Raw genomic sequence first — 57,671 nt, 5'->3', positions numbered from 1 at the left:
AACTGCGATGTCATGTTTAATACATAACTCCATTATTTTCCCTGTTGGTGTATCGGTTCGAAGGTTTTTTAATGGCCGATAGATGGGGGGATGATGAGCAAGAATTAATTGACAGTTATGGTCAATTGCTTCTTGTACCACTTCCAAAGTGACATCAAGTGTTACAAGGACATTTTGAACTTGGCGGTTTAACTGTCCGATTTGTAAGCCTATAGGATCGTCATCTAGTGCAAAAAATTTTGGCGACCAGGACTCAAATAATTGAATAATTTCATGTCCATTCGCTGTTTTCATGCACCAAACACTTCCTTTACTATTTTTAATTTAACTTCAATTTCTTCTTTTTTTAACTGTACTTCAGATGATAGTCCTGCCACGCGAATAGCTTCTAATATCCGCATCCACTCTGTAGATTCTTTCTCCCACTTTAAGCGAAACACTTCATTTTGGGTATCAGTTATTAAAAATGGTCCCATCAAAAATTCAGTTTCTGACAACGTCATTTTGCCTCTTTCAAGAACAAGGATTTCATAAATCTTATCGTCTTCTTGTAATATTTCTTCTGCCACTAGCTTCCAATCGTTCGCGTTTGCCCATTCCCGAATGGCTTTGGCATGAATGTTAGGTTGTAATATTAAGCGATTGACAGTTGCTAATCTATCGCTGTCTTGGTCTAAAATACTTGCGATTAATGGCCCACCCATCCCTGCGATAGTTACCGTATCAACTAGATCTTCATGGTTAATTGCCTTCAAACCATTAGCAAAGCGAACTGTTATCTTATTCTCTAATTTTTCGTCCATTATTTGATTTCGCGCTGAATCATAAGGACCTTTAGCCACTTCTCCAGCAATTGCTTTTTCTGCAATTTGGTGGTGAATGAGATAACAAGGTAAATATGCGTGATCACTACCAATATCAGCGACAATGGCACCTGTTTTTACGTAAGATGCTACACGTGTTAAACGTTCTGAGAGACGTTGTGCGTTCAACGAAATCCTCTCCTTTCTTTATATATCAAGATTGTACCACATAACATGAAAAGTGCCGCAGGACGAGTTAAACGACTATAATGTGTCGTTGTCGATTCAGAAATCCTAGACAGTATATGGTTTATAAAATTTGTATATATTTTAATAAAAAGATCTGTAAAGCTGCTCTAATGTTTACCGTACATTTGCGCTGCCGCACGTTCTGCATGAGCCAACAAGTATGAAAACCACATACTTGTGGGTCTCATTCTTCACGCTCTTGTGGCATGCTAGGCGCAAATGTACTCTTTCTTTTGTTCTTCAATTTGAACAGCATTCTTTAATATAGCTACTTTATAAATTGTGTTTGAATAGTAAGGGAGCGGAACGATTCCTTCTTTTTATAAATGCCTTTGTTAAACTAAACTTTTGTTTATCGTACATTTGCGCTGCCGCACGTTCCGCATGAGCCAACAAGTATGAAAACCACCTACTTGTGGGTCTCATTCTTCACGCTCTTGCGGCATGCTAGGCTCAAATGTACTCTTTCTTTTGTTCTTCAATCTGACCAGCATTCTTTAATATAGCTACTTTATAAATTGTGTTTGAATAGTATGGAGCGGAACGATTCCTTCTTTTTATAAATGCCTTTGTTAAACTACACTGTTGTTTATCGTACATTTGCGCTTGCCGCACGTTCCGCATGAGCCAACAAGTATGCAAACCACATACTTGTGGGTCTCATTCTTCACGCTCTTGCGGCATGCTAGGCGCAAATGTACTTCTTCGTTTGTTCTTCAATTTGAACAGCATTCTTTAATATAGCTACTTTATAAATTGTGTCTGAATAGTAAGGGAGCGGAACGATTCCTTCTTTTTATATTTAGTTAACCAAACCAAATTTACTATGTGCTTTCAGGTTGCAAGGGAGGGAGCGAAGGATGCACACCCGCCGCAGGATAATCTATAAAAAGAGTTGGGCGAAGTGACGTAGTCACAAGCCCTTCCTATTTATTCTCTAGATTTTTGTGCAGCAGGTAAATCGTCCGAAGCGAACTGGAAACCTGTCATCCTCAGTGAATGGAATCAAGTTAACGGTTCATAGTTGTAGTGTTATTTCTTAAATTGAATGTTATTAAGATGTTTTGAAAATAATGGGTCTGTTAAACGATATTGTCGTCTATCGTACATTTGCGCTAGCCGCATGAGCCAACAAGTATGCAAACCACATACTTGTTGGTCTCACTTTTCACGCTATTGCGGCATGCTAGGCGCAAATGACTCTTTCGATTGTTCTTCATTATCAACAGCATTCTTTAACATAGCCTACTAAAAAACCCTTATCCATGTTCAGGATAAGGGTCAGCGGTACCTATTCTAATGAATGAATATATTCAGCCATTTCATCTACATTTGCTGCAGGTACTAAACCAGGAGGCATTGCACCTCTACCATTTTTGATAACTTCAGCAATTTCTTCTGTAGAAAGTTTTGTATCAACTAATGATGGGAAGCTTCCTTGACCAGCAAGATCTCCACCATGACAAGCGATACATTTGCCTTGAGCAACAGCTTCAGGATCAAATCCTTCTGCACTTTCTCCACCCTCAGCTTGTTCTCCAGCAGCGCCTTCTTCATGTCCAGCAGCAATTTCTTTCTTTTTATCAACGCCTTGAATTGATAGGAAGAAAATAAGACCAATACCAAATGCCATAATTAAAATAAATGGTACGATTGGATTTTTTTGCATAATGTAACCTCCTTCTTTTCGTTCATTCTTTTTCTATAATAGAATCAGTCAACAGTGTTATTGTACTGCATTCTATCTCAAACGAAAAGTCTTAACATGGAAGTTTTCATTAGATTGTCAGAAATTCGACAAATTAATGAATATTAACAGCCTATTTGTCGAGCAATGACCATTCGTTGAATTTCAGAAGTACCTTCACCAATTTCGAGTAATTTCGCATCACGCATATAGCGTTCAACTTCATATTCTTTCATATAGCCATACCCACCATGAATTTGAACTGCTTGATCTGCAACTTGCATTGCAATCTCTGATGCATATAACTTACACATTGATGCTTCTTTTGTAAATGGTTGACCTTGATCTTTTAACCATGCCGCTTTATGAACCATTGTACGAGCTAATTCGATTTTCATCGCCATATCTGCTAATTTAAATTGAGTAATTTGGAAATGAGCTAATGGTTTGCCAAATTGCTGACGCTCTTTTGAGTAGCGTAATGCTTTATCAAAGGCAGCTTGGGCAATACCCACCGCCATTGCCCCAATACCAATACGACCACCATCAAGAGTTATTAAGAATTGTTGGAAGCCTTCTCCACGTTTCCCTAATAAGTTCGCCTTTGGAACTCTTACATTCTCTAGTACTAGTTCAGTAGTATTAGATGCGTTTAATCCCATTTTTTCATAATTATCAATAACTGTAAATCCTTCAGCATCAGTAGGAACAATGATTGCACTTATTTCTTTCTTGCCATCCTTCATCCCAGTAATTGCTGTAATCGCTAAATGCTTCGCGTAGCTTGCATTCGTTATATATACTTTACTTCCGTTAATGATAAAGTCATCACCATCTTCTACTGCACGTGTTTGTGTACCACCCGCATCAGAACCGGCATTTGGTTCAGTTAAGCCAAAAGCTCCGAAAGACTCTCCAGAACAAATCGGTGCTAAATATTTATGTTTTTGTTCTTCAGTTCCAAACAAATTAAGTGGAGCTCCACCTAATGATATATGTGCAGAATAGGTAATCCCTGTAGACCCACAAGCACGACTTAATTCTTCTGTAACAATAGCAAAACTTATCGTATCTGAACCTGCTCCGCCATATTCTTCTGAAAACGGTACGCCCATCATCCCCATGTCGGCTAATTGTTTAAAGATTTCTTTAGGGAAAGCTTTCGTGCGGTCACGTTCTATCGCGCCTGGTGCTACAACTTTATCCGCAAACTCCTTCATTGTTTTGCGAATCATCTGATGTTCTTGCGATAAATCAAAATTCACTACATTCAACCCCTTTAATTTATAAAACGCTTTCAATTTTCATTATAAAGGTAATATTCTAACATTCACAACTATTTTTGTTATAAGAGAGGTTAGCAATATTAAAAAATCTTTTTATATAATAGAAATTCACTTTACAATTCTTCAATTTCCACACTCGATTTATTAATAAACTTACGTCATGCTAGACACTTTACGACCTATTACGTTTAGAAATACGTAAAGGGTTCTTGGAACTTCAAACTTATACTTCTATTTCGATAAAAAAAGAGACATTCACAGAAGTGAATGTCTCTTGGAATTTCTATTCTAAAAAGTCTTTTAAACGTTTGCTTCGTGAAGGATGACGCAATTTGCGTAAAGCTTTCGCTTCTATTTGACGAATTCGTTCACGCGTTACACCAAATACTTTCCCTACTTCTTCTAACGTACGTGTGCGACCGTCATCCAGACCGAAACGCAAGCGCAGTACATTTTCTTCTCGATCAGTTAATGTATCTAAAACGTCTTCTAACTGCTCTTTTAAAAGCTCATATGCTGCATGATCAGATGGAGACTGTGCATCAGAGTCTTCAATGAAGTCTCCTAGGTGTGAATCATCTTCTTCACCAATCGGTGTTTCAAGAGAAACAGGCTCTTGTGCAATCTTTAAGATTTCACGCACTTTTTCAGCAAGTAACTCCATTTCTTCTCCAATTTCTTCTGGAGAAGGTTCTCGACCTAAATCTTGTAGTAACTGCCGTTGTACACGAATTAGTTTATTAATCGTCTCCACCATATGAACCGGAATACGAATCGTACGAGCTTGGTCAGCAATCGCGCGTGTTATCGCTTGACGAATCCACCAAGTAGCATATGTGCTAAATTTAAAGCCTTTACGGAAATCAAATTTCTCAACAGCTTTAATAAGACCCATATTTCCTTCTTGAATTAAATCCAAGAACAACATCCCACGTCCAACATAACGTTTCGCAATACTTACAACAAGTCGTAAATTTGCTTCAGCTAAACGTTTCTTGGCTTCTTCATCGCCTACTTCAATACGTTGAGCAAGTGCGATTTCTTCATCAGCAGAAAGTAAGTCTACACGACCAATTTCTTTTAAGTACATACGCACAGGATCATTAATTTTAACTCCCGGTGGTACGCTTAAATCGTTTAAGTCGAATGTTTCTTCTTCTTGCCCTTTTTTCATTAACTTTTCTAAGTCTTCTTCATCGCCGTCTTTTCGCCCAAGTTCAACACCTTGTGCTTCGAGCTGTTCAATAAATTCTTCAATTTGATCTGATTCTAATACAAATACAGACAATTTTTCAGCTATGTCCGCAAAAGTTAACTCTCCCGCTTTTTTGCCCATTTCGAGCAGAGATTTCTTCGCTTCTTCTAATCTGACCTCAGTTTCAGCCTCTTTTGTACGTTCAGACTTGTCCGCCATAAGTCTTCCTCCTTTAAAAACCAATCATTTACATCGTTGTTAACGATTTCTTTAAATCGATTATTTGTTTTGCTAACGCTAATGCACTTGTCATATCCTGCATCTTTTCAGCCTCTTTTGACTCATGCATTTTCATTTGAATTTGAAGCTCTATTCGGTGTTTATTTATTTGTCGTAAGCAGTCAGAGACTTCTTCACGTGCATGTTCTGGGTCTCGTTCTGTTAACGTTGCTTCCATTACCAACTTACGTAAATCCGTGTCTTCTAAAATTTCAAGAAAACGATGTGTATCCGCTTGAGGATACATGTCGTAGAAACCTATGAGGCGAACAAATATCGCTTCATATGAATCGTGAATGAATACATGGAGACCATGCTCTTGATGTAAATTATCGACGATATCAACCTGGTGTAACATATGAGCGAGCAACAATTTTTCAGCCCTATCAATTGCTTGGACAAGTTTACGACTTACAGGCATGTTTTGGGCAATTGGTGGAGCTTGCTGTCTCGTGTTTTGTTTTAATGATTTACCTTCAATTTTTCTGAATTGTTGATAAATCGCCTCTTCAGAAATATTGGTTTCTTTTGCTAATTGTCTAATATATAAATCTCGTTCAACTGGGGATGTATTCCCTACAAAATGTTCGAGAACTTCTTGCACGTATTGTAACGTGTCGTTTTCAAATTGAAAATTCTTGTTGCGTCTAGCTACCATCATCATAAATGCTAAATAAGCATGAGGACGATCAATGATTTGTTTTTCAAAGGCCTCAGCCCCATTTGTTTGAATAAAATCATCAGGATCCATTTGATTCGGTAATAGCGCAATTTCAGTTTTCATCTTGTCTTGTACTAATAGCTGGGCAGCCCGCTTTGCAGCTTCAAAACCCGCAGAATCACCATCATAACAAATAGTGACTGAATCAGTTAAGCGTTTCAACTTGTTAATCTGTTCTTTTGTCAGAGCCGTACCCATTGTGGCTACTGTATTCATGATACCCGCTTTTGCGGCTGCTATAACATCCATAAAACCTTCCATGACAATCACTTTATGTTTTTTCCGAATTATCGGTCGAGAAACATCTAGATTGTATAAAACTTTACTCTTTTGGAAAATAGGAGATTCTGGACTATTCATGTATTTAGCATCTTGCGCATCTGTATTTAATACTCTTCCGGAAAAAGCAATAACTTGACCTACTTCATCTCGAACAGGAAACATAATTCGTTCTCTAAAGCGGTCAAAATATTCATTTCGATTTTCTTTCTGGATGACAAGCCCACTTTGAGCCATTTCAGGTAAACTAAATCCTTTACGTTCCAGTAAAGTAGTTAAAGCATCCCAATTAGGAAGAGACCATCCGATTCTATATTGTTCAATAAGTTCACGAGAAAATCCTCTTTCTTCTAAATATTGAAGGGCTTTTTCTCCTTCTTCAGTATTTAGTAGCAAGTGGTGATAATAATTCATCGCAAAAGTATGTGCTTCTTTCATACGTGTTTCATCTTTAGAAATTGTTGTGGTATCACCAGTTTGTGGTTCGATATCGATATCAATACCCACACGGGAACCCAACTTACTTAAAGCTTCTTGGAAAGAAAGATTGTCTATATCCATTACAAAGGTAATGGCATTTCCTCCAGCCCCACATCCAAAACAATGAAAGATTTGCTTGTCTTGAGAAACAGAAAACGAAGGTGTCTGTTCACCATGGAAAGGGCAAAGACCAAACCAGTTTCGTCCACGTTTCGTCAACTGAACATATTCACTAATGACATCCACTACATCATTGCTTGTGCGAATTTGTTCAATCGTTTCTTCAGGAATTCTTTGCACGTAATCATCACCATCTTTATAGGCTATATATTGAATTCGAGATAGTTGAAGAAAATCCTGCAAGTTTCGACAAAAATATAAAAAACTTGAGAAATGACAACTCTTATTAAATATTTTTACCACAATTTTTCATTATAAAACGTTTGCATGAAAAAATCTACAAAAAAATTGTCTTTTCAAAAGAAAAAACCTTCCCAACATCGGGATGGTTTTTCCTTACTGGATTTTGTTTAAAATCACATTTGCTGTTTCTTCTACAGCGCGATTCGTAACATCAATGACTTGACATCCAATTCGAGAGGCAACTTTTTCAAAATGAACGATTTCTTGTTTAATACGATCTAATTTGGCGTAGCTTGCATCATCATTTAATCCTAATGCAATTAAACGTTCTTTCCTGATGGAATTTAGCTTGTCAGGAGAAATCACGAGACCGAAACATTTCTCAGGGTCTACTTTAAATAGTTCTTCTGGAGGCTCTACTTCTGGTACAAGAGGAACATTTGCGACCTTATAGCGTTTATGGGCTAAATATTGAGATAAAGGTGTTTTAGAAGTTCGCGAAACCCCAATTAAAACGATATCCGCCAATAATAAACCTCTTGGGTCACGACCATCATCATATTTTACAGCAAACTCAATCGCTTCTATTTTTTTAAAATAGTCGTCATCAAGTTTACGGACTAGACCTGGTTCTTCAAATGGTATTTCATTTAATTCTTCTTCTAGAGTAACCATAAGAGGACCCATTAGATCAATGAATCGAACGCCATGTTTAGCACACTCTTTTTTCATAGTTGCTCGCATTTTTTTTTTAACTAGTGTAAATAAAATAATTGCTTGTTGATTTTTTGCTAGATGGACAATTTCAATTACATGATCAATCGTTTCTATATGGGGTAAACGTTTTAATGATGTGTTTTGCAAACCAGGTCTAAACTGGCTAACAGCTGCTTTCGCAACTAATTCACCTGTTTCTCCAACTGAATCCGAAACAATAAATATATGCAGTTTTTTCATGGTTTTATCACCTCACAAATCGTGATTTTCTGCTAATGACAGAAAAGCACCTGTAATATTAGTTTTTGTAATTCGGCCAATTACTTCAAATCCATCTGGATGTTCTTTTACAATTGGTAAAGCGTCAATCTGTTTATCTATTAATTTCTTCGCCGCATGAAGTAATGAATCATGTTTGAAGCAAAACGTAATATTAGGCATCCTGGTCATAATAATATGAACGGGAATTTTATGTAAATCCTGTTGACCTAAGCTCGTGCGAAGTAAATCTTTTCTTGATAATACTCCAGTTAAATACGCATTTTTATCAACAACAAACAATGTGCCTACATCTTCTAAGAACATATGACAAATTGCATCGTAAACCGTCATATCTTCGGCAACAACAATCGGAATTGACTGAAAGTCTCTTACTTTCATATTCATCATGCTATCCGTAACAGCTTGACCAGTTTTTTTACCTGAGTAAAAATATCCCACTCGTGGTCTTGCATCTAAGAAACCAGCCATCGTTAAAATCGCTAAATCAGGTCGTAATGTAGATCTTGTTAAATTCAATCGTTCTGCAATTTGTTCTCCCGTAATCGGACCATTTCCTTTAACAATTACCAAAATTTCCTCTTGACGTTTGTTGAGTTCGATCGGACTCACCGCCTCAAAAATGTGTTATACTCAATGTTCATTATTATATACTATTTAAGTAGTGTTATCTAGTGTATTGCCTAAGTGGTGCTTTTCACAGTAGTATGTTATAGTGTATTCAATTATATAGACGAAGATAGGAAAATAAGTAATGTTCACTTAAGCGAGCAGAGACAGTGAAAGTCTGCATCGAACACGAAAAGGCGTCCTGGAGTCATGATTTTTTGAAAGTGAATTGCAAATCAGTTTGCAGTTAACTGGGGTGGAACCGCGGGTATTATGCACTCGTCCCCGGACATTTATTGTCCGGGGACGAGTGCTATTTTTATTTTGGAGGGATTTTTCATGACAATCACAATGGAAAAAGTAGTAAGTTTAGCGAAACACAGAGGTTTTGTATTTCCTGGATCAGATATTTACGGTGGCTTAGCCAACACATGGGATTATGGTCCACTAGGAATTGAACTTAAGAACAACATCAAAAAAGCATGGTGGCGCAAATTCGTTCAAGAATCTCCATACAATGTTGGAGTGGACGCTGCTATCTTAATGAACCCAAAAGTATGGTCAGCTTCTGGTCATATTGGAAACTTTAACGACCCAATGATTGATTGTAAAAAATGTAAAGCACGTCACCGGGCTGATAAGTTAATTGAAGATGCACTTGAAACTAAAGGAATCGAAATGATTGTTGATGGCCTTTCTTTTGAAAAGATGCAAGAACTAATTAGCGAACATTCTATCACTTGTCCAGATTGCGGCGCGCAAGATTTTACAGATATTCGCCAATTTAATTTGATGTTTAAAACCTCTCAAGGTGTAACTGAAGCATCATCAAACGATATTTACTTACGTCCAGAAACAGCGCAAGGAATTTTTGTTAACTTCAAAAATGTTCAACGTTCAATGCGTAAAAAAATGCCTTTTGGTATTGCACAAATTGGTAAAAGTTTTAGAAATGAAATTACACCAGGTAACTTTACGTTCAGAACACGTGAATTTGAGCAAATGGAACTTGAGTTCTTCTGTAAACCAGGTGAAGACTTAGAATGGTTCGCTTACTGGCGCGATTATTGTAAGAACTGGTTATTAAACTTAGGTTTAACTGAAGATAACATTCGTTTACGTGATCATGATGTAGAAGAACTGTCTCACTACGCTTCTGCTACAACAGATGTGGAATATAAATTCCCATTCGGTTGGGGCGAGTTATGGGGAATTGCAGACCGCACCGATTTCGATTTAAAACGTCATATGGAACATTCAGGTGAAGATTTTAATTATATCGATCCTATTACAAACGAACGCTATGTACCTTTCTGTATCGAACCATCACTAGGTGCAGACCGTGTTACACTTGCTTTCTTGTGTGATGCTTATGCAGAAGAAGCTCTTGAAGGCGACGATAAACGTACTGTTTTAAGATTCCATCCCGCTTTAGCTCCTGTAAAAGCAGCAATTTTGCCTTTATCAAAAAAATTAGCTGAAGGCGCTAACGGAGTATTTGCTGAGTTAAGCAAATCGTTCATGGTGGATTATGATGATTCTCAATCAATTGGTAAACGGTACCGACGACAAGATGAAATTGGTACACCTTTCTGTATTACGTATGACTTTGATTCAGTAGAAGACGGTCAAGTAACGGTTCGTCATCGCGACTCAATGGAACAAACACGTATGCCAATTATTGATGTAAAAGCATATATCGAAAAACACTTAGAGTTTTAAGGTAAACGAATAAAAAAATCCGTCTACACTCCTTCTTCAGGAGCAGTAGACGGATTTTCTTTTTTAGGGAAATATTGCGGTGAACGATCTAGCTGATCAATAAATGACCGCGTCTTTAACCGAATACCAGTTTGTTCTTCATAAATAGTTCGTACAATCTTTTTAATAAATGTTTTCGTTTCTTTTTTTAATGTTAACTTCCCTACTTGCTCAATCGGTACTGTATAAAACGTTCGTATGAGCTTAACTTGCGCAGGAGTTAAACGAATAATATATCGATCAATACTAAAACAGCGATGACATAGGAAACCGATTTGTTGGAATGAAAATGCGAATTCACCTTCCGTTGCACCACAATTTGTACATTGATGTAAGGTTGGATAAATACCAGTGACTGGCAACATTTTCCATTCCACAAATAAAGCAATAGCTTCAGGATCATATTCATCTGAGATTGCATGTAATGCATGTTGCAGTAAATTAAATATGGAAGGTTGTGGAGTTCGATCATCCACTGCTCGATCAATCAATTCCACGATAAAGCTTGCATAAGCAGTCGCTTCAATATCTTGACGAATATGTCGATAAGATTCCACTTGTTCGCCTTGTTGCATAGTCCCCATTCCACGACCCTGTTGAATTAAAAAAGAGCCATGTGTAAAAGGTTGGGTAATTGCAGCCAAGCGACTTGCAGGTTTTTTCGCACCCCTGGCCATCGCTGTAATTTTGCCACCCTCTTGTGAGAAAAGAGTGACTATTTTATTGGCTTCCCCATAATCTTGCGTTTTTAAGACAATGCCTTCTATACGATTCAGCAACTGCCCACACGCCCCTTATTAATACTCGTCGTCACGGAATCCAAAATCGCGTAAATGGACTTGTTTGTTACGCCAGTCTCTTTGAACTTTCACCCACAACTCAAGGAATACTTTGCTTCCTAATAACATTTCTATATCTTTACGAGCACGCATACCTACTTCTTTTAAAAGTGCTCCCTTTTTGCCGATGACCATCCCTTTTTGTGACTCACGCTCAACCATAATAGTCGCTGTCACACGAATCTTTTCACTATCTTCTTCTCTTTTAATTTTCTCAATTACGACTGCAATCGAATGAGGAATTTCTTCATGAGTTAAGTGAAGTACTTTCTCACGAATTAATTCCGAAATGATAAAACGTTCAGGATGATCTGTTACTTGATCAGCAGGGTAATATTGAGGTCCTTCTGGCAAATGTTTTGTTAACACTTCAAGTAACCCATCGATATTAATTCCTTCTAAAGCGGAGATTGGGATAACGTCTGCAAAATCGTATTCTTTGCGGAAAGCTTCCGTGACACTCAATAATTTATCCGGATGAATTAGATCAATTTTATTCATCACTAAAAATACAGGAGTTTCATTCCCTTTTAACATCTCTAAAATATATCGATCTTGTTTCCCAATTCGATCTACAGAATCCACCATCAATAAAATGGCATCCACTTCACGTAGTGTGTTTTTAGCCACTTTCAACATAAAGTCGCCTAGTTTATGTCTAGGCTCATTAATCCCTGGTGTATCGATAAAAATAATTTGCTGTTTATCTGTCGTTAAAACACCTTGAACTTTATTTCTTGTCGTTTGCGGTTTATCACTCATAATCGCAATTTTTTGTCCGATTACTTTATTTAAGAACGTTGATTTACCAGCATTAGGACGACCAATGATTGAAATAAATCCTGATTTGTATCCTTTATTTGCTTCCAGCATAGGCTAAATCCTCCGGAGAAAATGCACCAGGTAACAGTTGGGCAACTGTCGTTTCCTGTACATCTCCTTTTAAATTGATTAAATAAACAGGCATATTTGGTTCACAAAACTCTGCAATTACTTGACGGCAAGCTCCACAAGGCGATACTGGGCCATCTGTGTCTGCTACAACTGCAAGTGAAGAAAAGTTACGTTCGCCTTCAGAAACCGCTTTAAACATCGCTGTACGCTCTGCACAGTTTGTCATGCTATAAGCTGCATTTTCAATATTACAACCGTGATAAACTTTTCCTTCTTTCGTCAATAAAGCAGCGCCAACTTTAAATTTCGAATATGGTACGTACGCATTTTCGCGTGCGATTTTAGATTCTTCCATTAATTGTATCATTTCCACTATTCAAACACCTCAATTAAATATTTCCATCCACTTAGGTAAAAAGATGAGTATTCCGATTATAGCACTTGCACAGGCAAATACAAGAACTGCAGCAGCACCCATATCCTTTGCTTGCTTAGCGAAATCATGTATTTCAGGTGATGCTAAATCAACTACTCGTTCTAAAGCAGAATTGATTAATTCTAAGCTTAACATTCCTGAAATACATAAAATTAAAATAATCCATTCATTCATTGAAATACCACTGAAAATCCCAGCGATCATTACAATAAAAGCTGCAAATAAGTGGAAACGAAAATTCCGTTCTCCCTTACTTGCGTGAATCATTCCTTCATAAGCATACTTAAACGATTCAAAAAAATTATTGTTTTTCATCCTGTTCACGTCTCAATCCAAAAGATTGCAGAATTGCCTCTTGTTTTTCAGTCATTTCTTTTTCATCTTCTTCTTCCATATGGTCATAGCCTAGTAAATGTAAGAAACCGTGAATAGCGAGAAAACCCAATTCTCTCTCTTCACTATGTCCATAATCTACCGCTTGTTCTTTTGCCCGTTCGACGGAAATAATGATATCCCCAAGCATACGTGGTGCACCTTCTACGTTAATGGCAATTTCGCCTTCCCCGAGTTCTTCCATTGCAAATGAAATTACATCCGTAGGTACATTCTTTCCTCTGTATTCATTGTTTATTTGCTGAATTTCTTCATTATTAACAAAAGTTACTGACAATTCGCTACCGGCTTCAATTCCTTGAGCTTCTGCAGCATGGTGCAACATTTTTTCAATTAAATGTAAATTATCAGTTGATAAAGACTGCGTTTCATCGTTTAAATCCAAAGTTAAGTACATGAAAATTCTCCTTTATTGTGGGTATTCAATCCGAGAATGGAAGATACCATTCAACGTTTCACACAAAACACGTTCGACTGTTCTGAGCTCTTTTAACGTTAAATCACATTCATCGAACTGACCATCGTGTAATTTATCTTTGATGATTGATTGGACAATCTCTTTTATTTTCTCTGCTGTTGGCTGTTTCATAGATCTTACCGCAGCTTCAACGCTATCAGCAATAGCAATGATGGCTGTTTCTTTCTTTTGTGGTTTTGGTCCTGCATACCGATATTCTTCTTCTTTTACTAATTTCCCATCCTCTTTTGCCTTGTGATAAAAATATTTCAATAAAGAAGTTCCGTGATGTTGTTGAGCAATATCAATAATTTCTTTCGGCATTTTATACTTTTGTAGTAATTTTGCACCGTCATTGCCATGAGATAATATAATATCTCGACTTGTTTCAGGAGGCAAGGAATCATGAGGGTTTGTATGACTCATTTGATTCTCGATAAAAAATCCTGGTCGTTTGGTTTTGCCAATATCGTGATAATAACAACCCACACGTGCAAGTAATCCATCTGCACCAATAGATTCACAGGCTGCGTCTGCTAAATTAGCAACCATAACACTATGATGGTAAGTTCCTGGCGTTTCCGTTAAGATTTTTTTCAATAAAGGATGATTTGGATTTGAAAGTTCAATAAGCTTCATGGCAGATATCAACCCAAAAGCAGATTCAAAGAAAGGTAATAAACCAATCGTCAGTGCACCTGATAATAAACCAGATGTGACTGCAGCAATGCCATAAAAGAGAAGTTCACTTACTCCGTAGTCTGACTGAGTCATAAGTAAATAAAATGACATGAACGCAACATTAACACCAACGACACTCATACTCGTTTGTAACAAGTGCGACCGTTTTTCAGCGCCTTGAATGACATATAAGCCTGCCAATCCACCAAACAGGATATATAGGGTGATTTCCATTTGAAATACAACAGAATATCCTTCTTGGAAAACAATACCTGCTACAGCAGCTGTTAAAAATGCTGTTAATATGGCAAAGCGTTCATTAATTAAGGAACGGACGAGCATGGGTGCTAGGGCAGTTGGAAATAAGAACGCAATGGAGACATCAAAATTACCAGACACTAAATTTATTAATTTCATGCCTACCACAGAAAGAATTAATATGAGCATTACTACCGTTAACGCAGATTGTCTCTCATCTTTATCTGTTCTCCATTTTGATACTTGCATAAATACGAGCCACATACAAAGCCCGATAAAAAGGATTAATCCAAAAATAGGTTTTAATGAAGATTGATTAGTTAACATACCAACTACTCCAAGTTGTCGATACACTTCTCGATCAATTACTTGACCTTCTTGAACGATTACTTGTCCTTGCAGTATCTTGGTTGGTTCAATACTTTCTCTAGCTTGAGCAATTCTTGCTTCTGTTAACTCTTCATTTAACGTTTCATTTTCATTAATACCATACCGACCGATTAACACGGCAGTAGGTAAGATACTCCCAGGGATAGCTGAATTGCTTCGAATTCGTTTTTCTATTTCGTTTTTTGCAGATGCTACTTGTTCAGAACGAATTGGCTTACTCATGATATCTCGAATAGACGTTGTAATCGAGTCTCGTAAATTGGTTAAAATAGTACTATCTGCACCTAGTAATGTCAGAAGTGCATCATCTGAAAAACGAATACCTTCCCCTTCTTCTTCAAGGACAAGTAAGTTTTTCTTCAACATATTTACTTGTTCTTCGATTGGAAACTTTTCTCCATCTGTCTCTGTTTTCACTTCCAATACATAATCAAAAACGGAAGTGACGATTGCGGCACGATTTTTCCCAATTTCTTCTGAGAATTGATAGACACTCGTGACTTCAGAAGCAGCTCGAACACGTTCTTCTTCCGTCTTAACAGGGTCCTCCACAGTTTTCACTGAACGAATAGTATCTTGTGATAAGTCAAACTGTTTGATGTCATATTTTTCGGGACGCACATCATTAATAAGGAGTAAGAATAGGAGTAATCCTGTTATCACAATCGTTAAATAAGTAAAAGTTCGGTAGCCCACTAGTGACTGCATTTTTCTAAACCAGCTATTCACTGCATCACCCCATCTTCTACCTCTTATCATATCAAGAATTTTCAATCATTACACCGTATATTGTAAAACATTGAAGAATTGCGCAAAATATTAGGTGAAATGGGTAACTATAGAAGATGATAAACGACACTATGTAATAGAGTAATATATTCAAACAACCTTACAATAAATATAAAAAAAACAGCAGCCTTATTCAGACTGCTGTTCCTCATATGCTTGAATAATTTTTGCAACGAGCGGATGTCGGACAACGTCCCCTTGCTCGAGCATTTGAAAGTGTATGCCACTGACATTAGACAAAATTTTCTCAGCCACTTTTAGACCAGATTCAATACGCGGAGGTAAATCGATTTGAGTTTTATCTCCGGTAATGACCATTTTAGATCCAAAGCCTAAGCGAGTTAAAAACATTTTCATTTGAGCTTTAGTCGAATTTTGAGCTTCGTCTAAAATGACAAACGCGTCATCTAATGTACGGCCACGCATATAGGCAAGAGGCGCAATTTCAATTGTTCCTCTTTCTAAAAAACGAGCTGTCTGCTCAGTTCCTAGCACATCATGAAGTGCATCATATAATGGACGTAAGTATGGATCTACTTTTTCTTTCAAGTCTCCTGGTAGGAAGCCCAAGCTCTCTCCTGCTTCAACAGCTGGTCGAGTTAATATGATTCGTTTCACATGACCATTTTTTAATGCTTGTGTTGCTAACACTACAGCTAAATATGTTTTACCTGTACCTGCAGGACCTATACAAAAGACTAAATCTTTGTGACGCATAGCTTGAATATATTCTCGTTGGCCTATTGTTTTGGCACGAATGGCTTTACCTTTTACATTCCTTGCAATTTCTTCATCATATAGTTCAGCAAAATATTCTATAGTTCCAGCGCTATTCATTTCTAAAGCTGTACTAACATCTCTTTGGTTAATATTAATACCTTTTCGAATGACTTTTAATAGTTGTTCAATTAATATTTTTGCAGTTGCAGTTTTTTCTAATTCTCCAACCAGACGAATTGATTCGCCTCTGGTGATGACTTGAACGCCTAACTCTTGTTCAATCAATTTCATATTACCATCTGAAATTCCGAGCAGTAAGATGGCTTCATTTGGGTCTTGAACATGTAATTCCGTCAATTGTTCTTCCTGCATACTCAGTCTCCTTGATGAATAGGTCTTTTACCTGCGATGTTATCGTTCACATAGTACAATACTTTCCCTTTTACTGTATCATTTGTCCACGTCATGTGTAAAATCTTTTCATCCTTAATTTTCCCTTTTGGCGACAATCCAGAAGCAGTTCTCAATCTTAGCATTGGCATAAATGCTTCTTCAATCCATTGTTCAGTTACTTTAACTGTTACTTTTTCAACAATGGTTTGATGCTCGATTTCAAAAACGCTTTTACATAACTCGATAAAATGGTCTTTACTTGGTTCTTTTTTAAACTTTTTCCATGGTGATGAAACTTGAAGTATTTTCACTTCTTCTGATATGAATTTGTCGTAAACAATCTTAGTTGGTAATTCAAAAGAAGTTTCGTACCAAAAATCGGCAAACACTTTGCCTTCTGCACCGACAAGCAAATATTTCTTTCCTTGTTTCAATACCCCAGTTACCAACATATCTCCATTTTTCACGGTTGAGTGAAGTGGCGCTACACGTTCGCCAGAGCGTAGATCATAATGTGTGATAACACCTCTTCTTAGTGCTACTAAATTTGAAGGAACCTTATTATCGGTTGGTTCTCGAAAGATGATAGGAGCTGGAACAGAAGTAATATTCAGTTTAGAGCCAGTCCTTTTAATATGAATCCAGGAAAGATCATGGTTATTTGCTAATAATACTTGTCTTATTTTCGCATCGCTAACCAAACTAGTCAGCAATTTTTTTTCATCAACTTTTAAATCATGTAGTTCCTGTTCAAGTCTAACCTGCCTTTCATCAGAAAAATCATCAATTGAAATTTGCCACAAGAATAAAGAACAGATATATGGAATGATAATAAATCCGAATAACCCCAAAAGCATACTCCATTGAAATTGGATGATTTGATCTGTATCGGGTCTTGTAATATGAATCGGCAACTTATATTGTTTTCGAATTTTACGAACAATTGATAAATCTTTTTCATAGATGGTAAATGTAGCACTTGATTTTGTAGTGGATAATTTTATTATGTAAACTTTGTTTTCTTTGAGTGTATGAAGAAATGGATATAACCGATCATGAGTCTTAATTTGGCAAGTGATTTTTCGTCCGTTTTTGACCATCAATCCATATCCATTTTCCGCAGCTCAAGTCGTTTCAAGTTGCGGACCTTTATCGTAATTTCTTCTACATTCATGGAATTAATAACTGTGTCTATTGATTCAATCGTCAGCGTATATCCATTTCCACTAAGTTGACATAAATGGGGACTTAATTGTATTAATTCAAAAGGTCCATTAACACGGATGTTATCAAAGTTGTCAATATGTATAAATGGAGTCAGTTGAAGATGATTGTTTAACAAATAAAAGACCTCCTTACAATCAGCATATGCTGATTGAGAGAAGGTCATGAGTTATCGTTTAGATTTTGGAGGTGCTAGAATCTCCGAGAAAATAATCGCTTGTCGCAATTGATCTTCAGTTGTTGGTACAAGATTAATTGGATCAGTTGACTTATTGCGAACAAAATCAGCTGATTGATGCGCTGAAAGTCTTCCTGGACGTCTTGCAGCTCGTTGATCATCAGTCATCGGCTGGTCTGACGGTAAATTTTTCACTTGTTCCATTTGACTAATAACATCAGGTTTTGTGTTTGTTCGTGGTACCTGTCTTTCAGAAATTTGCTTTTGAACATCGCCGTAAATTTCTTTAGCGTAATCTTCGAGTTTTTTTGTCGATCGTTGATTTGTCTGATTTGGCAAGAAAGGCTTTGTTTTTCCGCCACCATCATCTGGATTTTTACGTTTAGAAATCGCACTAATGATAAATCCAATAATCGCAATAATGATAACTTCCACTGTTAACTCCCTCCTTCAAGGGCTTCCTGATCCGGATTAATCTTTCGTTAGATCAGTCTTTGATTTATCGCCACCGATTTTACTAATCGAATCACGCATACTTGTATCAGCTTGAAGATTTTTGTAATTCATATAATCCATTACACCAATATTACCTTCACGTAATGCTTCTGCCATAGCAAGTGGAATTTCAGCTTCTGCACCAACTACTTTTGCACGCATTTCTTGAACTTTAGCAATATTTTCTTGTTCAGTTGCTACAGCCATTGCGCGACGTTCTTCAGCTTTTGCTTGTGCAATTTTCTTATCTGCTTCGGCTTGCTCCGTTTGTAGTTCCGCACCAATGTTTTTACCTATATCCACATCGGCGATATCGATCGATAAGATTTCAAAAGCAGTACCCGAATCAAGACCTTTTGATAAAACAGTCTGAGAAATCATATCTGGGTTTTCTAGTACTCTTTTATGATTTTCACTAGAACCGATTGTTGATATAATCCCTTCACCAACACGAGCTACGATTGTTTCTTCCCCAGCTCCACCGACTAAACGATCAATATTTGCACGAACCGTAATACGTGCTTTTGCCTTTACTTCAATACCATTCATTGCAACACCCGCGATAAAAGGCGTTTCTATCACCTTAGGGTTAACCGACATTTGGACAGCTTCTAATACATCACGGCCAGCTAAATCAATTGCTGCTGCACGTTCAAATGGTAGATCAATATTTGCTCTGTGAGCCGCAATTAATGCATTTACAACGCGGTCAACATTACCACCAGCTAAATAGTGACTTTCTAGTTGATTATTTGTAACTGTAATACCTGCTTTATGTGCTTTAATTAATGGGTTAACGATACGTGATGGAATAACACGACGTAGTCTCATCCCCACTAATGTAAATATGCTAATTTTCACTCCAGCTGCTACTGCAGATATCCATAATGCGATTGGTACAAACGTAAAGAAAATCGACAATAGAATAAATGCGGCAATAATGGCAACTACAACACCAATTGTGCCTCCTGTAATACCTTCAATCATGTTTATTCCTCCCCTTCTTTGACCTCACGTACGACTGTACGAGAGCCTTCAACTTTAATAATCTTTACTGCTTTTTTCGAATCAATATAGCCACCTTCAGTGACTGCATCAATTCGTTCACCATCCAACATAATCGTTCCCGAAGGACGAAGAGGTGTCATGCTTACCGCTATCCTGCCTACTAATTCATAACGGTTGACGTTTGATACATAACCATGTTCTGTATCGGTTGCATCAGTCAAAATTATCTTGTCAAAAAACTTGATATTCTTTCCAAAGAATTTCATGATAATCACCATTCCTACAATTGCGACGATTAACGCGATTAATACGGATATTCCCATATGAACCACATTGCCTCCCGCAAGAAGTATACTACCAATAATTAACGCTAAACCTATTATACCTGCAATTGCCCCTGGTAGGAAAAGTTCAGCGATAATGAATGCCACACCGATCATAAAGAGAATAATCGATTCATACCCAGCAAGCCCTGCCACCAAATGACCAAAGAAGAATAATCCAAGGGCAGATAACCCCATTGTGCCAGCTACCCCGAAACCTGGAGAGTACAGCTCGACAATTAGCCCTAAACTGGCGATGGACAATAGAATAGGTACGATAATAGGATTTGTCACAAAGCGCGCCACTTTTTCTGCAAACGTTTCATTTAATGAAGTGACTTTCGCCTCCGAAAGATCTAATTTTGTGATTAATTCTTCGAAAGATGCAACAGTTCCCTCTGAATACCTCACTTTTAACGCTTCGTTAGCTGATAAAGTTAACAGTTTCCCTTCTGGGGCACGGTACTCAGGTAAATCTACTGATTTATCTGCCATGGCAAGGGCATATTCAGGATTGCGATTAGATGACTCAGCTGCTGTTATCATGGCTGTAGACCAAGCGCTTACAGCTTTATCTTCTGCCGCATTTCCTGCACCATCAATAACTGCAGCTGCTCCGATACGTCCACTCGGCACCATATAAATTTCATCAGCATGTAGTGCAATAAAAGCACCAGCAGATAAGGCATCATTATTAATAAAAGCAATTGTGGTTAATGGAGTATCATCCATTAGCTTCCCGATATCACCTGCAGTATCTACAAACCCACCTGGCGTGTCGATATCTAAAATAACGACCTCTGCTCCCGCTGCTTCCGCTTCTTCAAAAGCTCGTTGCAAGAAGGCATATAATCCTTTTTCAACTTCATTTTTAACTGGGATACGGTAAACTTCTGACGAACTGGCACTAATGGGCAAGCTTGGCAAGACTAATAAAACAGCAATTAAGAGCAATAAATAGCCACTAATAACCCGTGTCCACTTCATAACGTCCTCCTTATCTATGTGACAAATCGGCTTTCATTAGTATCTACGGATGACTAGATAAAAAGTTTCATAATAAGTTGAATTAATATGATTATTTACATAGCGAAAATCGAGGAAAAAACGCGAAAATTAGTGAAGGTTGTTATATTTAGTCGTTTATGTATGGTGTGATTGGCGATTTGTACTTTGCGACCACTCACACTCTATTTCCGCCCATTCAGAGTTTTTATTCATCTTAAGATGATATTCAACCCTTCATTCTACATCTCTATTATTCAAATAAAATAAAATAAGCCAAGAAATCAATAGATTTCTCGGCTTACATATTAGCTTACTTTAGTCATCAAGTAGTACGTGTTATGAACGTAGGGATTAAAGGAATTGATCACTAACGTTTACGCGCATCTTCTGATTTCTTGTTACGCTTTACGCTTGGTTACCATGAAAATCGCGATTCAAGCCATCGTAAAGTTGGAAAATTAGAATTTACGCTTACGCGCAGCTTCTGATTTCTTTTTACGTTTTACACTTGGTTTTTCATAAAACTCGCGTTTTCTTACCTCTTGTATTGTTCCACTTTTAGAAACAGTACGTTTGAAGCGGCGAAGAGCATCTTCAAGCGATTCGTTTTTGCGAACGACAGTTTTTGACATCTCTTTTTCCCTCCCTCCGAACACACGTCGTACATAACCTAGTGTTATGTACTCCAAAATTATATCGTATCATATCATTTTGGTCAATACATATTCAATAATTAATAGTCTGAATTAGAAGTTAAGCCTTGCATGATTTGAACGCCAGAGCTTGCACCGATTCTAGTAGCTCCTGCTTCGATCATTTTTTGAACATCTTCTAAGCTACGAACGCCTCCAGATGCTTTCACACCTAGGTCCGGCCCTACTACTTCACGCATTAATGCAACGTCTTCAAATGTTGCTCCACCGGTTGAAAACCCAGTTGAAGTTTTCACGAAATCTGCTCCAGCATCTTTAGAAAGTTGGCTTGCTACTTTAATTTCTTCTTTTGATAACAAACAATTTTCTAAAATAACTTTTACGATTGCTTTTCCTTTTGCAGCATTTACCACTGCTTCAAGGTCGCGTTTAACTAAATCAAGGTCTTGAGATTTCAAAGCCCCTACATTTAATACCATGTCGATTTCACCAGCGCCATTGTTGATTGCATCTGTTGTTTCAAATGCTTTCGTCTCAGGAGTAGATGCACCAAGTGGGAAACCAATAACTGTACATACTTTGACAGGAGTTCCTGTTAATAGTTCAGCAGACGTTTTTACCCATGTTGGATTTACACAGACAGATGCAAATGAATATTCTTTAGCTTCTGCACATAATTTTTCAACTTGCTCTTTTGTAGCATCTTGTTTTAATAATGTATGATCGATCATTGACGCAATATTTGTAGTCAAATGGTGTCACCCTTTCGGAAGTTGTCCGTACCTCTTCATTTTACCATGATTCACATATCATTTCATTAAAAAAGTCCAGTACATTAAGAATGCACTGGATTGATTACCATTATACTTTGCAGAATAAATCTGTTATTCAAATTGATAAGAAATTGCAGAAAGTACATAGAGTGGTGCCGTCTCCGCTCTCAGTATTCTTGGTCCTAGAGAAATAGTATGAAAACCATGATTTATTAAGGCATCTATTTCTTTTCGTGATAGACCGCCTTCTGGACCGAAAATGACAAGAATGGATTGTTTATCATCTATTTTAGATAATGTTTCTACAAACCGAGTTCTTTTTTCTAGTTTTGCATCTTCTTCATCAGCCACAAACAAAACATCGTAATTTGTTGACTGCTTAAGTAACTCTTTAAAAGATAAAATATTATGGATGGTTGGTACAACATTTCGATGTGATTGCTCAGCAGCTTCTTTGGCAATTTTTTGCAAGCGTTGTTGTTTTTTGCTCCCTTTTTGGGCATCCCATTTCACAATGGAGCGTTCCGCTTCAAAAAGGATCAATTCATGCATGCCAAGCTCTGTTGCTTTTTGAGTAATCAAGTCTAGTTTTTCACCTTTAGGCAATCCACAACAAATTGTTACCTTTTTCGGCAATTCATTGGAACGTAAAAAATCAGATGATTTTTTTATGCGAACATCTTGGCCAATAAAATCCTCAATAATTGCCTCAAAAGCTTGACCTTCAGTCACAGCAATAATCGAGTTGCCAATTTGCATGCGCATCACTTTTTGAATGTGTTTGGCGTCATCACCTGAAATTACTGAAATTCCTTCAATAAATGGTTGAGGAATAAAATATCTTTGCATTGTTATTTTATTCCTTTTCCGGTTTTTTCGAAAGTATGGTAACCCAGTCTTCCATCATCATTACTTCTACAATGACAAATCCAGCAGCTTCAAGGGATTGCTTAACATCCTCTTTTTTCGCTCCAATGATACCAGAGGTGATATACATTCCGCCTTCTTTTACTACTTGGAATGCATCGTTTGTAAATGACATAATTATTTCAGCTAGTATGTTTGCTACAACGACGTCAGATTGTTGTTCAACAGTATCTAGCAAATTGCCATGAACAACATTAGCAACCTGCTGGACTTTATTTAATTTGACATTAATTTTTGCTGAACGCACTGCTACTTCGTCTAAATCAAGTGCATGCACATGTTTAGCGCCGAGTAATGCAGCTCCAATAGCCAAAACACCTGATCCAGTTCCAACGTCAGTTACATAGTCGCCTGATTTGACTGTCTTTTCAAGTGCTTGTAAACACATTACTGTCGTAGGATGAGTCCCTGTTCCAAACGCCATTCCCGGATCAAGTTCAATAATTAGTTCATCGGTTGAAACTGGTTCATAGGTTTCCCAAGTAGGAACGATTGTAAAACGTTCTGAAATTTTTACTGGGTGATAATATTTCTTCCACGCAGTCGCCCATTCTTCTTCATTTACTTCACTAATCATCACTTCGTTTTCACCTACGTTGATACCATAGTTGCTAAGGTTGTTGATCGCGAGCTTCACTTCTTCCACGGTTTCACCTAAAAAACTACTAACAGGTAAATAAGCTTTAAGAATAACTCCTTCAGCTGGGAAGTCATTAGGATTTAATGCATAAATTTCACCAAACATATCTTGACGTTCGCGTGCAAATTCCATTGAATCCTCAATAACCACACCACTTGCTCCTGCTTCGTGCAAAACATTCGAAACTGCTTCTACTGCTTCATGTGTCGTATGAATAGATAGCTCTGACCATTTCACCTGCGTCAACTCCTTAATCACCTTTGATTGTGCGTTTAATTTTATCAAATAATGAACTACCTTGTTCTTCCGGAATATCGCCACTTATTTCAGCAAAATCTCGCAGTAGTTGTTTTTGTTTTTCTGTTAGTTTAGATGGTGTCATGACTTTTACTACTACATGTTGATCACCCATGCCGTATCCATGAACATTTTTTACGCCTTTTCCTTTTAAACGGAAAGTCGTTCCAGATTGAGTACCCGCTGGAATTTTTAACTTCACTTTACCATTAACAGTTGGTACTTCAACTTCATCCCCTAAAGACGCTTGCGGGAAAGTTAATTTCAGTTCGAAATAAATGTCATCTCCATCACGTTCAAAGCGATCATGTGGTTTTACGCGGAATACAACATATAAGTCACCGGAAGGTCCGCCATTTTTACCTGGTTCCCCTTGTCCTGTAACGCGTAATTGTTGCCCGTCATCCACACCTGCTGGAATCGTAACCTTAATCTTTTTGCGTTTTGTGACTTTACCTTGCCCATGGCAAGTACCACATTTTACTTTAATGATTTTCCCTGAACCTTGGCAATGATGACAAGCTCGGCGATTAACCATCCGGCCAAACGGAGTATCTTGTGTCACGTTTAGTTGTCCTGTCCCTTGACAGTGATGACATGTTTCAGGTGTAGTACCAGGTTTGGCACCGTTTCCTTTACATGTTTCACATGTTTCATCTCTTGGAATTTCGATCTCTGTTTCTTTACCAAATACAGCTTCTTCGAAATCAATCGTCATTGAATATTGAAGATCTTCACCTTTACGCGGTGCATTCGGGTCACGTCTGCGAGACCCTCCACCGCCAAAGAATGAACTAAAGATATCATCAAATCCAAAACCATCAGCTCCGCCGCCACCAAATCCCTGATTCGGATTAGCATGACCAAATTGATCATATTGTGATTTCTTTTGATCATCGCTTAAGATTTCATATGCTTCTGCGATTTCTTTAAATTTATCAACTGCATCCGCTTCTTTATTAATATCGGGATGGAATTGTTTTGACAATTTACGATACGCTTTTTTTATTTCTTCTTTGGAAGCACTTTTCGTTAGTCCAAGTACCTCATAATAATCTCTTTTATTCATCCGTCACACTCCTGCTCAAACTTTCAATTAAGTCGACAACTAGATTAGTTGCAACGATTCGGGTAATTAGCTATTGTTTTTGATTTTGATGGTGTTCTCACTGCGAGCGTTAAATACACGATACGTTATATTGTAACACGCAGTTATCTTCAATGCCAAAGACATTGAAAAAGCCAAAGCTGGAAGTCCAGGCTTTGACTTTTCGGTTGTCTTAGTTAGTACAAATTACTTCTCTTTATTTTCGTCGTCTTTAACTTCTTCAAATTCAGCATCTACAACGCCATCATCTGTTTTTGAACCTTCAGAACCTTCAGCTCCCTGAGCTTCTGCTGCTGCTTGTTCGTACATTTTCATCGTCAAAGCTTGCACGATTTCGTTTAATTTGTCTTTTTTCGTACGAATGTCTTCTAAGTTACCTGCTTCAAGTGCTGCTGATAACTCAGCTTTAGCATCTTCAGCTTGTTTTTGCTCTTCTTCAGTAACTTTGCCTTCAAGATCTTTTAATGTTTTTTCAGTCATGAAGACCATTTGATCAGCTTCATTTTTCAATTCAGCTTCTTCTTTACGAGCTTTGTCTGCGTCCGCGTTAGCTTCTGCTTCTTTTACCATACGATCAATTTCTTCATCAGTTAAAGCTGTGTTCGATTGAATCGTGATATTTTGTTCTTTTTGTGTTCCTAAATCTTTTGCCTTAACTGTTACAATACCATTTTTATCAATATCAAATGTTACTTCAATTTGAGGAACACCGCGTTGTGCTGGTGGGATATCCGCTAATTGGAAGCGACCTAATGTTTTGTTATCTGCTGACATTGGACGTTCTCCTTGAAGAACGTGAATGTCTACAGCTGGTTGATTATCTGCAGCTGTTGAAAATGTTTGAGATTTAGACGTTGGAATAGTCGTGTTACGTTCGATTAACTTTGTAAACACGTTACCCATCGTTTCAATACCAAGTGAAAGTGGAGTCACGTCAAGAAGAACTACGTCTTTAACATCCCCAGTTAATACGCCACCTTGTACTGCTGCACCCATTGCTACTACTTCATCAGGGTTAACACCACGATGTGCGTCTTTACCAGTTTCTTTTTTGATAGCTTCTTGTACAGCTGGTATACGGGTAGATCCACCAACTAAAATAACTTTGTCGATTTGTGCAGGTGTTAAATCTGCATCTTTTAATGCTTGGCGAGTAGGTACCATAGTACGTTCAACTAAAGAAGACGTTAATTCATCAAATTTCGTGCGGCTTAAAGTAATCTCTAAGTGAAGGGGACCTGATTCACCAGCAGTGATAAATGGTAGTGAAACTTGAGTTGAAGTTACACCTGAAAGGTCTTTTTTCGCTTTTTCAGCAGCATCTTTCAAACGTTGCATTGCCATTTTATCTTTAGATAAATCAATACCATTATCTTTTTTGAATTCAGTTACTAAATAATCCATTAGTAATTGGTCAAAGTCATCTCCACCAAGACGGTTATCGCCGGCAGTTGATTTAACTTCAAATACACCATCACCAAGTTCTAAAATCGATACGTCAAACGTACCGCCACCAAGGTCATAAACTAAGATTGTTTGGTCTTGATCCATTTTGTCTAAACCGTATGCAAGAGCAGCAGCTGTTGGTTCGTTGATGATACGTTCAACTTCAAGACCTGCAATACGACCAGCGTCTTTTGTTGCTTGACGTTCAGCATCGTTGAAGTAAGCAGGAACAGTGATAACAGCTCTTGTTACTTTTTCACCTAAGTAATCTTCAGCATACCCTTTTAAATATTGAAGAATCATAGCAGAAACTTCTTGTGGTGTGTATTCTTTATCTTCAGCTTTTACTTTATGGTCTGTACCCATATGACGTTTAACCGATTGAATCGTGTTTGGGTTTGTAATTGATTGACGCTTAGCTACTTCCCCTACTTGACGTTCGCCATTTTTAAACGCTACAACAGATGGTGTTGTGCGATTACCTTCTGGATTTGGAATTACTTTTGGTTCTCCACCTTCAAGAACTGCTACACATGAATTGGTTGTACCTAAATCAATACCGATAATTTTACTCATTCTATAATTTCCTCCTAGATAATTGAAAGTTTATGTTATTCGTTTACTTTTACCATTGATGGTCGAAGTACACGATCTTTGTATTTGTACCCTTTTTGCAACTCTTGTAAAATCATACCTGATTCTTTCGTATCATCCGTTTCCGTCATGACTGCTTGATGAAGATTTGGATCAAACACTACATCGTTTGCTTCAATCACTTGCAAACCTTCTCTTTCGGTTGCTTCTACAAGTGTTTTGTAAACCATTTCTAAACCTTTACGAAGAGATTGAGATTCTTCAGACACTGTTTCAACTTGCATAGCACGCTCGAAATTGTCGAGTACTGGTAATAAATTTGACAGCAAGTTTTGTGCTTTATATTTATCCGCCGCTTCACGGTCTAAATGCGTTCTGCGTTTAAAGTTTTCATAATCAGCACGCAAGCGTAAATGACGGTTTGTTTCTTCATCTAATTGTTGTTGTAGTAATTCAAGTTCACTTGGTTCTTCTGTGCCCTTTTCAACATTGATTTCTTCAATGGAAGAGCTATCTTGTTCTTCGTTAAGTGTTGCAGTTTCTTGGTTTTCGTTGTTTACAACAGTTTCTTTTTCTTCAGATTGCGACAAATTTATTCCTCCTTCTTTATCGTGAACCACGCAAAATCCGTGTTAACTCACGAGACAAATCGCCACTCATTAAATCTAATAAAGTGACTACTCGTCGATAATCCATTCTAGTTGGTCCGATTATAGCAATTGAACCCATTTGTTCTTCCCCAATTGTATAGGACGCTGTAATAACACTACAGTCTTCCATTTCCAGAAGGGTATTTTCAGAACCAATGCGAATATGAATACCCGCTTGATTCGGTGAAAACAACGTTGAAATTTGGTTTGCTTGATCCATCATCGTTATTAAACCCCGCGCTTTTTGCAAGTCTTTAAATTCAGGATGATGAAGCAGTTTGGATTTGCCGCCATAGAATACTTTTTCTTCTTGAGGACTTGTAATTGCTGCCCCAAAAGAAGACATGAGTTCGCCGTATCGACCAATATGCTGCTTTAATAAAGCGGCCGTTTCTTTTTCAAGTGCACGTTGAAGGTCATGTAAGTGGACGCCGGTCAGCTGTTCATTTAAAATGTTAACCATTTTCTCAATATCAGATGCCGTTAACCCGTGTGGCAATTGAAATAATCGATTTTCAACATGACCAGAGTCTGTAATGATGATGGCTACTGCCGAATCATTCGACAATGGCACAATCGAAAATCGTTTGACTCGATGCTTACGCACATCTGGTCCAAGCAAAATCGAAGTGTAACTCGTTAAATCGGACAAAATTTTGGCCGTTTTTTGAATAACTTGCTCCGTTTCTGTAATACGTTCTTGGAAAACTGATTGAATTTGAAGCATGTCATCGGATGATGCAAGTTGAGGTGTAAGTAAATGGTCAACATAAAATCGGTATCCTTTTTCAGACGGAATTCGACCTGACGACGTATGCGTTTTTTCCAAATAACCCATTTCTTCTAAATCAGCCATTTCATTTCGAATGGTAGCCGGACTAAATGGAACTTCCTCTTTTTTAGAAAGTTGCCGTGATCCCACAGGCTGAGCAGTTTGAATAAAATCATCTACTGTTACTTGTAGAATAAGCAATTGTCGGTTCGTTAACATATTTATCACCTCTGTTAGCACTCATCACTTGCGAGTGCTAATACTATACATAAATTATCAAATCCATGGGCAAAAGTCAACGAATACGATTAGTTAATCAATTAAAAAAGATTGAAAAATTTCATTCCCAATAAATCTGCCTCTTTTTGTTAAAGCAACAGCATCATTAGTAGTGTGCATAGAACCATTCTGCATATACTTAGAAAGTACTTGTCCATAAACATTTTCTATGGATTCACCAAATTTTTCTTTAAAATGATGCTTGTCAACTCCAGCTACTTTTCTTAAGCCAAGGAACATTTCTTCCTCCATGCTTTCTTTTGCAGTAACTATGTGAGTTGAATTAATCGGGAATTCTCCAGCTGTAACTGTGTCCATATATTTTTTAATTGGACCAATATTTGCATAGCGATTTCCTTTTGCATAGCCGTGAGCACCAGCACCAAATCCCGCATATGAGACATTGTCCCAATACAAGTTATTGTGCTTTGAATGGAACCCTGGCTGCGCAAAATTACTAATTTCATATTGGTGAATGCCTTTAGATTCCATTGACGTCATTAATACTTCATACATCTCAGCCTCTAAATCTTCTCCAGGCAAAATCAATTTGCCTTTCGTCATTAAATTATAAAACACCGTTTTTGGCTCTACTATTAAAGAATAGGCAGAGTAATGGGGCAAATTAAGTTCTAAAGCTCTATCTAATGTATGTTTCCACTGATCCATCGTTTGACCTGGTAACCCGTACATTAAATCGATACTAATATTCGTAAACCCTACATCTTTTGCCATTTGAATCGTTTTGTAAACATGTTCATTGGAATGAGTACGTCCTAAACGATTTAATATGTCTTCATCAAAACTTTGAACACCTAAACTTAAGCGATTTATTCCATTGTTTTTCATCACGACTAATTTTTCATAAGTTAATTCGTCAGGATTCGCTTCACTCGTAAATTCTTGAAGATGGAATTGGGGAATATATTGCTTAATAAGCTCAAATAAACGTTGTAATTGTGGAGCACTTAGTGCAGTAGGTGTACCTCCACCTAGAAAAATGGTTTCAATATGTAAGTGATCACGATACTTTTCAACAAACATTTTCATTTCCAACCCTAATGTTTCAATATACGCGTCCACGGGTTGATTTTTAAAAAACACTTTATTGAAATCGCAGTAATGACAAATTTGATGACAAAAAGGAATGTGAATGTATGCTCCTTTAATCATTGGTTGTATTCCTTCTTTCTTATAGAAAAAGGAGGCCAACTAGTAGCCCCCTTACCTCAACTATATAATTCTCAATCTTCGTCCATTTTCAAGACAGCCATAAATGCTTCTTGAGGAACTTCAACTGATCCTACTTGTTTCATTCGTTTCTTACCTTCTTTTTGCTTATCAAGAAGTTTACGTTTACGTGAAATATCTCCACCGTAACATTTAGCAAGAACGTTTTTACGAATTGCACTTATTGTTGAACGAGCAACAATTTTTTGACCAATGGCCGCTTGGATTGGCACTTCAAACTGTTGTCTTGGAATAAGTTTCTTTAATTTCTCAACAATAATTTTTCCGCGCTCATAAGCAAAGTCATTATGCACGATGAAGCTTAAAGCATCCACTTGTTCTGCGTTTAACAAGATATCCATCTTCACAAGTTTGGAAGGTTTGTATCCGATTAACTCATAATCAAATGAAGCATACCCTTTAGTACCTGACTTCAATTGATCAAAGAAATCATAAACTACTTCTGAAAGCGGAATTTCATAAATGATACTCACTCGCGTTTTATCAATGTAATCCATCGTCATGAAATTGCCGCGTTTCTTTTGACAAAGTTCCATCACGACTCCAACGTAATCGTTCGGTACCATAATTGTAGATTTAACATATGGTTCTTCAATGCGATCAATTTTTTGTGGGTCAGGCATCATAGATGGGTTGTCCACTTTTTTAATGTGACCGTCAGTCATATGAACATCGTAAATAACACTTGGTGCTGTCGTTATTAAGTCGATATTAAATTCGCGCTCCAAACGTTCCTGGATGATTTCCATATGAAGAAGTCCTAAGAATCCACATCGGTAACCAAAACCAAGAGCTTGAGAAGATTCAGGCTCAAATTGTAAAGCCGCATCATTTAATTCAAGCTTTTCAAGTGCATCTCGCAAGTCATTGTATTTTGATGTATCAATTGGGTATAAACCACAGTAAACCATTGGATTTAATCGTCGATATCCAGGTAAAGATTCTGTTGCAGGATTTGCCACACTTGTGATTGTATCCCCAACACGTGTATCCCCAACATTCTTAATTGCCGCAGTTAAGAACCCTACGTCTCCGACTGTTAATTCATCACGAAGAGTCGTTTTTGGTGTAAATACACCCGCTTCAATAACTTCGAATTCCTTACCGGTAGCCATCATGAGGATTTTGTCACCAGGACGAACCGTTCCTTCCATTACACGGATATAAGCAACCACTCCGCGGTATGGATCATAAAGGGAATCAAAAATAAGTGCTTTTAAAGGCGCTTCTGGATCACCAGTTGGTGCAGGTACTTTTTCAACAATCTGTTCTAAGATATCTTCGATACCAATCCCAGATTTAGCTGATGCTAGTACGGCTTCTGAAGCATCTAAACCGATGACTTCTTCAATTTCTGCACGAACACGTTCTGGGTCAGCTGCAGGTAAATCAATTTTATTAATGACAGGTAAAATTTCTAACTCATTGTCTAAAGCTAAATAAACGTTGGCTAGTGTTTGTGCTTCGATACCTTGGGCAGCATCAACAACTAGAATAGCCCCTTCACAAGCGGCCAAACTTCTAGATACTTCATACGTAAAATCGACATGTCCAGGTGTATCAATTAAATGCAACGTATAATCTTCGCCATCTTTCGCTCTATAAATCAATTGAACGGCATTTAACTTAATAGTAATTCCGCGTTCACGTTCTAAATCCATTGAATCGAGAAGTTGTGCTTTCATTTCTCTTGAAGTCAATGCTTTCGTTTGTTCTAATATACGATCGGCTAAAGTTGATTTACCGTGATCGATATGGGCAATAATTGAAAAATTCCTAATATTCTGTTGGCGCTTATTACGTTCTTCTCGATTCATGCGTTGTCCACTCCTAATTAAACTACTTAAAATTATACTACTAACAACACGCAAACTACAACATAAAACCGCACGAAATACCGTTGTATCAATAACCTTGAATTTTATCAACATCAATCTACAACGCAAAATAAAGCATATTAGAACATTTAATTGGGGCTAAATTGGGGCTAATGAAAATAAATGGCGGCGTATGTACAGGAATGTGTAAGTGGTGAAGCTACTCTCAAAAAGCATTTTTTTTAGTTACTTTCTATTTATGAGTGTTTTCAATTTTTCTTTTGGCTACTAATCAATGGTAAGATACAGGACTTACTAAGACATCTACCTCGACAGGGTGGATGTCGCTGGTTCGAGGCCAGTCGGGATCATTGGGTGCCAAACCCGCAGGAAACCTTTAGGAACAAAGGTTTCTCCTTAAAAGCATCATCTCTTCGGAGGTAGTGCTTTTTCTATTCATAAAGATATGGGTTGTAAGATGGGTTGCGATTATTAAAATATAAAAGCACACTCAGAAGAGCGTGCTTTTGCCTTTATATTGTTTTCAACCCATAATGACCTTACACTGCCAGCGGGAATAACTAGAAACTAAAGAACTATTTAAAATTTCTATTTGTTCTCTTCCTGTTGCATTGTAATGATTTTTTCAGCTTCACGATTATAGGAGTCTGCGATCCCCTTAAGAGTCGCGGCAAACCGATGGAATCCAGCATTCTCTATGTCCTCAGCTTTGCTCCTGTAATTGGCTGCCAACTCTTTCTCTGGTTTTCCGGTTGGATCAACAGAATGGAACCCACGAGAGTTATACACCTTTAATCTAAATCCATTTCTCATCTTTTCTGAATCCCTAGAATTAAGTGCCTCAGCTACTGTTTGATTAATCCAAAGCCCATTTGGGTCAGTTGGACTATAAAAGAGAACCCTTCCAATATGCGATAGTGCTACTTCAAGGTGACCAGAATCTTTACATTTGACTTTAGTTAGTTCAAGCCAATCCCGAAAATTATCAGCTGAAAAACTTCCATCATTTTTTATAAAAGGCGGTGTTTTCCACTCGTCTAGCAATCGGTATGCATTTTCAGCTAATGCTTGCTGATGCTCTGTAGGTTCAAAATCGGGTTTTTCATCCGTTTTAGAACGATAAACTAAGCTAATTACTTCAGAGAAAAAGCTTGAATCAGTAGCTAGTCGGTTTTCTAAATACTTTGGTGATGCTCCATTGTATTTATCCAAAAGTGGAAGATAAGCCCACTCGACTCTAAATAGGTCGTCCGGGTTGGTATCAGAATCATTTTGCAGGGCTTTTATCAGCTCAACATAATGATAGGAGTCATTTGTGTAAGACGGTTCTGTAGAGGATATAGCGGCAATAAGAGCGGTAACGGTACTTCTTTTTTCTAATTGTTGATTTTCAGAATAAAGCTTATATATACAGGATATTGCCGCATTCGGTCTGCCATATTTAATTAATTTATCTATGGCTATACCAAGGTCGCTATCAGTTTGATACGGATTCACATTGGTCCTACTCCAATATTCTGCCTCAGAATCTCCGAGCTGTTCAATCACATGCTCCCATGTCTCTGCAGTAAAAGGAAGCCATGCAAGAAATTGAGCAATCTGATTTTGACTCCAAGTTGTCATGTTAACTGAATCGACCCATTCCGCCCCATAACTAAGTTGTCTCCCTCTAACAAAAGCACTTGTAAATTGAGAAACATTGTTATCATTTGTATTTAATAAAGTTGGAAGAATTTTTAATTCAATTGTTGATTCACCTATCAAACCAAGAGAATGGCCAACAAATGATGGGGATTCTACCATTTTAGCAAACTGAATGATTGCATTAATTCCACCATAATCAAAAATATCTTTAATTGCCGATTGACGGCGTAGTTCAAGTTTTTCGCTTTGTTCCTTCCAGTTTCCATTTCCTTCATAAAGATCGAAATTACTGTTATTGAATAAAAGGGAATGAAGATACAAAGGGTTCACTGGCGCAAGAATTGCAGCAGTCTCTTCAATTTTTAAAACCTGTTCAGATTTAAGTGCCCAATCCTCCTCAGCATAACGCCTATGCTTTGAGGCGAACTTTATTAACTCAGTCCAGAGATGAATCCGTTCTGGTTCATTTTTGCTTGAAATATCCACAGAAGACAATCTCCTCACTACTTTTTCGAAGGAATGTGGTGGAAGATGATCAAGATGACCTACGAGTTCTGTCAGCTTGCTAAGATCATTACTTGCCATTTCAATTGCTAAATCAGAATAAATTGAAACCTGTTCCCAATACTCCTCTTGTGTACCCTTAGGCGTGTCTTCAGGAATCTTCTTTCGCCATTTTGGCTTATAAGAACCCGAGGAAGTCTGTCGCTGGTTAGGTAGTAGATTCATCAAGAGCTTCCAACCCACAACTGGAACTTCTCTTAAAAGCGTTTGCACAGCTACCTTTCGTTTATCAGTCGAAGCGGTAGTTTGAGGAAACCATGGTAGAAATATAGTCGCAAGTGAATTAGAAGGTCTATTGGCCCAGTTGCCACCAGGATCACGTGATGTTAGTTCACCCAGTATAACTGTTACTCGAACTAAAAAATGCTGATCCCATGCGAGTGTTTCTAGTGCCCAGAGCAGTCCTGTAAGATAATTCCCTCCAGTCATACCGTTGCCTTCCTGTAAGAATAACTCATCAAACGGACAAGGTTTCTCCAGTAAGGCGGTGTCCACTGCAGTTAAAAATTGTTCAGGAGCAGCCTCTGCTAATAACGGGAGTAAATAATTTAAACTCCCCCACAACTCCCAATCCGCACTTTCAAAGACTTCGCGAACCACTACTATGGCAACAGTTTCAGGTTTATCTGATGAACAGTTGATTAAATCCTTATGGAAAGTAGATAGAAGTACTAAGCTTTCGGCTATCCCTTTTCGTAATGACTTTGAATACTTTAACTCTTTTTTATAAACGCTAGCGGCAAATCTTTTTTCTGAAGGTAAAGAGAACATTGGATCATTCTCTTTTAGGACAGTTATTGCACATCGTTGGAATACTTCTAACATGTCATCAAAGATTCGAGGTCCAATTCCACTCCAAAGTTCTTCGCGTTTCTTGACACTCCATATTCCATTTATCAATGTCACAGGACTTTCCGGTTGTTGAAGAATTTCTCTTATATAGGAAATCCACTCAGAAAAGTCTTCCCTACCAAGTTGGGATATTACATCGATATCACTCTCATTCTTCTCGCTCCAAGAGCCAAGAAGGTTTGCAATTGCTAATTTCGATGCCGATTCATGATTGTTCCAATCTGGTATCTTAGTTTCTAATGGCATTTTAACAAGGTCATTAGGAATAGTTCTTTTTATTGGTTCAAAAAACCCTGAAAGGATATTTTCTGGAATAGAATCAATATTTATGTAGCCCGCATTTTCACTTTTATATGTTACTTCTTTTTCTATTAATGCCAACAAATCCTCTGCCCGACCCTGTGAATACTGACCAATTAAAGAGTGAAGGAGAGAAAGGGTTACACCTTTTATATCCAGATCATAGAGAAGCAAATGAAAGCATTTCAAGAATCGCCATAATTCATCCTCTGTTAAATCAACATTTTGATTAGCATTTTTCAAATGAGTTTTAAATACTTCAAGCTTTTTTCTTTGTCCAGCACTGGTAAACTTGCCAAGAGTTATTCTCTTATTGAAATCATTAGCATCCTTAGAATTCTGTGCCTGCCTGAGTAAAGTCCGAACATGATCAGTATCTGTAGCACTAAGCGGTCCTGTAATTAGAGCTATGGCATCTGTATGCTCATTAAAAATCTTTTGGTTATTAAAGTCATTCCAAGCCGCATGAATAACTTCTCCAAAAACCTTGTCAGCTTTGGTTATTTTAATTGTATGCTTGATTTGGCCCAATAACTTTGCTTGTCTATCACGGCCAGGTTGTTTCACGAAGATGATGAGATCATCTGTTTCGATATTCTGGTATTTACCCTGTAGTTTTATTTCATCAATTGGCCAGGTAGGCAAACAAGGAGAAAATCCCCCAGTCAACATTAAAACTACAAACGATGCCTGAACACGATTTTCAAAATGTGTCCCTCCACCACCTGTTGAATAAGAATTACTGAGCTCTTTACCAACATCGTTCATTTAAACACCTCTATCATCAAATTAATCAAAATACTTTTACGTTATTTCAATTTTCGACATAAATCTTAAAATCCCCTGCTTTTTGCTTTCCTATTAAACAAAAAAAGCCTTTCCACCATTGAGCGGTTGGGCTTTACTTATGCCATGGCTAGATAGATTATGAGCAATTCTTCTGTCCAAAGAAGTTGGATTAATAAAAAAAAAACCCATTCGGTCTCTCCTTTTTTCACATTTCTTTAGACAAACTTATAACTATGATTTTTCTTAATCATTTCAGTGATTTCTTTCAGTGCATCTTCTTCGTTTTCTGCATTAAGATTGTTTAGTTCAATTAAACCTTGTTCAACAACGCAAATTAGTCTATAACCACCAAGATAAATAATTTCATTATTGAACCCTGGATACTTTCTTAGTTTCACCTCATATACATGCAAAGCCTGCGAAGACTGAGTTCCGTTTTCTATATTCACAACAAACCGTACAATTTTTGAATTTAATACACCCGATTCAACAGAGGAATAAGTAGGTAATAATAACTCTCTTTTTTTTCAAGATATATAAAATGATAACAAAATATTGTAACCAATGTTTGTGAAACTTTTATAAGAACCTAGGGTAATGAAAAAGTTCTTTTTATCGTCATTTGTATTTTTTTGAATTCGACCTGAATCTTTTTTTCTGTTTAGTAAGGAAGTTGGATCTCAAAATAAGCATTTTATATGGATAATAATCACGAATAAGCTCCTTTGCGGCCTTTAATATCTTCAGTGTAATTCCTTATTCTGTAGGAGATAATCTTAACCTGCCCGTCAAAGTGTTACTTCAAAGTAGAAAGATAATGGTTAGTGCTTACTTGAAAAACCCAAATGTGTATAGGGAGAGTTGTTCAGATTGCGGTCAACGTTTAGAGTCTAATGAAACGTTTGAAGCCTATGGCAGAATTTATTGTGGACCATGCTATCAGTCCAAATAAGAGCTAAAATGATAAAAAAAAAGAGTCCTGATCTGATCAGGACTCCCAAAGCAAATTGAATTAAGGTGTAACTCCAAGTTCTCTTAAAATATCATCTAATCTTTTACTCTTCACATTATCTGCAGGTTTTGGCGTGTTTTCTACATCTGGATTTACTTTTAAGTAGTTGGTTTTGACAAATCCGATGTCTGTTGCATTAACAATACCATCAAAGTTAATATCTGCTTCGCGTTTATTTGTGCCCCAAGCTTCTTGAATCACCAGTGCATCGTAAATGTCGATTACTTGGTCTTGGTTTACATCACCTGCTACTGCTTCTTTGTTGTCAATGTACATATATTGCCCATACCACACACCGTTGCGTAAGAAGCCAACTTTTTGATTTTTTTGTATCGTAATAAAGTGCCCGGGTAGGTGTACTTCTTTGGTAAATAGTTGATCGGTTAACGGAAGCTTAGTCACAAGGAACTCTGGTTGGATTCTGCTATTTATAGTTGCATCGTAGACTTTACCCATAGCATCGGAAAAGATTACTTTAGCCCCAGCTTGAACCCAATCTTTTTTATCCCAGATGATAACTTGACCAGATGCATACTTTCTAAAACCTTCTGCTGTAAGGTAGCCAAATGCTTCAGAGAACGTAGGGGTGACGTTCCAAGAAAATGGTGCAAAGAAGAGATTTGTTGATGTGCCCGCTTCATTCACATAAGAAACCTTTGCATTAAATCCTGCTACTGTAGTGTAAGCAGTATCTTTCACCTTAATAGTTACGTCTACAGCAGGGATTTTGCCAGAAACTTCTTTCGTAGACGCTACATCTAGTTTGATCGATGGTTTTCCATTCGTATAGGTAACGGTTACTGTTCCTTCACCAAACTCACTTAATGCTGCATTGGGTTTTGCCTCAACCACTTCTAGTTGAGTGCCAAATTTAGGACCATAATAGTCAGAGTCTAACAAATTCCAAGTGGCTGACTTTAATTTTTGTACATTGTCCAGTGTGAGGGTAGTGGTAATCGTTTCCCCTAATGCGATCGATTTTTGTTTACTGGTTCCATAAGCAAATGGAGTACCTTCTTTAACAAAGTAGTAGGCTTTCCTTCCACCTATGTTCCCACCTCCATCAAATCCATCCATCTTAAAGCTTAGGACCGGAGTTTTTTCATCCATCGGTATTTCTTCTTTCCATTTTCCCGCTGTGTCCAAACGGACAGGGCTGGAAGGGTATCGACTGTTGAAGTACGGCAAGAGCCGGTTTTTGGATTGGTCGACTGCCATCCCTGCTTGTTTTGCCGCTTCAATTTCTTTGTCATAGATTTGCACTTCAAATGGATAAGTAGTTTGACCTGGTTTGTACTCAAGGATCGGAGACTCTTGATCCAATGAGCTTGTAAAAGTAGGTAAATCAATATCTACTAATAGATCGAAGGATTTGGTAAGAACTTTGTCAGCCTCAGTAGTCGTAATCGTTTTCAGTTGGTATTGCCCCGGTTTTGCTTGTGCTGTTTCTGTAGAGATTCCATCGGCTGTAAACGGATAGTAGTTTCCATTAAACATAGCTAGGAAATAGGTTGTATCGACGTTTTTTCCAACCAGATTGTGTCGTCCAACGAAACCAAGCTCTTGCCCCGATTTCCGGTCTACTAAGATCATGTCCATGGTTTTCATCGGTGTTTTCAAGTTCATTTGCGCAGATACCAAAGAATGTCTATTAAATTCGCCATAGTGATCATAGCGATAGTAGGCTGGGGAAAATATATTACTACCTCCGATATCCAGTGTTTTGAAGTTGTCTTCCGCTGTACGAACACTAAATGGAATCCGATATTGCTCGGTTTGATCCTCTTGGTTGGTCACTAAGAGGTAACCTTCGTAAATTCCTTCAGCAGCAGCTTTAGGTACTTCGATGGTAACATGTAGACTTTCGGTAGAAGCTGGATCCACTGTTAAGGTTGGGTGGAATTTCACTTGAACCTGGTTGGCTACGGCATCTAGGCTACCTTTCACCGCTTGGAACTGAACGTTCAAATTGAAATTCTTTACTTTATCAGTTAGGTTTTGAAATTTCAACTTTTTGGTAACGCTAAGATCTTCACCTGCATAATGAGTGCCAAACGCAATGCCACCTGTTTTTTCTTTGATAGTAGTGATTACATCAGCGTTAGGAACTAGGGTCGTATCCTGTACTTGAATCTTCATCCCCGTATGGACGGCTTGATAAGGATCCACGCGTCCTGCTCCCACTTCAAATACACTGTAGGAACCATTCAGTGGATCAGCGGTGTTCATCATGATTGTTTTTACATCTTCAGGCTGTAACGTTGGATTGACTTGTAATAAGAGTGCTGCTACACCAGCCGCATTTGGCGTTGCCATGGAAGTACCTGAGAGACGAGCATACGCATATTTGTAATCGGTTGGTGCGTCATGGTTCCCGATGTAAGCGGGTACAGAAGACAACACACTGACTCCAGGAGCGGTGACTTCTGGCTTGATGTCATAGGTTCTTTTGGCTGGTCCACGAGAACTGAAGTCAGCTAGGGTGTCCCCTTGTGTTTTGGTTACAGTTAAATTACTAAATGTGAAGGATTTATTTCCTGCAGTTAGTTGCTCCTTCACCTTGAGTCCATCCTCTTGAGTAAGAGAGAAAGTAGGAATAAAGTTTTGATTTTCTCCCAAGTAAGCAGGAATATGGCCAGGTTCGTTGTTATACATTAAGACAGCCACCGCGCCATGTTGTTTCGCAAACTCAACTTTATCTGCAAATGCATATGTTCCCCGAGCAACGAAAGCGATTTTGCCATTCACATCTTTGCCCGTGTAATTCGCGTTACCACCAAGACCTACGTTTACTAGTTCTAAACTTTTCCCTTCTAGAGTAGATAGGTTATCAGTGAAGGATTTTGCCATGTTACGCAGTTCCAGCCCACTGAGTGTTCCGATCGCCCCTTTCATGGACGAATGAGAAATGGATACATCACTGGCTCCAACGGTGAGAGCGAGTGCAGCAGTTCCAGGAGAGGCGAGAGTGTAAGAGTTAAGACCTGAGTTACCCGCAGCCACCACGGCAGTGACATCACTTAATACCGCATAGTTCACGGCTGTACTCGTTGGATAGTATGGATCGTTAATTCCTGCTCCCAAGGAAATGTTAATGACATCCATGCCATCGGCAACAGCTCGGTCGATCCCCGCCATTACGGCTTCCGAAGTACCGCTACCATATGGTCCAAGGACACGGTACACATAGAGGTCAGCATCTGGAGCGACTCCTTTGACAGAGACTTCACTATCGTTTTTAGCTTGACCGACGATGATTCCAGATACGTGAGTCCCATGCTCCGTGTAGTAGGAGATTCCGCTATTGAATTCCGGGTTACCTGACTTTTTCCAATCTGCGTAGGTGGTTTCCATCGGATCGTTGTCATTATCGACAAAGTCATAGCCACCTTTGAAGGCATCTATTAGATCAGGATGATTGTAGTCGACCCCTGTATCGATGACCCCTACTTTTACGCCTTTCCCTGTGATTCCTTCCGCATGAAGCTTGTCTACTCCTACAAGGGGAACACTAGCCGCTTGCGTCGAAGCGTTATTAGATTCTTCCTGTGCGATGGAAGGGGGCTCTACCGTAAAGGTGATATTTTTGTGTACGGATTGGACCACTTCCGATTTCATCAACGTCTCTACTTGGTTCGCAGCAAGGGTAAGAGCCACCCCGTTATAAGAAGTTTTGTAGGAACATGTGATTTTATAAGAAGGTTCTGCACTTTTGACTTCTGAAGTAGAAGTGGCAGCAGGTAAGATTTTTTCCAGATCACTTTGGAATGTGGAATGTTCTTGATCTACCTGTTCGTTGGCTTTTTGTTTGGTTACTTTTTTGCCTTTCAGAGCGGCCTCTAATACAGCTACTTTTCCTGGCTTGGACTTAAATTGTACGATAACAGAAATGTCTTTGTCTGATTTCAGATCTTCATCTGAAAATCCCTGCAAGCCATAGTTTTCTGTCATCTCGAGTTGGTTTAAGGCCGCTTGTTGTTCTGGGGTGAGCGATGCTAAGATTTGTTCTGCTGATTTACCAGTTGCACCCGAAACAGGTCCGATCCCAAACTGGACGGAGGAGAAAAGTAAACCCAATGATAAAGCAATGGCAGTTGAAGTTTTCGATGTTTTGCTATACCAACGATATTTTCTCTCTTTCATAGGCTCCCTCTTTCTTGCTAAGAATTTGTAAAGATCGTAACGAAATTATTGTAGCATAAGCGTAAAAAGCGATAGAACTGAGAAAGTGCGCTTTAACAATTTTGATTTCAACAAAATTCCTCCTACATTTTTCAATTTGGCATTAGAGCCATCTTGCCCGAGAATATTATTTCTTCTAAATCACAGCCCCTTCCCTTCTGTCTGAAAATTATTACAATTCGTATTATACCTACTCCTTAGAACAGTGTGAATTGGGGGAATTCCATGTGATTCCATTGACCCATTCAACTAAAAAATATTTTAAGTACGTGTCAATAAAGCACGAAAACCTGTGGAAAATAGCATATTTTCAAAGGTGGATGGGTGAAATTTTGTAATAAATTATCAAGTTATGAATGCAATACATTTTAAACTTGGCAAAAAGAATGAAAATTAAAAACATTCTATCAATTATTGCGATTTTAATAGAATCAAATCGATAGATAGTACTAGGGACTCGTATCGAGGAATAGAAGTTTAACTAGGACATTTGTACCAAAAACACCATTCGTGATTAATAGAACTAACTGTCTATGAATGCTGCTTTACTCTGAATGTAGATTACAATTAAGGGAAATTCTAAAAATCAATTAGTGTTAGGAGGATTTAGGGTGAAGTACTTTATGTATCAATACTTTATTCATTGCATGTGTCAAACAAAATTTCAGTAAGTGATGGGTAGTCGTTGCACCACCTGGTTCAACTGGCACTTCGATCTTATTAGCAAGGGCCTCAAAGCCAGAATCCTAATGGAGACTGCTGAGTTTAAAAAAATTGTAGATGAAATAGTTATTTCTAACGGAATGCAAAAAAGAGGTAGCTATTATTATTTAGAAAGTAAAGAAATAATGGTTGTACTTGGGTTACAAAAATCAAGCTACTCATCAAGTTATTATTTTAATCTGGGATACATAATTAAAGACTTAAATGAAAAGGCAAACCCTATATACACAGATGGAAATATTCGTTTGAGATTTGACTTTGATCTGAATGGAAAAAAGACTGACATTGTTGATTTTAATAAAGTGCAAAATGACAAACTTATTAAGGAATTAGAGAGAAACATCAAATATTATGTCTCTCCTATTACAAGCATTGAGGCATTAAAAAATCTAATTTTAGAGGAGCCTGTTCTCTTATATCAGACTTACACTTGTTACGAAACAATACCTTAAAATTAAATAAATCTTAAATGGGGCAAGGTTAAAGGTCCACCGGCGAGGGGACTGACCCCAGAGGCTGAGACAAATTAAAACACCTCCAAGTTGAAATTCGGGTATACAATGCCTAAATCCAACTTGGAGGTGTTTTTACTATGGGTACAAGAATCAGTTATCCGGTTGAAGTAAAAGAAGAAGCAGTACGTTTGAGATTGGCAGGTGTCCCAGTAGCTGAAGTGATGGAGCGTCTCGACATAAAAAATAAAACACAATTAAAAAATTGGATGAAATGGTATCGAAACGGTGAAACGCACCGTTTTCAACAACCAGTGGGTAAACAATATACCTTCGGTAAGGGGCCGGAAAACGTCAATGAAATGGAGAAGTTAAAAGCGGAGAATCGCTATTTAAAACAACATATTGAGGTTTTAAAAAAGTACAAAGAGTTGGAGAGGAAGTGGTACCAAGAATAGCGTTACAAGCTTTTAAAGAACTGAAGAAAACAATGACCATCACAAAAATCTGTCGCTTATTAAACGTTCCAAGATCAACCTATTATAGATGGAGAGAACAGTATACGAATGCAATGCGTTGTGTGGATTTAAAACAAAGTCGCGATGTTTGTAAAAAAGATGCGATGTTTAAAATAAAGTCACGACGTTTATAAAAAAGTTACGAAGCTTTGCCCCTGTGGATGTAATTGACTTTTTATGGTAAAAATAACAGGTGGTTGGTGATTTTTTCTAGCAGAGCCTATCTATTCTAATTTCAGCGAATAAAGACTCGTACCTACTTATTTAGTTAATTTCACAAGGAACCCACCATTAAATTTAGTGGGTTCATATGAAATAATAAATGCTCTTGGACACAGTGAAGTAATATAATTTTTTAATTTCTGTTCATTTTTTCGCTTCGCCAATACTTTCATGCAAAGTCTTTTTCCATCTTTTCCATCTGCAATCCATGATGTTACACCATACCCTTTTACACGAATTTGACTAGGTAGCTCAATTTCTAATGAATCTACAATTACTTCAAATACGACATAACCAAGTGCTAATCGATTTTCAATAATACTACCCAGGTATACTCCGAGACCCCATCCTATACAATATGCCACAATATTTAATGGATTGTCTAGATTATCTAATACCATTGTCAAACCCATTAAATAAACAAATACTTCTGCCATTGATAAAAATGATGCTATTACCCGATAACCTTTAATGACTAATATTAATCGTAAAGTTGTGAGTGTCATATATATCACATTAATACCAACGATAAGTAATATTATTGAATTCACATTCTTTTCCAGCTCTCTTTATTAAAAATTATTAAACAAAATCACGTTCCACTTCGAAATTTTTTAATTCGTCATAGACTACTTCTTCACCTTCAAAAGCTTTTAAATGATTTGTAATATAAAACTTTGTTTCATCTGATTTCATAGTACTTGATGATTCTAGTCGAGTTTGCCATTCTTCCCTACCTACTGTTAATGTCCAGTCACACTGAACGTACGCAGATAATGGGTCTCCCTCTACTATTTTATAAATATTACGATTTTCACTTCCATATTCAATCCCGTTATATGGCAAACGCCGGCAACCTTCATCCGAGAAGTCGTCTAAAATCCATTCATTCGTAATGGTATTATGTCTAATTTCTCTTGTTCTTCCGGCTTCTCTTAATATTTCACGTTCCATTACTCTCGCAGTTTCAGGGAATTCAAATGGTCGAATTTCTTGTACTTTATCAGTCTTCGTATAAATAGGTAATAATAACTTAGATTCTTCATCCTTAATAACATGAATTACTGCTTCCTCAGCGGAAGGCCATGCATGTGGCCAATTCGTTGGAGAAATAGATAACTGAAGCTTATGACCCTTAGGCATTTTATATCCAATGGCATCAAGCTCAATAGTTACTATAATTTCTTCATTAATCGGTACATCCTCTGGAAACTCATGGCTATTTCGGTGAGTCAAATTCAATTGACCCCATGTGATTAACTTCGAAGTTCCCTCTGGAGATAAATCACTTAGACGTACAGCTAGATTCGCTTGCTTTTTATCACATAATAACTTTAACTGAAGACTTGGGAAACCTAAAATAGCTACTTCCTCCATTAGTTCCTCGCTAGTAAATGTTGTGGAAAGACCGTTTTCGATACTTTGGTCAGAAGCCATATCCCCTTCTTGCCCAAATGGACAATAGACACCTGCATAAAGACCATGCTGTTGATGCGTTTTCAAGTGCTCCAATCCATTTCTAGATTGATCAATTAATTCCTGGTCACCTAAAAAATATATTTTTTCTTTAACATTTTTCGTTGTCCAACCATCTTCCACAATCCACTCTCCAGGTCGAGTATAATAATCTGTTTTAGGAGGAACTGCGTCTTGCATATACACTCGGAAGTTTGGTTCGTCCATAATTCCAGTTTCTTGGCCTTTCAACCAATGATCCCACCAACGTAGACATTCTTGTAAGAATCCTATTTGTGGTCCTGGAATTGCTACCTCTGGATATTCATGTGCCCACGGACCAATCAAACCTTTTACTGGCCCTTTTAAATTCTTCATCAAGCGAAATACCGCATTTGTATAAGCATCTGCCCATCCACCTACTGCATACACAGGAATTTTGATGTCATTATAATTTTCACCAACCGAGCCATGCTTCCAAAACTCATCTCTACGCTGATGATGCATCCATTCCTCCACAAAAGGTGGTGTTTTTTCTAGGCGCTCCAACCAATTTTCTCGCCAACTATCTCCTACATGCTTTGGATCTGCGGGACGTGCATTGTAAACTAACATTGTCGATGCCCACCAGAGCATGTCCGATGCTAGTAAAGCTCCACCTTTATAATGAACATCATCTGAATAACGATCATCTGTAGAACATAATGTAATAATTGTTTTCAAAGCAGGATGTTGTCTTGCAGCTACCTGTAGTCCATTGAAGCCACCCCAAGACTTTCCAATCATACCAATTGAACCCGTTGACCACTTTTGCTTTTCAATCCAATCCAATATTTCTATTGCATCATCTTGCTCTTGTTTCAAATATTCATCGTATAATATACCATCTGAATCTCCTGAACCTCGCATGTCCACTCGGACACATGCATAACCATGACCAGCAAAGTATGGATGACGAATAGAATCCCTTATCGCTGTAAAGTCATTTTTTCTATATGGAATATATTCTAAAATACAAGGTACTGGATTCTCTTCTGCATCTCTTGGCATCCAAATGGTTGCAGCCAATTTTATTCCGTCAGACATTGGAATCCATATATGATCAATTTGCGTAATTTCTCTTGGAAAGTCTGTTTTTACTGTTCGTGTATCGGAATCTTTTATATTGAATACCAATTTTCTCACCCTTTTACTTCCTATTTTTCTTATGCTAATCGTTTTTTAGTCTTTTTCTCAATTTTCCCCAATACAAAGTCAGCAATAATCGCAAGTAACGCAGCTGGGATTACACCGGAGTAAATCTTCATTGTATCTAGTGTATTAATACCAGATGCAATTTCAACACCTAGACCACCTGCGCCAATGTAAGGACCAAGACAGGCAACGGAAACCGCTATTACAACAGCCACCCGTAAGCCAGTCATCAAAAAAGGAATGGATAAAGGAATTTGAACTTTTGTTAGAACCTGCATTGATGTCATACCAATTCCAACTCCTGCTTCTAAAATTCCTGCTTTTACTTCCTTAATTCCAACATACGTATTTCGAACAATTGGCATCAAAGAGTATAGGCATATGCCGATAGTCATCGTTAGATTTCCTAATCCAAAGTAAAGCATTAATACTGCTAACATTGCGATACTAGGGATCAATTGTAGGACATTTGTTAATGAAAGTATCACTGGGGCAACTTTTTCAAATTTGGCTGCAATAATCCCTAGTGGAAAACCTATAATTAATGCTAAACAAATTCCAGCTACCACCAGCAATATATGCGTACCTGCTAATGATAATAAGTCAGTAAAATTTTCACCAATATACTGAATAAATTCCATGTGCAATCACCTTTTTTGATTAGTTGATCAATCCTTTTTCCTGTAAGTATTTCTTAGCTACCTCTTCTGTATCACTACCATCAATATCTACTTCATACATTAGTTGAGTCATATCTTCAGTGCTAATTGAACCTACGATTGAATCTAGTACTTCCGCAACTTCCGGATATTCTTTAATGAGTTTATTTCGTGCTACGAGAGATGCCTCGTATGGCGGGAAGAAGTTTTTGTCATCTTCCAACAGCTTTAAATCATATTCTATTATTTGAGGATCTACTGTATAGGCTGTAACTACATCCAACTGATCATTTTTTATACCTTGATACATTAAAGAAACTTGCATACCTTTTGCGTCACCGAATTTATACCCATACATTTCTTGATAAGCACGATACCCGTCATTTGGTCGCTCAAGCCAAGACGTATCTGTACCAATAGTCAAGTCTGGAGAATATTTAATTAAGTCTGACATCTTCGTTATATTATTTTTTTCTGCAAAATCACGTTGGGTTGCAATACCGTATTGGTTACTGAATCCTATGCTGTCATACCATTTTAAATCATACTTTTCTCCAAACAAAGACTGTGCTTGTTCCAGTGTTTTCGCTGGTTCTGTTGAGAATTCTACTTGATCATCGTCAAAATGATTATTATATACTTCGCCCGAATACAATACTGCAAGGTCAAATTCTTCCTTCTCAAGTGCAGTCATAATTTGTGGACTTGCTTGAATATCTTCCGTAATCTCTACTTCATGATCAGTCTGATCTTCAATCAATAACTTCACTATCTGTGCCATAATTTTAGGATCTGTATTTGTTTGCGTTCCAAATTGAAGCACTTTTCCACCATCGGCGGAAGTCTCCTCTTCACCACAAGCTGCTAAAATTAAAATGAGTATAAAAAATAAACTACCAAGTATAGATTTCCTCATATTGTTGATCCCCCTTTATGCTTTTTCAAAATATTTTTCTCCACTCTTCCAAGTACAACATCCAAGAATAATGCTATTAATATGGAAAGAATAGTCCCCGTAAAAATCATTTTTTTATCATTAAATCCTATTCCGGCTAAAATGAGATCCCCTAACCCTCCTGCACCAACAACAGCAGCTAATTCCGCCCAACTAATTATATAAACACTAGTCGTGCGAATTCCCGACATTATATAAGGAAACGCCAACGGCATCTCTATTATTAAAATTCGTTGAAAAGCACTAAAACCCATTCCTTTTGCTGATTCTACAATACTTTGGTCAATCGATTTAATCCCAGAATAAGTATTTCGTAATAATGGCAGCACAGCATATAAAAACAGTGCTGCAACTGCAGGCTTAAACCCAATACCAAGAAAAGGAATCATTAATGCTAACATAGCTATCGTAGGAATAGTTTGCAAAATATTCGAAATACTAAAGATGGCATTCTTCACTTTTTCATTTTTCATTTTGGTCATATAAATCGCTAATGGAATGATAATGACTACCGCTAGCACTATTGCAACAAATGATATTGTAATATGTTGTAAAACGTACGCAAGAATAGAATCATATCTATCCTGCCAATATTCAATGTAATCTGTAATCACATTCATTTATCAAACACCACTCTTACTGCCAATGACTTGACTCATTGCAAGGAATAAGGTGTGTCTATCTAGTACACCTAGATACTTCTCCGCATGCGAAACAACTGGCAAAATAGCAGGATTTAATTCTTCTATTTTTGTAAAAACACTTCTAATTTTAGTGTTTTCCAATATTGGAGATTGATTCTCTATTATTTCTTCTACTAATTTTGTGCTTTTGTCTAACGCTTTATAGAGACTAATTACACCAATATATCGCTTGTCATCATTAAGCACTGGAAGATATGAAATATTGTTCCGTTGCATTGTCTCAACTGCATCTTTTATAGTAGTCTGCATAGTAACTGTCGGAAAATCAGATTGGACGAATTCTTTTACCGAAGGCAGTAGATTCTTATTCTTATTTCGCAGTCGATCTTGGCCAATAAATTGTTTAACAAATTCATTTGCAGGATTAGTTAGTAATTCTTCGGGTGTTCCCTTTTGAACAATAACGCCATCCTTCATTAAAATAATTTCGTCTGCAATTTTAATAGCCTCATCCATATCATGTGTAACAAATATAATTGTTTTTTTAATTTCTTTTTGAATACGAATAAGCTCTTCTTGAAGTTTTTCTTTACTGATAGGGTCCAAAGCACTGAAGGGTTCATCCATAAGAATGGTCGTTGGTTCTGCTGCAAGAGCACGAATAACACCTATTCTCTGTTGCTGACCTCCACTTAGTTCGGAGGGATATTTATGTTTGTATTTTTCTGGGTCAAGATGAACCATTTCTAACAACTCATCCACTTTATCGTTGATACGATTTTTATCCCATTTTAATAGCTTGGGAACTGATGCAACATTTTCATAGATTGTCATATGTGGAAATAAACCGATACTCTGGATTACATACCCCGTTCTTCTCCTAAGTTCAATTGGATCGATTTCTTTAATATCTTTTCCGTCAATAGTTAACTTTCCGCTAGTATGTTCAGCTAACCTATTGATCATCTTCATGGTTGTGGTTTTTCCACATCCACTAGGACCAATTAATACATTAATCTTTCCCTCTTCAAATATAAGGTCTATTTCTTTTAAAGCCTGAAATCCATCAGCATAAACTTTACTAACCTTCTCTAACTTAATCAAAAAAATTCCTCCTATCGTCATAAGCGGAGAATCCATTTTGATAGTACTTTTTTTCAAAGCTACAAAATCTACTCCAAAGTTATGAAAGCTTTTCTATTAGTCTCATTGTTTGCGTCAAAGAGAATCTATGGTATTACATTATTCTTTTAATCTTTTTATTGTTATTTGAAGTATCCCCAGAGCATTCTAAAAGACTAGTAAATAACTCTTTCCTACTCCATCTAATTTCCCCTTTGCGATCTATTTATTAATCACGACTAAAATTTAATCATGATTATTTCTTGTTTCTTCGCTATTGTATCATGGTATAATTGCAACATCAATATATTTTCTGAAAATTACCTGTTTTCTAAAAAAGTGAGGTGGGTTACGTGAATAATAAAGAAATTAAGCGAAGAAGAATGTGGACGTATTTTATAGACGCGACGGAAGAACTAATAAAAACAGAGGGACTTCAGCAAGTTACGATTCGAAGTGTCGCAGAAAGGGCCGGTTATAATAGTGCAACTATTTATAATTATTTTAACGAATTCTCTCACCTACTATTTTTTGCATCCTTTAAGTTTTTGAAACCCTATCAAGCAAAAGTTGTAAGTGAGATGAACAAGGTAGACGACCCTGTACAAAAATACATAGTAGCCTGGGAATGTTTTAGCGAATACTCATATAATAGTCCAGATATTTTTAATGCTGTTTTCCTTATGGACTTAGGTGATCATCCTGAAAATTTATTGGTTCACTATTATGAGCTTTATCCTGCTGATTTACTAGAAGTACCCGAAGCACTACACCCACTAATATTGGATAGAAATATCTCAACTCGTGGACGGTTTGCCCTAAGGGGAATTGTTAAAACAGGCCTCTTAACTGAAGAAAAAGCGGAAGAATTAAATGAACTTACCAATTTAGTTTGGCAAGGGATGTTTTCTAATTTGTTAAATAACCGCGCTTTTTATTCCCCGGAGGAAGCACATGAACGTACGATGAAATATGTAAAAAAAATAATTTATTTTATGATTAATATTATCTAATTAGAAACTGATGTTGACCGAACTTTATCACAGGGTCACCGGTAGAGGAGGGGCAATGGAAGGGTTCTTTTTCTACCTAAAAAACCAAATTGAATGGGGATGATAGCTATGGCTTACATAAATACTTGGCCTTAAAAATTGATAGTGAGGAAAATATTAAACAAGCTTGAAAAGTAATATATTAAATAGTATAATTTTGGTACATCAATAGCTTAAGTTTGGTTAGAGCGTTCTGAAATTCTTTCAGAAAGATGCAGGTTCGAATCCTGCTTGTTTTAAAGAATTAATTCAATTCTTTAAAACAAGCAGGCTTCAAGGGTTTTTAGCACTTACATGAACAAAGTTAAAAAACCGCCAGATTTTTATATTTGGCGGTTTTTTATGATTCTTTATAGATTGTTAAATTTTAGTGATTTGAATATTAGAATTTATTATTCTGGTGGTACTTAAAAATAAACATCATAAGGGGCAGTTTTTTGAATGGGGAAAATATTCTCTAGAACTTTTAAAAATGAATTAGCAGTAATGATTTCGATTTTAGTTCTATTAGCAATTATGACTGTTGTCCTTACACTTTCGTATGATTACATCCCTATTATTATACACAAGAGCATATATCAGGAATCCTCTTTTTGGGAAGGTTTTTTAGTTAATCTTCATAACTCAGTATTTGATTTTATATTTCTTGGAATAATGCTATATTATTTTACAGATCGTATCAATGAAAAAAGAAAAATAGAGGAATATCATGATAATATTGAAGATGTTAGATTTTGGTTTAGGGAAGAGGCGACGAGTAAAATAATTGCTAATATAACCCGATTAAACAAAAATGGTGTTATAAAAATTAATATCTCGAAGTGTTATTTAAAAGATGCTTATCTTAAAGACGTAAAGCTTATTAATAGTAAATTAATGGGAGCTGTGTTGGAAGGATCTAATCTTCATTCTGCTTTACTGAATGGATCAGACTTTAAAGGTGCAAAACTGGAGAATGCAAACTTAACAGGTGCTTCATTAAAGGAAGCGAAAATGAGAAATATTTTTTGTGATGAAACAAATTTTACGGGGACAAATTTAACTGATACTGATTTGAATAAGGCACGATTAATAAACTCTAATTTTAAAAGTGCAATACTAAAAGGGGCAGACCTGCAGGGAGCAGAGTTCGACAACTCTTCGTTTGTAAAGGCTAATTTTATTGGTGCTAGGAATATTGATATTAATAGTATTGTTAAAGCGAAGACTTTAGTTGGTTCAAAGTTCGATAGTCAAATTAAAGTGGAGATTGAAAGAGTTAAACCTGAATTATTCAGTCATCAAAGATAATTTATTATGAGATATGAATGTACCTATAATAACGCATGAGTGGTTAATTATTATCATTGTTTTTGATCCATGAGGGTTTCGTTGGATAGTGTTGTAGGAGTTATACTGGTATGGTTAGCTGCCCTTTAGTTCTGGAAGTGAAGAAAATGAGGTAAAAGAATACTTTAAAGTTGTAAAAATCCTAAAATATAATGGGAGAGGATAATATATACCTCTCCCTAAAGCAGCAGTTTACTAGTTAATACCTATCTTCCATTTCTAATTCTTTATGTTCATCTAATATAGTATATTTTATTTCATTTCCATTATCATTCCAACATATGAACCATTCGTCTTTTCTACTTCGCTCAGATCTTTTCTCCATATAAAAATCCCATACTATTGATTGATTATTTTCTTTTAAATATTTTTCTAAATAATCTTGTCTAAATAACAAGTTAGTTTCATATCCCATGTACTGAGCATCAAATGCAACTAAATTTCCCTCAATATCTTTCCATATTCCCTCAGAAGTTTGATTTAGTTCGAAAAATTTCACTAAATTAGCATTCGGTAGAAGGTAACTGCATGAAGTTCTTTCTCCAGAAATAGGATTTATATTCGTTTCCCATAAATATTCCCAAATAGCTTCTTCACATTCAATATCTTGAAATTCATTTTTATAAAACATATCTAAAAAGGAGGGATGCCAATATAGTTCAAATGCATATACACTATACGCATTTGCCCAAGAAACACTAATATCTCCTTTTTTTTCTAATTTCAAAGCAATGTATTTTTCTTTCTCTATTGTAGGTAAGAAAATCGCTTTTGTCTTTACAAAAAACTCATCTTTATCAACAAACTTTTTACCATTATCCCTTTTTTGAGCCAGTAGTTGTGCTAAAGATACATATTTATTGCCATCATACTCAATAAATGTAAAATCAGAGAGACTGTTAAATTCTTCTTTACTTTGCGCCCACATTTTATTTGGTTTGTACGGCAGATAGGACTTAGTCAAATTACGAGTATTTTTTTCTGGTGGATAATCTAATAAACTAGGATCTATATTCCTTAAGAATGGATCCCATGGGCCTTTGTATTTCTTGTAATATTCTTTTTCGATCCCTAGAAAATGTTCTTCTTCTTTTAAAGGTACTTCAGATTCTTGATCTATTAAATCTATATATTCCTCTGATTGCGAGCTAAAAAGCATATGCTCAGAAATTCTTTGATTGTGTAACTCTTTGTATTTCTCATATTCAGCAGTATATGTCTTTATTTCTTTATAAATAGGATAGTTATCTGTTAATTTAGCTAATAATTCATATAGAGTAATCCATTGATATTTTTTACCGATACGCTCTACTAGATTTTCATGTCTATTATAATATCTTAAATTTCTATCAAAATACCCATGTATATTTTCATCATATCCGTGATCGATAATCCTCATTGTAGCGATATTACTTAAATCTTGGTCGTTAAATTGATTTCTCCAATCATATAAGGCACTCCCAAAAACATATCTTCCAAAATCTCCATATACACCAGTACCTCTTCCATATTCAGTCGTCATGGACCTAATTATCACATGAAATCCACCATACTCTACTTCTGATATTTGTTGCATTTCTTTCAACTTCTCATCTATATCTTGTAATGTATATGTTTTTTCATACCAGTTACTAGAATATGGAGGATTAATTTTTTCGTATTCTTCAAGATCAATAAATCCTTTATTAGCAGCATATAAAATAATACTTCTTGCGTAATCTCTAATTAAAATATTCGGATAAACTTCTTTTTGTTTAAATATATTAGCATAAATAATATCAATTATTTCCTCTAATTGTGGTACTTCATTTATTCTTAAAATTGCACCATACACACTTGCAAATAGTCTTTCCAATACATATGGATCATTTACATCAATAAACCTTTTAATATTCTTTAAAATAATCGACGGTTCATTAATATATAGTTTTACTAGAGCCGTAGTAGAAATATCTCTTAGTTTTCGGTCTGTACATGTAAATAGCCAAATAATGGTTGTAGACAACAACTCAAAATTCTCATACTTGAAGTGTTTAAAGCTTAGATTCTGTTTTAGAATGATCTCTACAAGTCGCGTGGGCACTTCTGAATTATTATTTATAGATATAGTCCAACTTCCATCTCTTTTTGACATTGTCAATGGATAAATACTATCGTATAAAAAATCTGAATTTAATGGCGATTCTATAATATAAGACTGTTTTAACAATCTTTCGTATACTAAACTTTGTAAATCTATTTCTCCTTGACTAAGACATAAATTAATCCAATAGAGAGTTCCTTCATTTATATTTTGCACATTTCTCCATGAGATCCCTCGAACAAATGATTCTGCTGTATCAAAAGTTATTAGTTCACTGTCAACTAAATCTAGCCATTCTAATTTTAATTTTTCGGGAACAACTATTGATAGACTCTCATAAACTCCGTAATAAAATGGGTTGTCAGATGATAATATTTCCTCAAAAAGTTTTTTGTTTTCCTGGTATCTTTCTAATAAAACTAGGGATATATAAACATCTGCAAATCTTTCATAAGCAAAATAGACTAAACCATCACCACGATACTCTGGATTAATTGATAATATATTTTCTTCTTCTAACCCTAAGATTAACTCTCGATAACCAGTTGTATATGGACTCGCTACACGATCTAATACATCATAAAGTTGATTTAAATCAATATAAGGACTTTCACCTTCAATAAAAATTGTAGCAATTTCTTTCAAGATTTTATCCACTAAATTTAATGAATTTGAATAGGGAAATCTTTGATCAAGTGACAATCTACTATTTATATTTGCAATATATTTTTCTAATACCTCAACTATACTCCAACCTCTGTATCCTACATATTCTTCTTGAATTGCCTCACAATAAATTTGTAAAAATAAAGGATTATAGCACTCATTTTCTAAAGAAGGGAATACCACTGGATTTATCTTATAATAATTGAAAAAAGGATCTAATGCTTCCAAACTTAAATTCTTAAATCCCTTATGTTCTAATCTATGTAACGGAAAGTCTTGCTCAATATTTTCAGGTAATACGCTTCTTACATAGTTACTTCTAACTGATAAGACTACTGCAATATTTTCAAATTCTTTAATGTAATTTAAAAAATTCAACAAATAATTTTTCCAAAAATATTTACCTGCTCCCTCATTTAAAGCATCTATTATAATTACAGTTTTCTTATTTTTCTTATTCGCTCTATCATTCAATTCTTTAAAAAAGTATTCTATAGAACCTTTGTAATCAATCAAATCGAATAATTGTTTGAAAGGTTGGTCAAGCGTATTAAAATGTTGACCTAGAAATAAAAAAACATTATGTCCAGCTTCTTGCATTCTTTTAGCATTGTCAGCTAATAGATGTGATTTTCCTATTCCCGCATCTCCATATATCAGCACATATGGTTCATTAATTAATATAGGTTTAACTAAGTATATACAATCATTTATGTCTCTTTCATATTTATTTACTTGGTTGATTGAACTTATGACTTCTTCTCTAATGCTCTTTTTAGATTCTTCATATAGCTTATATCTTATTCCTTCAACTTCCCCTATAAAGCTACTAATCTCTTCTGTGAAATTGTTCAAACTATTTTTTAAATAAAACACTTTATTACTACAGTCTATCTGCTTTAAATAATTTGAAATCTTTTCAATAAAAGACAAATCTTTAATCTCTAATTCTTCTCTATACTTATTCAAAATAATATTTAAATTAACGATACAATTTTGTAAATTATCTACTAACACATTGAAACGTTCAAAAATTTTATTGTCACTTACTAACGAATCAAATACAGCATTAAAATCTGTTTCTACGTTGGCTTCTGAGTTATATCTTTTACCTAAATCTAATATATTTCGATCCAGTATTTTTTCTAAATATTCATCAGTATATTTTTCTAAGTAAGCTCTTTGGTGAATTTCAAATAAATTTCTTTCAAAGTATTCTTTTAGACCTTCATTGCTCTCTAAAATACTATTTTGAATATTAGCTAAGATATTCATCTCATTTGTTTTAAAACTTTTATCTCTATATTCTTCTAGATATGTAATCAAATCTTTAAGGTATTGTTTTACAACCGGTTGATTTTCTATTTCTTTTAGCTGCACAGATTTTCTATATTGATTTATCTCCTCTATTGCTAGTTTAGAAAGGTGCTCTATAAAGGCATCTTTAGCTATGGACCTGTATGTAGCTCCAAATACATAATTAAATATTAAAAGCCCGTTCTTTTCTTCTCTCAAAAACTTTTGAAAAATATTTGAGTCGACAAATGTATTTTCATATTCCTTTTGAAATGTTTTTATCTTTTTAAGTTTATATTTGATCTTCCATTTATCTATTAAAGTAGTACTTATCAATTCCACGGTTTTTTTAATTAATGGTTGGACTACAAATGAAATAATATTCACCATTTTAACACCCCTTTTTCAATTTCGCTTAATATCATTGATTTTAATATTACATCTAAAATATATCGTCTTTTGTATTTTACAGAATATTCTATCCTTAAGAAATAACTCAATTTATGAGAACTAGCAGAGAAGGAAGTGGTAGGAATACAAAAAGTTCAAGGCATTACTAGTTTTGCGTTACCAAAACATAAACAAATAAAGTGGAGATTATCAAATCTTTAGATTAGCGATCATCCAAAATAGTATTCTTACGTTGTGCCAAAGATTTATCTAACAATAAGGCAAGTCGTTTAGATTAAATAGATAACAGTAAAAAAGATGGATAGTCCCTAATCAAAATGGAAACCATCCTCATTTGGTTATTATTCAAAAATGAAATGAGTTTCTTCTATTAATATAGGAAGAAACTATAATGACTCTTCATACTCTCTCACTAACATATAAAAAGTAGTCTTTTTTACGCCAAATTCCTGCATTGCCTTCACAGCTGTTAGCTCACTTGATTTCCACTGATTATAAACTTGTTTAAACTCTTGAATAACCGTAATCATTGGTCGACCAAAAACTGTGCCTTTTTGCAAGGCAACATCAATTCCTTCACGCTGCCTTTTTAGAATTCTGTCTCGTTCCTTTTCTGCCATTCAAGAAAGAATCTACAATGAACGTCCTGTGTCGTGTCTAACAGTAACAATAATCTGTATTAATTGATTACTTACGTTCCAAATAGCGATAAATTGTTGTTCGAGAAACTCCCCATCTTTCCGCCACATCCTTAATTGGTGTGCCACCATCAATAAGGGCTTTCATCATTTCAATTTCTTTCACGCCGCATTTTTCTGGACGCCCGCCAAGACGACCCCTTGCTTTAGCCGCCACTCGCCCTGCTGCAGAACGTTCATGAATAAGATTACGTTCAAGAACTGCCTACTTAAACGTTTAGTAGATTAAAAAGAAATGTTCCTAAATAAAAGGGCCAATCCTAAAAATTGTTTATAAAAGGTATTCCAAATCTGTTGGAAATCTCATATATGAAATGAGTTTCTTCTATTACATAGGTTAACTATAAAGATTCTTCATACTCTCTGACTAGTTTATAAAAAGTAGTCTTTTTCACACCAATTTCCTGCATTGCCTTAACTGCCGTTA

At 36.5% G+C, this 57,671-nt stretch carries 48 protein-coding genes and 2 pseudogenes (1 of these 50 running past the window's edge); 8 read left to right on the top strand and 42 right to left on the bottom strand.

Annotation, left to right across the window (positions count from 1 at the left end):
- From C8K15_RS09785 to ccpN, 8 genes are all read right to left on the bottom strand, one after another.
- Positions 1 to 294, bottom strand: the 5' portion of a protein-coding gene (locus C8K15_RS09785) for a Nif3-like dinuclear metal center hexameric protein (protein ID WP_108586223.1). Its footprint begins 825 nt before the window's first position; 294 of the gene's 1,119 nt are visible here — the first part of the coding sequence; the start codon lies at positions 292 to 294; its stop codon lies off the left edge, out of view.
- Positions 291 to 992 (bottom strand): tRNA (adenine(22)-N(1))-methyltransferase, encoded by a 702-nt coding sequence (locus tag C8K15_RS09780; RefSeq protein ID WP_108586222.1) that lies wholly within the window; start codon positions 990 to 992, stop codon positions 291 to 293. Before C8K15_RS09780 ends, C8K15_RS09785 begins: the two co-directional genes overlap by 4 nt.
- A gap of 1,351 nt (positions 993 to 2,343) precedes the next feature.
- Positions 2,344 to 2,721: a cytochrome c550 gene (gene cccA / locus C8K15_RS09775; protein ID WP_108586221.1), complete on the bottom strand. Its 378-nt coding sequence runs from the start codon at positions 2,719 to 2,721 to the stop codon at positions 2,344 to 2,346.
- Between the two features lie 143 nt (positions 2,722 to 2,864).
- Positions 2,865 to 4,004, bottom strand: coding sequence for an acyl-CoA dehydrogenase family protein (locus C8K15_RS09770; RefSeq protein WP_108586220.1), 1,140 nt, complete (start codon positions 4,002 to 4,004; stop codon positions 2,865 to 2,867).
- Between the two features lie 304 nt (positions 4,005 to 4,308).
- Positions 4,309 to 5,439 carry an RNA polymerase sigma factor RpoD gene (gene rpoD, locus C8K15_RS09765; RefSeq protein ID WP_108586219.1) on the bottom strand — a complete coding sequence of 377 codons (1,131 nt, stop codon included), beginning with the start codon at positions 5,437 to 5,439 and terminating at the stop codon, positions 4,309 to 4,311.
- Between the two features lie 28 nt (positions 5,440 to 5,467).
- Complete coding sequence (gene dnaG / locus C8K15_RS09760; RefSeq protein ID WP_108586218.1) at positions 5,468 to 7,279, bottom strand: DNA primase; 1,812 nt, start codon at positions 7,277 to 7,279, stop codon at positions 5,468 to 5,470.
- 216 nt (positions 7,280 to 7,495) lie between these two features.
- Complete coding sequence (locus tag C8K15_RS09755) at positions 7,496 to 8,299, bottom strand: pyruvate, water dikinase regulatory protein (protein WP_108586217.1); 804 nt, start codon at positions 8,297 to 8,299, stop codon at positions 7,496 to 7,498.
- Positions 8,300 to 8,311: 12 nt separating this feature from the next.
- On the bottom strand, positions 8,312 to 8,950 hold the full coding sequence (ccpN, locus tag C8K15_RS09750) for a transcriptional regulator CcpN (protein ID WP_199224091.1): 639 nt from the start codon (positions 8,948 to 8,950) through the stop codon (positions 8,312 to 8,314).
- 336 nt (positions 8,951 to 9,286) lie between these two features.
- Between ccpN and C8K15_RS09745 the strand changes: the two genes are divergently transcribed.
- On the top strand, positions 9,287 to 10,669 hold the full coding sequence (locus C8K15_RS09745; RefSeq protein ID WP_108586215.1) for a glycine--tRNA ligase: 1,383 nt from the start codon (positions 9,287 to 9,289) through the stop codon (positions 10,667 to 10,669).
- A gap of 23 nt (positions 10,670 to 10,692) precedes the next feature.
- On the opposite strand, the gene recO is transcribed toward C8K15_RS09745, so the two are convergent.
- The 24 genes from recO to C8K15_RS09625 all read right to left on the bottom strand — a co-directional run bounded on the left by recO (position 10,693) and on the right by C8K15_RS09625 (position 37,020).
- Positions 10,693 to 11,487, bottom strand: a complete 795-nt coding sequence (gene recO, locus C8K15_RS09740; protein WP_108586214.1) for a DNA repair protein RecO — start codon at positions 11,485 to 11,487, stop codon at positions 10,693 to 10,695.
- Positions 11,488 to 11,505: 18 nt separating this feature from the next.
- Positions 11,506 to 12,420: a GTPase Era gene (era, locus tag C8K15_RS09735; RefSeq protein ID WP_108586213.1), complete on the bottom strand. Its 915-nt coding sequence runs from the start codon at positions 12,418 to 12,420 to the stop codon at positions 11,506 to 11,508.
- Positions 12,404 to 12,814, bottom strand: a complete 411-nt coding sequence (locus C8K15_RS09730; protein WP_108586212.1) for a cytidine deaminase — start codon at positions 12,812 to 12,814, stop codon at positions 12,404 to 12,406. The genes era and C8K15_RS09730 overlap by 17 nt, the downstream gene beginning before the upstream one ends.
- Positions 12,815 to 12,826: 12 nt before the next feature.
- Positions 12,827 to 13,192: a diacylglycerol kinase family protein gene (locus C8K15_RS09725; protein ID WP_108586211.1), complete on the bottom strand. Its 366-nt coding sequence runs from the start codon at positions 13,190 to 13,192 to the stop codon at positions 12,827 to 12,829.
- Positions 13,179 to 13,667 carry an rRNA maturation RNase YbeY gene (gene ybeY, locus C8K15_RS09720; RefSeq protein ID WP_108586210.1) on the bottom strand — a complete coding sequence of 163 codons (489 nt, stop codon included), beginning with the start codon at positions 13,665 to 13,667 and terminating at the stop codon, positions 13,179 to 13,181. The genes C8K15_RS09725 and ybeY overlap by 14 nt, the downstream gene beginning before the upstream one ends.
- A 12-nt stretch (positions 13,668 to 13,679) precedes the next feature.
- The gene (locus tag C8K15_RS09715; protein ID WP_108586327.1) at positions 13,680 to 15,764 is read right to left on the bottom strand and encodes an HD family phosphohydrolase; all 2,085 of its coding nucleotides are present in this window, start codon (positions 15,762 to 15,764) and stop codon (positions 13,680 to 13,682) included.
- Between the two features lie 210 nt (positions 15,765 to 15,974).
- Positions 15,975 to 16,937 (bottom strand): PhoH family protein, encoded by a 963-nt coding sequence (locus C8K15_RS09710; RefSeq protein ID WP_108586209.1) that lies wholly within the window; start codon positions 16,935 to 16,937, stop codon positions 15,975 to 15,977.
- 2 nt (positions 16,938 to 16,939) lie between these two features.
- A complete protein-coding gene (locus tag C8K15_RS09705) occupies positions 16,940 to 18,058 on the bottom strand; it encodes a sporulation protein YqfD (protein WP_108586208.1) in 1,119 nt (372 codons plus the stop codon).
- Positions 18,058 to 18,300 (bottom strand): hypothetical protein, encoded by a 243-nt coding sequence (locus tag C8K15_RS09700; RefSeq protein WP_108586207.1) that lies wholly within the window; start codon positions 18,298 to 18,300, stop codon positions 18,058 to 18,060. The genes C8K15_RS09705 and C8K15_RS09700 overlap by 1 nt, the downstream gene beginning before the upstream one ends.
- A gap of 51 nt (positions 18,301 to 18,351) precedes the next feature.
- Positions 18,352 to 18,795 carry a hypothetical protein gene (locus C8K15_RS09695; RefSeq protein ID WP_108586206.1) on the bottom strand — a complete coding sequence of 148 codons (444 nt, stop codon included), beginning with the start codon at positions 18,793 to 18,795 and terminating at the stop codon, positions 18,352 to 18,354.
- A 36-nt stretch (positions 18,796 to 18,831) separates the two neighbouring features.
- Positions 18,832 to 19,842 carry a flotillin-like protein FloA gene (floA, locus tag C8K15_RS09690; protein WP_108586205.1) on the bottom strand — a complete coding sequence of 337 codons (1,011 nt, stop codon included), beginning with the start codon at positions 19,840 to 19,842 and terminating at the stop codon, positions 18,832 to 18,834.
- Positions 19,843 to 19,844: 2 nt separating this feature from the next.
- Positions 19,845 to 21,173: an NfeD family protein gene (locus C8K15_RS09685; RefSeq protein ID WP_108586204.1), complete on the bottom strand. Its 1,329-nt coding sequence runs from the start codon at positions 21,171 to 21,173 to the stop codon at positions 19,845 to 19,847.
- Between the two features lie 479 nt (positions 21,174 to 21,652).
- Positions 21,653 to 21,826, bottom strand: a complete 174-nt coding sequence (rpsU, locus tag C8K15_RS09680) for a 30S ribosomal protein S21 (RefSeq protein WP_016426884.1) — start codon at positions 21,824 to 21,826, stop codon at positions 21,653 to 21,655.
- Between the two features lie 101 nt (positions 21,827 to 21,927).
- Positions 21,928 to 22,599, bottom strand: coding sequence for a deoxyribose-phosphate aldolase (deoC, locus tag C8K15_RS09675; RefSeq protein WP_108586203.1), 672 nt, complete (start codon positions 22,597 to 22,599; stop codon positions 21,928 to 21,930).
- 132 nt (positions 22,600 to 22,731) lie between these two features.
- A complete protein-coding gene (locus tag C8K15_RS09670; protein ID WP_108586202.1) occupies positions 22,732 to 23,469 on the bottom strand; it encodes a 16S rRNA (uracil(1498)-N(3))-methyltransferase in 738 nt (245 codons plus the stop codon).
- A 7-nt stretch (positions 23,470 to 23,476) separates the two neighbouring features.
- A complete protein-coding gene (prmA, locus tag C8K15_RS09665; RefSeq protein ID WP_108586201.1) occupies positions 23,477 to 24,424 on the bottom strand; it encodes a 50S ribosomal protein L11 methyltransferase in 948 nt (315 codons plus the stop codon).
- Positions 24,425 to 24,437: 13 nt separating this feature from the next.
- Complete coding sequence (gene dnaJ / locus C8K15_RS09660; protein ID WP_108586200.1) at positions 24,438 to 25,553, bottom strand: molecular chaperone DnaJ; 1,116 nt, start codon at positions 25,551 to 25,553, stop codon at positions 24,438 to 24,440.
- A gap of 225 nt (positions 25,554 to 25,778) precedes the next feature.
- Positions 25,779 to 27,614 (bottom strand): molecular chaperone DnaK, encoded by a 1,836-nt coding sequence (dnaK, locus tag C8K15_RS09655; RefSeq protein ID WP_108586199.1) that lies wholly within the window; start codon positions 27,612 to 27,614, stop codon positions 25,779 to 25,781.
- Between the two features lie 35 nt (positions 27,615 to 27,649).
- Positions 27,650 to 28,222, bottom strand: coding sequence for a nucleotide exchange factor GrpE (gene grpE / locus C8K15_RS09650; RefSeq protein ID WP_108586198.1), 573 nt, complete (start codon positions 28,220 to 28,222; stop codon positions 27,650 to 27,652).
- 16 nt (positions 28,223 to 28,238) lie between these two features.
- Positions 28,239 to 29,273: a heat-inducible transcriptional repressor HrcA gene (gene hrcA / locus C8K15_RS09645; protein ID WP_108586197.1), complete on the bottom strand. Its 1,035-nt coding sequence runs from the start codon at positions 29,271 to 29,273 to the stop codon at positions 28,239 to 28,241.
- Between the two features lie 93 nt (positions 29,274 to 29,366).
- Complete coding sequence (hemW, locus tag C8K15_RS09640; RefSeq protein WP_108586326.1) at positions 29,367 to 30,506, bottom strand: radical SAM family heme chaperone HemW; 1,140 nt, start codon at positions 30,504 to 30,506, stop codon at positions 29,367 to 29,369.
- A 71-nt stretch (positions 30,507 to 30,577) separates the two neighbouring features.
- Positions 30,578 to 32,401, bottom strand: coding sequence for a translation elongation factor 4 (lepA, locus tag C8K15_RS09635; RefSeq protein ID WP_108586196.1), 1,824 nt, complete (start codon positions 32,399 to 32,401; stop codon positions 30,578 to 30,580).
- 609 nt (positions 32,402 to 33,010) lie between these two features.
- The gene (locus C8K15_RS09630; protein WP_108586195.1) at positions 33,011 to 36,550 is read right to left on the bottom strand and encodes a hypothetical protein; all 3,540 of its coding nucleotides are present in this window, start codon (positions 36,548 to 36,550) and stop codon (positions 33,011 to 33,013) included.
- Positions 36,551 to 36,786: 236 nt separating this feature from the next.
- Positions 36,787 to 37,020, bottom strand: a complete 234-nt coding sequence (locus C8K15_RS09625; protein ID WP_108586194.1) for a hypothetical protein — start codon at positions 37,018 to 37,020, stop codon at positions 36,787 to 36,789.
- 368 nt (positions 37,021 to 37,388) lie between these two features.
- Here C8K15_RS09625 and C8K15_RS21355 point away from each other — a divergent pair, with 368 nt between their 5' ends.
- A complete protein-coding gene (locus C8K15_RS21355) occupies positions 37,389 to 37,523 on the top strand; it encodes an LIM domain-containing protein (RefSeq protein ID WP_146173650.1) in 135 nt (44 codons plus the stop codon).
- Between the two features lie 60 nt (positions 37,524 to 37,583).
- Here the strand turns inward: C8K15_RS21355 and C8K15_RS09615 are convergent, their stop codons facing one another.
- Positions 37,584 to 41,726, bottom strand: coding sequence for a S8 family serine peptidase (locus C8K15_RS09615; protein ID WP_108586192.1), 4,143 nt, complete (start codon positions 41,724 to 41,726; stop codon positions 37,584 to 37,586).
- Between the two features lie 714 nt (positions 41,727 to 42,440).
- On the opposite strand from C8K15_RS09615, the pseudogene C8K15_RS20115 reads away from it, so the two are divergent.
- From C8K15_RS20115 to C8K15_RS21350, 4 genes and pseudogenes are all read left to right on the top strand, one after another.
- Positions 42,441 to 42,509: pseudogene (locus C8K15_RS20115) on the top strand (VOC family protein); the annotation flags it as partial.
- Between the two features lie 5 nt (positions 42,510 to 42,514).
- The gene (locus tag C8K15_RS09610; protein ID WP_108586191.1) at positions 42,515 to 42,940 is read left to right on the top strand and encodes a DUF4304 domain-containing protein; all 426 of its coding nucleotides are present in this window, start codon (positions 42,515 to 42,517) and stop codon (positions 42,938 to 42,940) included.
- A 140-nt stretch (positions 42,941 to 43,080) separates the two neighbouring features.
- The gene (locus C8K15_RS09605) at positions 43,081 to 43,398 is read left to right on the top strand and encodes a helix-turn-helix domain-containing protein (protein WP_108586190.1); all 318 of its coding nucleotides are present in this window, start codon (positions 43,081 to 43,083) and stop codon (positions 43,396 to 43,398) included.
- Entirely contained in the window at positions 43,383 to 43,592 is a 210-nt protein-coding gene (locus tag C8K15_RS21350; RefSeq protein WP_108586189.1) for a helix-turn-helix domain-containing protein, read from the top strand. Before C8K15_RS09605 ends, C8K15_RS21350 begins: the two co-directional genes overlap by 16 nt.
- 126 nt (positions 43,593 to 43,718) lie before the next feature.
- On the opposite strand, the gene C8K15_RS09595 is transcribed toward C8K15_RS21350, so the two are convergent.
- From C8K15_RS09595 to C8K15_RS09570, 6 genes are read right to left on the bottom strand one after another with little or no spacing between them, the layout of a single operon-like run.
- Entirely contained in the window at positions 43,719 to 44,231 is a 513-nt protein-coding gene (locus tag C8K15_RS09595) for a DUF2179 domain-containing protein (protein ID WP_108586188.1), read from the bottom strand.
- 31 nt (positions 44,232 to 44,262) lie between these two features.
- Positions 44,263 to 46,320, bottom strand: a complete 2,058-nt coding sequence (locus C8K15_RS09590) for a CocE/NonD family hydrolase (protein WP_369973722.1) — start codon at positions 46,318 to 46,320, stop codon at positions 44,263 to 44,265.
- Positions 46,321 to 46,340: 20 nt separating this feature from the next.
- Positions 46,341 to 46,970, bottom strand: a complete 630-nt coding sequence (locus tag C8K15_RS09585; RefSeq protein ID WP_108586187.1) for an ABC transporter permease — start codon at positions 46,968 to 46,970, stop codon at positions 46,341 to 46,343.
- A 19-nt stretch (positions 46,971 to 46,989) separates the two neighbouring features.
- Positions 46,990 to 47,904, bottom strand: a complete 915-nt coding sequence (locus tag C8K15_RS09580; RefSeq protein ID WP_108586186.1) for an ABC transporter substrate-binding protein — start codon at positions 47,902 to 47,904, stop codon at positions 46,990 to 46,992.
- Positions 47,901 to 48,563, bottom strand: a complete 663-nt coding sequence (locus C8K15_RS09575; protein ID WP_108586185.1) for an ABC transporter permease — start codon at positions 48,561 to 48,563, stop codon at positions 47,901 to 47,903. Before C8K15_RS09575 ends, C8K15_RS09580 begins: the two co-directional genes overlap by 4 nt.
- A 3-nt stretch (positions 48,564 to 48,566) precedes the next feature.
- The gene (locus C8K15_RS09570; protein WP_108586184.1) at positions 48,567 to 49,691 is read right to left on the bottom strand and encodes a betaine/proline/choline family ABC transporter ATP-binding protein; all 1,125 of its coding nucleotides are present in this window, start codon (positions 49,689 to 49,691) and stop codon (positions 48,567 to 48,569) included.
- Between the two features lie 371 nt (positions 49,692 to 50,062).
- Between C8K15_RS09570 and C8K15_RS09565 the strand changes: the two genes are divergently transcribed.
- A complete protein-coding gene (locus C8K15_RS09565; RefSeq protein ID WP_233260429.1) occupies positions 50,063 to 50,722 on the top strand; it encodes a TetR family transcriptional regulator in 660 nt (219 codons plus the stop codon).
- Positions 50,723 to 51,202: 480 nt separating this feature from the next.
- Positions 51,203 to 52,051, top strand: coding sequence for a pentapeptide repeat-containing protein (locus tag C8K15_RS09555; protein WP_108586183.1), 849 nt, complete (start codon positions 51,203 to 51,205; stop codon positions 52,049 to 52,051).
- Between the two features lie 238 nt (positions 52,052 to 52,289).
- Here the strand turns inward: C8K15_RS09555 and C8K15_RS09550 are convergent, their stop codons facing one another.
- From C8K15_RS09550 to C8K15_RS09540, 3 genes and pseudogenes are all read right to left on the bottom strand, one after another.
- Positions 52,290 to 56,525, bottom strand: a complete 4,236-nt coding sequence (locus C8K15_RS09550; RefSeq protein WP_108586182.1) for an NACHT domain-containing protein — start codon at positions 56,523 to 56,525, stop codon at positions 52,290 to 52,292.
- A gap of 407 nt (positions 56,526 to 56,932) precedes the next feature.
- Positions 56,933 to 57,166, bottom strand: coding sequence for a hypothetical protein (locus C8K15_RS09545; RefSeq protein WP_199224090.1), 234 nt, complete (start codon positions 57,164 to 57,166; stop codon positions 56,933 to 56,935).
- A gap of 67 nt (positions 57,167 to 57,233) precedes the next feature.
- Positions 57,234 to 57,449: pseudogene (locus tag C8K15_RS09540) on the bottom strand (helix-turn-helix domain-containing protein); the annotation flags it as partial.
- Positions 57,450 to 57,671 lie beyond the last annotated feature (222 nt).

This window comes from Paenisporosarcina sp. OV554 (genome assembly GCF_003058165.1).
Taxonomy (GTDB): Bacteria; Bacillota; Bacilli; order Bacillales_A; family Planococcaceae; genus Paenisporosarcina.
Note: the sequence above shows the minus strand (reverse complement) of the source record. Positions and strands in the feature narration are given on the sequence as shown.

Coding starts and splice junctions, on each gene's coding strand:
- cccA (WP_108586221.1), bottom strand. CDS start 2,721: ATGCAAAAAAATCCAATCGTACCATTTATTTTAATTATGGCATTTGGT.
- rpoD (WP_108586219.1), bottom strand. CDS start 5,439: ATGGCGGACAAGTCTGAACGTACAAAAGAGGCTGAAACTGAGGTCAGA.
- C8K15_RS09755 (WP_108586217.1), bottom strand. CDS start 8,299: ATGAAAAAACTGCATATATTTATTGTTTCGGATTCAGTTGGAGAAACA.
- C8K15_RS09745 (WP_108586215.1), top strand. CDS start 9,287: ATGACAATCACAATGGAAAAAGTAGTAAGTTTAGCGAAACACAGAGGT.
- era (WP_108586213.1), bottom strand. CDS start 12,420: ATGCTGGAAGCAAATAAAGGATACAAATCAGGATTTATTTCAATCATT.
- C8K15_RS09725 (WP_108586211.1), bottom strand. CDS start 13,192: ATGAAAAACAATAATTTTTTTGAATCGTTTAAGTATGCTTATGAAGGA.
- ybeY (WP_108586210.1), bottom strand. CDS start 13,667: ATGTACTTAACTTTGGATTTAAACGATGAAACGCAGTCTTTATCAACT.
- C8K15_RS09715 (WP_108586327.1), bottom strand. CDS start 15,764: ATGCAGTCACTAGTGGGCTACCGAACTTTTACTTATTTAACGATTGTG.
- C8K15_RS09710 (WP_108586209.1), bottom strand. CDS start 16,937: ATGCAGGAAGAACAATTGACGGAATTACATGTTCAAGACCCAAATGAA.
- C8K15_RS09705 (WP_108586208.1), bottom strand. CDS start 18,058: ATGGTCAAAAACGGACGAAAAATCACTTGCCAAATTAAGACTCATGAT.
- floA (WP_108586205.1), bottom strand. CDS start 19,842: ATGATTGAAGGTATTACAGGAGGCACAATTGGTGTTGTAGTTGCCATT.
- C8K15_RS09685 (WP_108586204.1), bottom strand. CDS start 21,173: ATGAAGTGGACACGGGTTATTAGTGGCTATTTATTGCTCTTAATTGCT.
- rpsU (WP_016426884.1), bottom strand. CDS start 21,826: ATGTCAAAAACTGTCGTTCGCAAAAACGAATCGCTTGAAGATGCTCTT.
- C8K15_RS09670 (WP_108586202.1), bottom strand. CDS start 23,469: ATGCAAAGATATTTTATTCCTCAACCATTTATTGAAGGAATTTCAGTA.
- dnaJ (WP_108586200.1), bottom strand. CDS start 25,553: ATGAATAAAAGAGATTATTATGAGGTACTTGGACTAACGAAAAGTGCT.
- dnaK (WP_108586199.1), bottom strand. CDS start 27,614: ATGAGTAAAATTATCGGTATTGATTTAGGTACAACCAATTCATGTGTA.
- hrcA (WP_108586197.1), bottom strand. CDS start 29,273: ATGTTAACGAACCGACAATTGCTTATTCTACAAGTAACAGTAGATGAT.
- hemW (WP_108586326.1), bottom strand. CDS start 30,506: ATGATTAAAGGAGCATACATTCACATTCCTTTTTGTCATCAAATTTGT.
- lepA (WP_108586196.1), bottom strand. CDS start 32,401: ATGAATCGAGAAGAACGTAATAAGCGCCAACAGAATATTAGGAATTTT.
- C8K15_RS09630 (WP_108586195.1), bottom strand. CDS start 36,550: ATGAACGATGTTGGTAAAGAGCTCAGTAATTCTTATTCAACAGGTGGT.
- C8K15_RS21355 (WP_146173650.1), top strand. CDS start 37,389: ATGGTTAGTGCTTACTTGAAAAACCCAAATGTGTATAGGGAGAGTTGT.
- C8K15_RS09615 (WP_108586192.1), bottom strand. CDS start 41,726: ATGAAAGAGAGAAAATATCGTTGGTATAGCAAAACATCGAAAACTTCA.
- C8K15_RS09610 (WP_108586191.1), top strand. CDS start 42,515: ATGGAGACTGCTGAGTTTAAAAAAATTGTAGATGAAATAGTTATTTCT.
- C8K15_RS09605 (WP_108586190.1), top strand. CDS start 43,081: ATGGGTACAAGAATCAGTTATCCGGTTGAAGTAAAAGAAGAAGCAGTA.
- C8K15_RS09585 (WP_108586187.1), bottom strand. CDS start 46,970: ATGGAATTTATTCAGTATATTGGTGAAAATTTTACTGACTTATTATCA.
- C8K15_RS09580 (WP_108586186.1), bottom strand. CDS start 47,904: ATGAGGAAATCTATACTTGGTAGTTTATTTTTTATACTCATTTTAATT.
- C8K15_RS09575 (WP_108586185.1), bottom strand. CDS start 48,563: ATGAATGTGATTACAGATTACATTGAATATTGGCAGGATAGATATGAT.
- C8K15_RS09555 (WP_108586183.1), top strand. CDS start 51,203: ATGGGGAAAATATTCTCTAGAACTTTTAAAAATGAATTAGCAGTAATG.
- C8K15_RS09550 (WP_108586182.1), bottom strand. CDS start 56,525: ATGGTGAATATTATTTCATTTGTAGTCCAACCATTAATTAAAAAAACC.
- C8K15_RS09545 (WP_199224090.1), bottom strand. CDS start 57,166: ATGGCAGAAAAGGAACGAGACAGAATTCTAAAAAGGCAGCGTGAAGGA.